The 57,671-nt window shown below is 72.7% G+C and carries 54 protein-coding genes and 2 pseudogenes (2 of these 56 only partly in view); 13 read left to right on the plus strand and 43 right to left on the minus strand.

Annotated features, from left to right (window positions below; all coding sequences use genetic code 11):
• Positions 1-1,622: the 5' portion of a hypothetical protein gene (locus AB0B98_RS13790; RefSeq protein WP_357362820.1), read on the minus strand. Its footprint begins 1,075 nt before the window's first position; only the first 1,622 of its 2,697 coding nucleotides appear in the window; it begins with the start codon at positions 1,620-1,622; the stop codon falls past the left edge of the window.
• A 144-nt stretch (positions 1,623-1,766) separates the two neighbouring features.
• Between AB0B98_RS13790 and AB0B98_RS13795 the strand changes: the two genes are divergently transcribed.
• On the plus strand, positions 1,767-3,299 hold the full coding sequence (locus AB0B98_RS13795; protein ID WP_357362822.1) for a M1 family metallopeptidase: 1,533 nt from the start codon (positions 1,767-1,769) through the stop codon (positions 3,297-3,299).
• A gap of 124 nt (positions 3,300-3,423) precedes the next feature.
• On the opposite strand, the gene AB0B98_RS13800 is transcribed toward AB0B98_RS13795, so the two are convergent.
• From AB0B98_RS13800 to gltB, 4 genes are all read right to left on the minus strand, one after another.
• Positions 3,424-3,921, minus strand: coding sequence for a hypothetical protein (locus AB0B98_RS13800; protein ID WP_357362824.1), 498 nt, complete (start codon positions 3,919-3,921; stop codon positions 3,424-3,426).
• 69 nt (positions 3,922-3,990) lie between these two features.
• On the minus strand, positions 3,991-5,388 hold the full coding sequence (locus AB0B98_RS13805) for an MFS transporter (RefSeq protein WP_357362826.1): 1,398 nt from the start codon (positions 5,386-5,388) through the stop codon (positions 3,991-3,993).
• Between the two features lie 174 nt (positions 5,389-5,562).
• A complete protein-coding gene (locus AB0B98_RS13810) occupies positions 5,563-7,098 on the minus strand; it encodes a glutamate synthase subunit beta (protein ID WP_357362828.1) in 1,536 nt (511 codons plus the stop codon).
• A complete protein-coding gene (gene gltB, locus AB0B98_RS13815) occupies positions 7,091-11,803 on the minus strand; it encodes a glutamate synthase large subunit (RefSeq protein ID WP_357362830.1) in 4,713 nt (1,570 codons plus the stop codon). The genes AB0B98_RS13810 and gltB overlap by 8 nt, the downstream gene beginning before the upstream one ends.
• Before the next feature lie 144 nt (positions 11,804-11,947).
• On the opposite strand from gltB, the gene AB0B98_RS13820 reads away from it, so the two are divergent.
• Entirely contained in the window at positions 11,948-12,793 is an 846-nt protein-coding gene (locus tag AB0B98_RS13820; protein ID WP_357362832.1) for a GNAT family N-acetyltransferase, read from the plus strand.
• A 36-nt stretch (positions 12,794-12,829) separates the two neighbouring features.
• Here AB0B98_RS13820 and AB0B98_RS13825 read toward each other — a convergent pair whose 3' ends face one another.
• Both AB0B98_RS13825 and lgt read right to left on the minus strand, forming a co-directional pair.
• Complete coding sequence (locus AB0B98_RS13825; protein ID WP_357362834.1) at positions 12,830-14,017, minus strand: NAD(P)/FAD-dependent oxidoreductase; 1,188 nt, start codon at positions 14,015-14,017, stop codon at positions 12,830-12,832.
• A gap of 9 nt (positions 14,018-14,026) precedes the next feature.
• Positions 14,027-15,226, minus strand: coding sequence for a prolipoprotein diacylglyceryl transferase (gene lgt, locus AB0B98_RS13830; protein WP_357362836.1), 1,200 nt, complete (start codon positions 15,224-15,226; stop codon positions 14,027-14,029).
• 102 nt (positions 15,227-15,328) lie between these two features.
• On the opposite strand from lgt, the gene AB0B98_RS13835 reads away from it, so the two are divergent.
• A complete protein-coding gene (locus tag AB0B98_RS13835; RefSeq protein ID WP_357362838.1) occupies positions 15,329-16,024 on the plus strand; it encodes an NUDIX hydrolase in 696 nt (231 codons plus the stop codon).
• Between the two features lie 45 nt (positions 16,025-16,069).
• Here AB0B98_RS13835 and trpA read toward each other — a convergent pair whose 3' ends face one another.
• From trpA to trpC, 3 genes are read right to left on the minus strand one after another with little or no spacing between them, the layout of a single operon-like run.
• Positions 16,070-16,873: a tryptophan synthase subunit alpha gene (gene trpA / locus AB0B98_RS13840; RefSeq protein WP_357362840.1), complete on the minus strand. Its 804-nt coding sequence runs from the start codon at positions 16,871-16,873 to the stop codon at positions 16,070-16,072.
• Position 16,874: 1 nt separating this feature from the next.
• Positions 16,875-18,113 carry a tryptophan synthase subunit beta gene (trpB, locus tag AB0B98_RS13845; RefSeq protein WP_238667348.1) on the minus strand — a complete coding sequence of 413 codons (1,239 nt, stop codon included), beginning with the start codon at positions 18,111-18,113 and terminating at the stop codon, positions 16,875-16,877.
• A 39-nt stretch (positions 18,114-18,152) separates the two neighbouring features.
• On the minus strand, positions 18,153-18,956 hold the full coding sequence (trpC, locus tag AB0B98_RS13850; protein WP_030334428.1) for an indole-3-glycerol phosphate synthase TrpC: 804 nt from the start codon (positions 18,954-18,956) through the stop codon (positions 18,153-18,155).
• A 487-nt stretch (positions 18,957-19,443) separates the two neighbouring features.
• Between trpC and AB0B98_RS13855 the strand changes: the two genes are divergently transcribed.
• Positions 19,444-19,713: a hypothetical protein gene (locus AB0B98_RS13855; RefSeq protein ID WP_238667484.1), complete on the plus strand. Its 270-nt coding sequence runs from the start codon at positions 19,444-19,446 to the stop codon at positions 19,711-19,713.
• A gap of 119 nt (positions 19,714-19,832) precedes the next feature.
• Here AB0B98_RS13855 and AB0B98_RS13860 read toward each other — a convergent pair whose 3' ends face one another.
• From AB0B98_RS13860 to AB0B98_RS13875, 4 genes and pseudogenes are all read right to left on the minus strand, one after another.
• Positions 19,833-20,423, minus strand: coding sequence for a Trp biosynthesis-associated membrane protein (locus AB0B98_RS13860; protein WP_238667349.1), 591 nt, complete (start codon positions 20,421-20,423; stop codon positions 19,833-19,835).
• Positions 20,424-20,534: 111 nt separating this feature from the next.
• Complete coding sequence (locus tag AB0B98_RS13865) at positions 20,535-22,088, minus strand: anthranilate synthase component I (RefSeq protein ID WP_238667350.1); 1,554 nt, start codon at positions 22,086-22,088, stop codon at positions 20,535-20,537.
• Between the two features lie 58 nt (positions 22,089-22,146).
• Positions 22,147-22,509, minus strand: a pseudogene (gene hisI / locus AB0B98_RS13870) (phosphoribosyl-AMP cyclohydrolase); the annotation flags it as partial.
• 324 nt (positions 22,510-22,833) lie between these two features.
• Positions 22,834-23,118, minus strand: a pseudogene (locus AB0B98_RS13875) (phosphoribosyl-AMP cyclohydrolase); the annotation flags it as partial.
• A 596-nt stretch (positions 23,119-23,714) separates the two neighbouring features.
• Here AB0B98_RS13875 and AB0B98_RS13880 point away from each other — a divergent pair.
• The 3 genes from AB0B98_RS13880 to AB0B98_RS13890 all read left to right on the plus strand — a co-directional run bounded on the left by AB0B98_RS13880 (position 23,715) and on the right by AB0B98_RS13890 (position 25,915).
• Positions 23,715-24,470 carry an ABC transporter ATP-binding protein gene (locus AB0B98_RS13880; protein ID WP_357362842.1) on the plus strand — a complete coding sequence of 252 codons (756 nt, stop codon included), beginning with the start codon at positions 23,715-23,717 and terminating at the stop codon, positions 24,468-24,470.
• Positions 24,467-25,222: an ABC transporter permease gene (locus tag AB0B98_RS13885; RefSeq protein WP_357362844.1), complete on the plus strand. Its 756-nt coding sequence runs from the start codon at positions 24,467-24,469 to the stop codon at positions 25,220-25,222. Before AB0B98_RS13880 ends, AB0B98_RS13885 begins: the two co-directional genes overlap by 4 nt.
• A gap of 96 nt (positions 25,223-25,318) precedes the next feature.
• A complete protein-coding gene (locus AB0B98_RS13890) occupies positions 25,319-25,915 on the plus strand; it encodes a TetR family transcriptional regulator (protein WP_238667353.1) in 597 nt (198 codons plus the stop codon).
• Between the two features lie 148 nt (positions 25,916-26,063).
• Here the strand turns inward: AB0B98_RS13890 and AB0B98_RS13895 are convergent, their stop codons facing one another.
• The 3 genes from AB0B98_RS13895 to AB0B98_RS13905 form a co-directional block, all read right to left on the minus strand.
• Complete coding sequence (locus AB0B98_RS13895; RefSeq protein WP_238667354.1) at positions 26,064-26,813, minus strand: DUF2470 domain-containing protein; 750 nt, start codon at positions 26,811-26,813, stop codon at positions 26,064-26,066.
• A gap of 84 nt (positions 26,814-26,897) precedes the next feature.
• On the minus strand, positions 26,898-28,688 hold the full coding sequence (locus AB0B98_RS13900; RefSeq protein ID WP_357362846.1) for an ABC transporter ATP-binding protein: 1,791 nt from the start codon (positions 28,686-28,688) through the stop codon (positions 26,898-26,900).
• A 55-nt stretch (positions 28,689-28,743) separates the two neighbouring features.
• Positions 28,744-30,627: an ABC transporter ATP-binding protein gene (locus AB0B98_RS13905; protein ID WP_357362848.1), complete on the minus strand. Its 1,884-nt coding sequence runs from the start codon at positions 30,625-30,627 to the stop codon at positions 28,744-28,746.
• 228 nt (positions 30,628-30,855) lie between these two features.
• Here AB0B98_RS13905 and AB0B98_RS13910 point away from each other — a divergent pair, with 228 nt between their 5' ends.
• From AB0B98_RS13910 to AB0B98_RS13920, 3 genes are all read left to right on the plus strand, one after another.
• Positions 30,856-31,485 carry a TIGR03085 family metal-binding protein gene (locus tag AB0B98_RS13910; RefSeq protein WP_357277882.1) on the plus strand — a complete coding sequence of 210 codons (630 nt, stop codon included), beginning with the start codon at positions 30,856-30,858 and terminating at the stop codon, positions 31,483-31,485.
• Between the two features lie 214 nt (positions 31,486-31,699).
• Positions 31,700-32,560, plus strand: coding sequence for a terpene synthase (locus AB0B98_RS13915; protein WP_357362849.1), 861 nt, complete (start codon positions 31,700-31,702; stop codon positions 32,558-32,560).
• A gap of 137 nt (positions 32,561-32,697) precedes the next feature.
• Positions 32,698-34,524, plus strand: coding sequence for a long-chain fatty acid--CoA ligase (locus tag AB0B98_RS13920; RefSeq protein WP_357362850.1), 1,827 nt, complete (start codon positions 32,698-32,700; stop codon positions 34,522-34,524).
• Positions 34,525-34,569: 45 nt separating this feature from the next.
• On the opposite strand, the gene AB0B98_RS13925 is transcribed toward AB0B98_RS13920, so the two are convergent.
• On the minus strand, positions 34,570-35,874 hold the full coding sequence (locus AB0B98_RS13925) for a low temperature requirement protein A (protein ID WP_357362852.1): 1,305 nt from the start codon (positions 35,872-35,874) through the stop codon (positions 34,570-34,572).
• Positions 35,875-36,022: 148 nt separating this feature from the next.
• Entirely contained in the window at positions 36,023-37,477 is a 1,455-nt protein-coding gene (locus tag AB0B98_RS13930; protein WP_357362854.1) for a PLP-dependent aminotransferase family protein, read from the minus strand.
• A gap of 59 nt (positions 37,478-37,536) precedes the next feature.
• On the opposite strand from AB0B98_RS13930, the gene AB0B98_RS13935 reads away from it, so the two are divergent.
• The gene (locus AB0B98_RS13935) at positions 37,537-38,208 is read left to right on the plus strand and encodes a hypothetical protein (protein WP_357362856.1); all 672 of its coding nucleotides are present in this window, start codon (positions 37,537-37,539) and stop codon (positions 38,206-38,208) included.
• A 101-nt stretch (positions 38,209-38,309) separates the two neighbouring features.
• Complete coding sequence (locus tag AB0B98_RS13940; RefSeq protein ID WP_091407765.1) at positions 38,310-38,771, plus strand: hypothetical protein; 462 nt, start codon at positions 38,310-38,312, stop codon at positions 38,769-38,771.
• A 5-nt stretch (positions 38,772-38,776) separates the two neighbouring features.
• Here AB0B98_RS13940 and hisF read toward each other — a convergent pair whose 3' ends face one another.
• The 12 genes from hisF to hisD all read right to left on the minus strand — a co-directional run bounded on the left by hisF (position 38,777) and on the right by hisD (position 46,985).
• Positions 38,777-39,544 (minus strand): imidazole glycerol phosphate synthase subunit HisF, encoded by a 768-nt coding sequence (gene hisF / locus AB0B98_RS13945; protein WP_357362858.1) that lies wholly within the window; start codon positions 39,542-39,544, stop codon positions 38,777-38,779.
• Between the two features lie 73 nt (positions 39,545-39,617).
• A complete protein-coding gene (locus AB0B98_RS13950) occupies positions 39,618-40,613 on the minus strand; it encodes an NADP-dependent oxidoreductase (RefSeq protein WP_357362860.1) in 996 nt (331 codons plus the stop codon).
• 46 nt (positions 40,614-40,659) lie between these two features.
• Positions 40,660-41,091 (minus strand): organic hydroperoxide resistance protein, encoded by a 432-nt coding sequence (locus AB0B98_RS13955; RefSeq protein WP_112668570.1) that lies wholly within the window; start codon positions 41,089-41,091, stop codon positions 40,660-40,662.
• A 5-nt stretch (positions 41,092-41,096) separates the two neighbouring features.
• Positions 41,097-41,543 carry a MarR family winged helix-turn-helix transcriptional regulator gene (locus AB0B98_RS13960; protein ID WP_357362862.1) on the minus strand — a complete coding sequence of 149 codons (447 nt, stop codon included), beginning with the start codon at positions 41,541-41,543 and terminating at the stop codon, positions 41,097-41,099.
• Between the two features lie 80 nt (positions 41,544-41,623).
• Entirely contained in the window at positions 41,624-42,013 is a 390-nt protein-coding gene (locus tag AB0B98_RS13965) for a RidA family protein (RefSeq protein ID WP_124776183.1), read from the minus strand.
• The gene (gene priA / locus AB0B98_RS13970) at positions 42,010-42,735 is read right to left on the minus strand and encodes a bifunctional 1-(5-phosphoribosyl)-5-((5-phosphoribosylamino)methylideneamino)imidazole-4-carboxamide isomerase/phosphoribosylanthranilate isomerase PriA (RefSeq protein ID WP_357277931.1); all 726 of its coding nucleotides are present in this window, start codon (positions 42,733-42,735) and stop codon (positions 42,010-42,012) included. Before priA ends, AB0B98_RS13965 begins: the two co-directional genes overlap by 4 nt.
• Before the next feature lie 14 nt (positions 42,736-42,749).
• Positions 42,750-43,073: a hypothetical protein gene (locus AB0B98_RS13975; protein ID WP_238667366.1), complete on the minus strand. Its 324-nt coding sequence runs from the start codon at positions 43,071-43,073 to the stop codon at positions 42,750-42,752.
• Positions 43,074-43,109: 36 nt separating this feature from the next.
• Positions 43,110-43,742, minus strand: coding sequence for an imidazole glycerol phosphate synthase subunit HisH (gene hisH / locus AB0B98_RS13980; protein WP_238667367.1), 633 nt, complete (start codon positions 43,740-43,742; stop codon positions 43,110-43,112).
• A gap of 13 nt (positions 43,743-43,755) precedes the next feature.
• Positions 43,756-43,926, minus strand: a complete 171-nt coding sequence (locus tag AB0B98_RS13985) for a hypothetical protein (protein WP_167362522.1) — start codon at positions 43,924-43,926, stop codon at positions 43,756-43,758.
• 58 nt (positions 43,927-43,984) lie between these two features.
• On the minus strand, positions 43,985-44,596 hold the full coding sequence (gene hisB / locus AB0B98_RS13990) for an imidazoleglycerol-phosphate dehydratase HisB (protein ID WP_030334475.1): 612 nt from the start codon (positions 44,594-44,596) through the stop codon (positions 43,985-43,987).
• The gene (locus AB0B98_RS13995; protein WP_357362864.1) at positions 44,593-45,666 is read right to left on the minus strand and encodes a histidinol-phosphate transaminase; all 1,074 of its coding nucleotides are present in this window, start codon (positions 45,664-45,666) and stop codon (positions 44,593-44,595) included. The genes hisB and AB0B98_RS13995 overlap by 4 nt, the downstream gene beginning before the upstream one ends.
• Positions 45,663-46,985, minus strand: coding sequence for a histidinol dehydrogenase (hisD, locus tag AB0B98_RS14000; protein WP_357362866.1), 1,323 nt, complete (start codon positions 46,983-46,985; stop codon positions 45,663-45,665). The genes AB0B98_RS13995 and hisD overlap by 4 nt, the downstream gene beginning before the upstream one ends.
• Positions 46,986-47,091: 106 nt before the next feature.
• Between hisD and AB0B98_RS14005 the strand changes: the two genes are divergently transcribed.
• Positions 47,092-47,799: an LON peptidase substrate-binding domain-containing protein gene (locus AB0B98_RS14005; protein ID WP_238667370.1), complete on the plus strand. Its 708-nt coding sequence runs from the start codon at positions 47,092-47,094 to the stop codon at positions 47,797-47,799.
• Here AB0B98_RS14005 and AB0B98_RS14010 read toward each other — a convergent pair.
• The 12 genes from AB0B98_RS14010 to sepF all read right to left on the minus strand — a co-directional run.
• A complete protein-coding gene (locus AB0B98_RS14010) occupies positions 47,714-48,544 on the minus strand; it encodes a DUF2567 domain-containing protein (protein WP_357362868.1) in 831 nt (276 codons plus the stop codon). The two genes, AB0B98_RS14005 and AB0B98_RS14010, sit on opposite strands and share 86 nt — an antisense overlap.
• Positions 48,545-48,600: 56 nt before the next feature.
• Positions 48,601-50,307 (minus strand): AAA family ATPase, encoded by a 1,707-nt coding sequence (locus tag AB0B98_RS14015; RefSeq protein WP_357362870.1) that lies wholly within the window; start codon positions 50,305-50,307, stop codon positions 48,601-48,603.
• Positions 50,308-50,381: 74 nt separating this feature from the next.
• Positions 50,382-51,413, minus strand: coding sequence for a hypothetical protein (locus AB0B98_RS14020; protein WP_357362872.1), 1,032 nt, complete (start codon positions 51,411-51,413; stop codon positions 50,382-50,384).
• A 42-nt stretch (positions 51,414-51,455) separates the two neighbouring features.
• The gene (locus tag AB0B98_RS14025) at positions 51,456-52,400 is read right to left on the minus strand and encodes an RluA family pseudouridine synthase (protein WP_091407730.1); all 945 of its coding nucleotides are present in this window, start codon (positions 52,398-52,400) and stop codon (positions 51,456-51,458) included.
• Entirely contained in the window at positions 52,397-53,014 is a 618-nt protein-coding gene (gene lspA / locus AB0B98_RS14030) for a signal peptidase II (RefSeq protein ID WP_238667374.1), read from the minus strand. Before lspA ends, AB0B98_RS14025 begins: the two co-directional genes overlap by 4 nt.
• Before the next feature lie 64 nt (positions 53,015-53,078).
• Positions 53,079-53,498 carry a TraR/DksA C4-type zinc finger protein gene (locus AB0B98_RS14035; protein ID WP_091407724.1) on the minus strand — a complete coding sequence of 140 codons (420 nt, stop codon included), beginning with the start codon at positions 53,496-53,498 and terminating at the stop codon, positions 53,079-53,081.
• Positions 53,499-53,723: 225 nt separating this feature from the next.
• Complete coding sequence (locus AB0B98_RS14040) at positions 53,724-55,223, minus strand: potassium/proton antiporter (RefSeq protein WP_357362874.1); 1,500 nt, start codon at positions 55,221-55,223, stop codon at positions 53,724-53,726.
• Between the two features lie 22 nt (positions 55,224-55,245).
• Complete coding sequence (locus AB0B98_RS14045; protein WP_357362876.1) at positions 55,246-55,551, minus strand: DUF167 domain-containing protein; 306 nt, start codon at positions 55,549-55,551, stop codon at positions 55,246-55,248.
• 10 nt (positions 55,552-55,561) lie between these two features.
• Positions 55,562-56,299 (minus strand): hypothetical protein, encoded by a 738-nt coding sequence (locus tag AB0B98_RS14050; protein ID WP_357362878.1) that lies wholly within the window; start codon positions 56,297-56,299, stop codon positions 55,562-55,564.
• Between the two features lie 80 nt (positions 56,300-56,379).
• Positions 56,380-57,189 carry a DivIVA domain-containing protein gene (locus AB0B98_RS14055; protein WP_036411965.1) on the minus strand — a complete coding sequence of 270 codons (810 nt, stop codon included), beginning with the start codon at positions 57,187-57,189 and terminating at the stop codon, positions 56,380-56,382.
• A 44-nt stretch (positions 57,190-57,233) separates the two neighbouring features.
• A complete protein-coding gene (locus AB0B98_RS14060) occupies positions 57,234-57,539 on the minus strand; it encodes a YggT family protein (RefSeq protein ID WP_238667379.1) in 306 nt (101 codons plus the stop codon).
• A gap of 30 nt (positions 57,540-57,569) precedes the next feature.
• Positions 57,570-57,671 carry the end of a cell division protein SepF gene (sepF, locus tag AB0B98_RS14065; protein WP_238667380.1) on the minus strand. Its footprint extends 591 nt past the window's final position, so the window shows 102 of its 693 coding nt (coding positions 592-693); the start codon falls outside the window, past its right edge; it ends in the stop codon at positions 57,570-57,572.

Below are 57,671 nucleotides of genomic sequence, written 5' to 3' on the forward strand. Positions count from 1 at the left end.
GCGCGATCGGCGTAGATCATCTGGCGGCCACCGTTTGCCACCACGATCCGCAGCAGCGCGGCGCCGTCGGCGCCGGCCGACTCCTTCAGCAACGCGTACTGGGCGGTGGCCATCCCTTCGAGCTCCTCGCGCTCGGAGACGTACGACTCCTCGTCCGCGCGGGTCCGGTTGCCGGTGAGGGTGCCGAGGTAGACCAGGGTGAGGAAGGGCCGTCGTCGGTCGCTGCGCTGCCAGACCTCCTCGGCGGCGCGGTTCTGCGCGAAGATGCGCTCTTGAACTGTGCGCAGCCGGTCCTGGCCGGGGTCGTTGTTGAACACCTGGGCCGCGCTGTCGCTGTAGCCGACACACTCGCCGCTACCGACCACCTCGACCGAGACCTTTCCGGTGAGCGAGGGGTGACAGCCCGGCCCCCACCGGCTGGCCACCCAGAGGCCGAGCACCGCCACCAGCACCAGGCACAGCGCCGTCGGCAGGAAGCGCCGCGACCACCACGGCGGGTCGGGCGCGGAGAAGGGCCGCAGCCCGCCACGTGACGGTGGGCCGGCGTCGGTCTCGTCGGGGCGCAGCGCCACCAGCCAGGTGGCCGGGCGGCGCAGCCGTCGCATCTCCGGCAGCGCCCCGGCCCACTCGTCGTACGCCTCGTCGGCCTCGGTCAACGGGTGCGGTTCCGGCAGGTCCGGTGGGGGTTGCCCACCGGACGCGACGATCAGCAGCGGGTCGTTGCGGCCGGTCTCGGTGCGGACGTCGCCGAGCAGGCGGACCAGCTCCCCGCCGACGTTGCCGGGGGCGACGTGATCGATCAACAGCGCCGGGTACGCGGTGCGCCGCCAGTCCGACGGGCGCCAGGGCCGACGCCGGTACGCCTGCCGCAGGTCCTCCAGAAACGCGTGCAGCAGAAGCTTGTTGACCTGGTCGGGTTGCTCGCCGTCGCGCCAGCCCGCGGTGAGGCGTTCGGCGAAGCCGAGGAAGGTGACCGACTGCCGGGGCGCCAGGTACTGCTGGCGCATGAACCAGTTGTAGTGCCGCCCGAGCACCGGCACCCGACCGGAGACAGCAGCCCGGAAGACCACCCCCGGCACGGCGCGACGGACCAGCCAGAGCAGCACCTGGGAGACGATGCTGACCGCGTCGCCGCCGGACGGCAACGCCTCCGGCGTGCGCGGGCCCCTGCGGTCGCGCAGCCGGCGGACCAGGGCCGCGCGGCTGTCGTCGGCGTCGATGCCCAGGTTGAGGCTCTGCTGCATCAGCCAGTCGGCGAGCGGATAGTGCCGGAAGCGCAGCCGGGCGGCGCCGAAGGCCTCCAGGGAGAGCTGCCGGTGCAGCTCGCGCAGCAGCGCCGGCACGTCCCCCGCGCCGGGCGGCGCGTCGGCGTCCAGCACGGCGTGCGGGACCCGCCGCCGGGGGCCCTGGCCGAGGAACCGGCGCAGCGGCACCATCAGATCCGCGGTGTCGGAGCGGACCAGCCACACCAGCGGGAGCCGGCGGTCGCCGCGACGGGGTCGCCGCAACAGCCGGGCGAGCAGCGCGAACAACTCCAGGCCGCCGGCGGGCAGCCGTTCCCGACCCGCTGTCGCCTGCCGTTGGCCGATCACCTCTCGCCTGGGCAACTCCGAGCGCCGCACGTGTCACCTCCGATCAACACAGTGTGACCTTGCGGTGCAACGCACGCCAGGGGGCGACGACCGACGATGGGTGTGGCGACCGGCGACGTTCACAGTTGTCGATTAAGTTGGCCTGGCGAACACCCGATGGAGGGAGTCCACCCCGTGCGACGAGTCCTCACGGCGGCCACCACCGCCCTGACCCTCACCACCGCCGGCACCATGCTCGCCGGCACCCCCGGCCAGGCCGCCCCGACGGGCTGGGGCCGTCCGGTCGTCTCCGCAGCGCCGCAACCCGGCGCGCCCGGACTGGGCGACAGCTACTTCCCCGACTACGGCAATGGCGGCTACGACGTCGAGCACTACGACGTCCGGCTGCGCTACGAACCGGCCACCGACCTGCTCACCGGCACCACCACCATCCTCGCCACCGCCACTGAGGACCTCTCGACGTTCAATCTGGACTTCCTGCTCGACGTCGAGTCGGTCCGGGTGAACGGTTGGGCGGCGAGCACCAGCACCGCTGGGGCGCACGAGTTGGTGGTCACCCCGGCCCGCACCGTGACCCGGGGCCAGCAGCTCACCATCGTCGTGCGTTACTCCGGTGTCCCGTCGGAGGCCCTGCTCAACGGCTACACCGCCTGGACGCGTACCGACGATGGCGCCCTCGCCGTCGGCGAGTCCGAGTCGGCGTGGTGGTGGTTCCCGAGCAACGACCACCCGCTGGACAAGGCCACCTACGACATCTCGGTGTCGGTGCCCACCGGCGTCGAGGTGATCAGCAACGGCGTGCAGCCGAGGCCGCCGCTGGCCGAGGCCGGCAACCGCACCCGGTGGATCTGGCGGACCACCTCCCCCACCACCACCTACCTGGCCTTCATGGCCATCGGCCAGTACGACATCGTCACCGACACCGCCCCGAGTGGCCAGCCGGTGATCAACGCGTACAGCACCTCACTGGGGGCGCTCGGGCCGGCCGCGCGGGCCAGCATCGAACGGACCGCCGAGATCCTCGACTGGGAGAGCGGGCTCTTCGGCCCGTACCCGTTCGAGGCGCAGGGCGGCGTGGCCGGGCCGGTCGACGGGATCAGCTTCGCGCTGGAGACGCAGACCCGCCCGGTGTACGGGCCGGGCTTCTGGCGACGCGGCGCCAACACCTACGTGGTGACGCACGAGCTGGCCCACCAGTGGTTCGGCGACTCGGTATCGGTGGCCGACTGGCGCAACGTCTGGCTCAACGAGGGCTTCGCCTCGTACGCCGAGTGGCTCTGGTCGGAGGAGCAGGGCGAGGGCACCGCCCAGGAGGTCTTCGACTTCGCCTACGCCAGTTACCCGGCCGACGACGGGTTCTGGCAGGTGCTGCCCGGCGACCCGGGCGCCGCTCGGATCTTCGACAACGCCGTCTACGACCGGGGCGCGATGACCCTGCACCAGCTGCGGCTGGCGGTCGGCGATGACGCGTTCTTCGAGATCCTGCCGACGTGGACGGCCGAGCGCCGGTACGGCAACGGCACCATCGAGCAGTTCCAGGCACTGGCCGAGCGGATCTCCGGACTGGACCTGGACGACCTGTTCACCACCTGGCTGTTCACCGCCGGCCGCCCCGACGTGGCCACCACGGCCCGCAAGGCCGCTCCGCCGACCGAGCCCAGGTCCTGGGACAAGATCCGCGAGTCGCACCACCTGATGTCGCACTAGCCCCACCCGCCCGCGTCGATCATGGAGTTGTGGTGCCTCACCGATGAGGCAAGGGCGTACCTTCTGCCCACCACAACTCCATGATCGACCGGCGGGGTCGGAGCAGCCTGGCCGGCGGCAGGGTCTACGGGGTTGAAGCTCCTGCCTCTTCGACGGCGCGGATGTGCCGGTACGCGAACCAGAGCGGCGGGAACGCCCCGACCGCGAAGGACAGGTCGACGACAGTCCAGAACCAGGGGATGTCCCGGATCGGGCCGCAGATCAACGCCAGCGGAATGATGCCCGCGCAGGCGATCATGCCGACCTGCACCACCCAGACGTTGCGCACCGGGTCTCGCAGCGGCCCCCAGAAGGCCACCGCCAGCACGAGGTGGGCGAAGGCCAACCAGTCGGTGCCGTAGAGCAGGAACGGGTAGTCCTCGCCGGCCGTCACGAGCCCGGTGTGCACCCGCTCGATCCAGGCGACAAGCGCGGGCAGTTGGCCGGCGAGCGGGTCCAGTGCGCGCAGCAGCCAGCGCACCTCGATCTCCAGCGGAAACGCTGTGACACCGCTCAGGAAGAGCCCGATCAGCACGACCCACAGCCATCGGCGAGTCCGCCGTAGCCGCTCCTCAATGTCCATGACCGCAGGGTAACGATGATCTTCGTGTCGCCCTGTCCCGCAAGCGGGCCGCCGAGGGTGACAGCTGTCTCAGCGGTTCGCCACCGGTCCGGCGGTGACCAACTCCCGGAGCCGCACCCCGCCCGACCGCACCGCACCGGCTTCGGCGGGCGCGATGACGCAGACCGCACCGGTGGGCCGGACCATGCGGGCGGCCCGGAACGCCGCTCGTCGTACCGGATGACGAGGTCGCGGAACGACGAGCGCGAGGGTCGCCGCGCGGCCGCGCTGCCCGTCCAGGGCGACGCCCGCCGCCGTCGTGGCGATCGCCGCCGCGGCGCCGGCGAGGACGAGCGTCTGCCGGGGCCCGGCGTGTTCGGCGAGCCAACCGAGCAGCGGGGCGCCAACCGCGGCGGAGACCGAGCCGGTGACAGCCAGGGCGGCGAGCACCCGACCCCGCATCGCGCCGTCGGTGTCGAGCTGGGCGCGGGTGCCAACTGTGGTGTCGATGACCACAGCGGCGGCGGCGATCGGCAGGATCACCGCGGCGAAACTCCAGGTGCCCGGTGCGAGACCGGCGACGATCTGCAACCCGCTGGCGAGCAGGCCCGCGACGACAAGCGTCCGGTAGCCCAGGGAACGCCGCCGGGCCGCGACGAGCGCACCCACCACAGTGCCGACAGCGAACACCGTCGACAGCAGGCCATACCCGGAGGCCCCGGCGTCCAGCGGCCCGTCGCTCATCGCGGCCATGGTCACCTGGTAGTTGCGGCCCAGGCTGCCGAGCACGAACGACAGGGCGAGCGCGAGGAGCAGCACCGGCTGCCCGCGCAGGTAGGCGAACCCGGCGCGGACACCGCCCCGGGTCCGGCCGGCGTCCGGCGCCGGGAGGCCGGGCACCGCTCCCGAACGTACGGCGAACAGCGCCACCACCACGGCGGCGAAGCTGGCCGCGTTGATGCCGAACAGAAGGGCGGGTCCGACGGCGGCCACCACCACGGCGCCGAGGCTCATGCCGAGGATGCGGCCGGCGGAGTTGGTGAGCGAACCGAGCGCCAGCGCGTTGCCCAGCGTCTCCCGGTCGACGAGGCTGGCGGCCCAGCGGCCCATCACCGGGCCTTCGATCGCCGAGACGGCACCGGTGGCCAGCGAGATCGCGAAGATCAGCGGCAGGCCGCCGACCCCGGTCAGGGCGACCGCCGCCAGTCCGGCGGCGAGCGCCGCGTGGGCGCCCTGGGCGGCGATCAGCAATGGGCGGGCGGGCAGCCGGTCGGCCAGCACGCCACCCCAGACGCTGAGCAGCAGCGTGGGCGCAGCCTGGAGCAGCACGGCGAAGCCCATCGACGTCGCCGAGCCGGTTTCCTTCAGGACGTACCAGTTGACCCCGAGGACCTGCATCCACGTGCCGATGACGGAGACGAAGCCGGCGAGCGCCCAGATCCGGTAGTTGCGGTGGCGCAACGCGGCGAAGGTGGCACCTCTGGCCACGACGAACCTCCAGCAATCGGCAGCATGCTCACTCAGACCGATCGCGGCGCGGTTCGGCAGCCGGCAAGTCTTGCCGGCTTAAACCTCTTTGCCCACATTTGTGAGCGGCTTCACCAGCGGGAATGCCCGGCCGGTGCGGCGGCGGACCTGCCGCACCGACCAGACAACCGCACCTCAGCGAGCGGCGAGGGCCTGCGCGGCCGGGCCCACCGGGGCCGGCAACGCACCGACACCGCCCAGATAGCCGTGGATGGCGGCGGCGACCGCCCGCCCCTCGGCGATGGCCCAGACGATCAACGAAGCGCCCCGGTGCATGTCACCAGCCACGAACACCCCGTCGGCGTCGGTCTGCCAGTCGTCGCGAGCGTCGATCGCGCCCCGAGGGTTGCGGGCCACACCGAACTGGGCCAGCAGCGGCTGCTGCTCGGTGCCCTCGAAGCCGATCGCCAACAGCACCAGATCGGCCGGCAACTCCCGCTCGGAGCCCGGCACCACAGTGACAACCCGCCGACCGTCGCGCTTCTCCACCGTCACCTCGGCGATCCGCACCGCCCGCACCTGGCCGGCACCGTCGTCAACGAACTCCTGCACCGCCACGGCGAAGACCCGCTCGCCGCCCTCCTCGTGCGCCGGGTAACTGCGCAGCACCCACGGCCAGGTCGGCCACGGATCCCGTGCCTCGTCGCGCTCCTGCGGCGGCTGCGGGTACAGGTCGAGCTGGTGCACGCCCGCGGCCCCCTGACGGTGCGCCACGCCGAGACAGTCGGCCGCCGTGTCACCTCCGCCGATGATCACCACGTGCTTGCCGGCCGCGTCGATCGGCGTGCCGTCCGGCAACACCGCCGGCGCCAGCCGACGCTCGGCGGTGGCCACCACGCCGGCCTGGTCGGTGGCCGCCGTGGCGACCGCGCGATTCGCCGCGACCAGATGCGCCATCGCCTGGTGTACGCCCCGAAGCGCCCGCCCCGGGGTCTCCGGGGTGTCCCGGCCCTGCAACGCCCCACAGGCCAGCAGCACCGCGTCGTGCTCGGCGCGCAACTGCTCGGCGGTGACGTCCACCCCGACGTTCACGCCGGTACGGAAGCGCACCCCCTCGGCGGTGAGCTGGGCCAGCCGGGCATCGATGTGCCGCTTCTCCAACTTGAAGTCGGGGATGCCGTACCGGAGCAGGCCACCGATCGCGTCGTCGCGTTCGTACACGGTCACCGCGTGACCGGCGCGGGCCAGCTGCTGGGCGGCGGCGAGGCCGGCGGGCCCGGAGCCGACGACGGCGACCGACCGGCCCGACGGCGCCGGCACCGGGTGAGGGGTGAACCCGCGCGCCGCGGCGGCGTCGGCGATCTCCACCTCCACCTGCTTGATGGTCACCGGTTGACCGCCGGAGATGCCGAGCACGCAGGCCGCCTCGCAGGGCGCGGGGCAGAGCCGGCCGGTGAACTCCGGGAAGTTGTTGGTGGCGTGCAGCGACTCCACAGCGGCGTCCCAGTTGCCGGTACGCACCAGGTCGTTCCAGTCCGGGATGCGATTGCCCAGCGGGCAGCCGTCGTGGCAGAACGGGATGCCGCAGTCCATGCATCGGGTGGCCTGCTCACGGACCAACTCCTCGCCGGCCGGCGGGTACACCTCCCGCCAGTCGCTGATCCGCACCGGCACCGGGCGGCGGGCCGGCAGCCGCCGGTCGTAGCGCAGGAAACCGTTCGGGTCAGGCACGTGCCACCTCCTGGGCAGCCACCCGCGGGGCGGGCGGCACCGGCATCGCCGGCACAGCGGGCGCGGTCAGTTCTGTCATGACCGCGTCGTCGACGTCGCGGCCGGCTGCTTCGGCGGCCCGCATGATCTCCAGCACCCGGCGGTAGTCGCGGGGTACCACAGCGGTGAACTCGGCCACCGCCTCCGGCCACCGCTTGAGCAGCTCCTCGGCGACAGCCGACCCGGTCTCGGCGACGTGCCGTTGGACCAGCTCGTGCAGGAGCGACTGCTCCTGCTCGCCCAGCGGCAGCAGGTCGACCAGCTCCGCGTTGACCCGGGCCCGGTCCAGGTGGTGCACGAACGCCGTGCCGCCGGACATGCCCGCGGCGAAGTTCCGGCCGGTCGCGCCCAGCACCACCACAGTGCCGCCGGTCATGTACTCGCAACCATGGTCACCGACGCCCTCGACCACGGCGACCGCGCCGGAGTTGCGCACCCCGAACCGCTCCCCCACCCGGCCGCGCAGGAAGACCTCGCCCGCAGTGGCCCCGTACAGGATGGTGTTGCCGGCGATGATCTGATCCTCGGCCCGCTGCCCCGGCTCGGCGTCCGGGTCGAGGAACGGCGCGGCGGCGTCCGGACGGACGATCAGCCGACCCCCGGAGAGGCCCTTACCCACGTAGTCGTTGGCGTCGCCGTGCAGGCGCAGTGTCACCCCGCGCGGCAGGAACGCGCCGAACGACTGCCCAGCCGTGCCGTGCAGCACGAACTCGATGGTGTCCTCCGGAAGACCGGCGCCACCGAAGCGACGGGTCACCTCACCGCCGAGCATCGCGCCGACGCTGCGGTGCTCGTTGCGCACCGCCACCTCGACCCGCACCGGCGCTCCGTCCGCCAGAGCCGGACCGGCCAACGCGATCAGCTCGTTGTCGAGCGCCTGCTCCAGGCCGTGATCCTGCGCGCGGACCCCGCGTCGGGCCGCGCCGGCGGGCAGCTCCGGCAGGTGCAGGACGGGCGCCAGGTCCAACCCGTGCGCCTTCCAGTGCGTCACCGCGGGGGCCACGTCGAGCAGCTCCGACTGCCCGATCGCCTCCTCGATCGACCGGAAACCCAGCTCGGCCAGGTACCCCCGGACCTCCTCGGCGAGAAAGAGGAAGAAGTTCTCCACGAACTCCGGCTTGCCGGTGAAGCGCTCCCGCAGCACGGGATTCTGGGTGGCGATGCCGACCGGGCACGTGTCCAGATGGCAGACCCGCATCATCACGCAACCCTCGACGATCAGCGGCGCCGTCGCGAAGCCGAACTCCTCCGCGCCGAGCAGCGCCGCGACCAGCACGTCCCGGCCGGTCTTGAGCTGGCCGTCGACCTGCACAGTGACCCGGTCGCGCAGCTTGTTGAGCAACAGCGTCTGCTGCGCCTCGGCCAACCCCAGCTCCCACGGGGTGCCGGCGTGCTTGAGCGAGTTCATCGGGGAGGCGCCCGTGCCGCCGTCGTGGCCGGAGATCAGGATGACGTCCGCCTTGAGCTTGGCCACCCCGGCGGCGACGGTGCCGACGCCGACCTCGCTGACCAGCTTGACGTGCACCCGGGCCGCCGGATTGACGCACTTCAGGTCGTGCACCAACTGGGCGAGGTCCTCGATGGAGTAGATGTCGTGGTGCGGCGGCGGGGAGATCAGACCCACGCCGGGGGTGGCGTGCCGGGTCCGGGCGATCCACGGCCAGACCTTGTTACCGGGCAGCTGACCGCCCTCGCCCGGCTTGGCGCCCTGTGCCATCTTGATCTGAAGGTCGTCGGCGTTGACCAGGTATTCGCTTGTCACACCGAAGCGGCCACTGGCGATCTGCTTGACCGCCGACCGGCGGGCCGGGTCGTGCAGCCGCTCGACGTCCTCGCCGCCCTCACCGGTGTTGGACTTGCCGCCGAGCCGGTTCATGGCGATGGCGAGCGTCTCGTGCGCCTCCGCCGAGATCGACCCGTACGACATGGCGCCGGTGGCGAAGCGCTTGACGATCTCGGTTGCCGGCTCGACCTCCTCGATCGGCACCGCCGGACGGACCCCGGTACGCAGTGTGAACAGCCCGCGCAGCGAGCCGGCCTGCGCGGCGAGCGCGTCGACCTTGGCGGTGTACTGCCGGAAGACGTCGTACTGACGGCTGCGGGTGGCGTGCTGGAGCAGGAAGACCGTCTCCGGGTTGAACAGGTGCAGCTCACCCTCGCGACGCCACTGGTACTCGCCACCGACCTCCAACCGGTCGGAGGTGGCGGTGCCGGCCGGCGGCCAGGCCAGCGCGTGCCGGGCGGCCACCTCGGTGTGCACGCCGGCGAGACCCACCCCGCCGATGCGGCTGGGGGTGCCCCGGAAGTAGCGCTCGACCAGCCGGCTGTCCAGGCCGACCGCCTCGAAGACCTGCGCACCGCAGTACGAGGAGACCGTCGAGATGCCCATCTTGGACATGATCTTCAGGACGCCCTTGCCGAGCGCCTTCGCGTAGTTGCGCACCGCCGCCGCGGGCTCCACCCCGGCCAACGTGCCAGTGGCGATCATGTCCTCGACCGACTCGAACGCCAGGTACGGGTTGACCGCCGCCGCGCCGTAGCCGATCAGCACCGCCGCGTGGTGCACCTCCCGGCAGTCCCCGGACTCGACGATCAACGCCGCCCGCGTACGGGTCTGCTCGCGGACCAGGTGCTGGTGCACGGCCGCGGTGAGCAGCAGCGACGGGATCGGGGCCAGGTCGGCGTTGGAGTCCCGGTCGGAGAGCACCAGGATGCGCACGCCGTCCTCGATCGCCTCGGAGACGTGCCGGCAGATCTCGGTCAGCCGCGCCTTGATCCCGGCGGCGCCCTCCCGGATCCGGTACAGCCCGGAGACCCGGACCGCCTTGAAGCCGGGCAGGTCGCCGTCCTCGTCGATGGAGAGGATCTTCGCCAGCTCGTCGTTGTCGATGATCGGGTGCGGGAGCACGATCTGCCGGCAGCTCGCGGCACCCGGATCGAGCAGGTTGCCCTCCGGCCCGATCGTCGACGCCAGGCTGGTCACCAACTCTTCGCGGATGGCGTCCAGCGGCGGGTTGGTGACCTGGGCGAAGAGCTGGTGGAAGTAGTCGTAGAGCAGCCGCGGCCTTGTGGACAGCGGCGCGATCGGGGTGTCCGTACCCATCGAACCGAGCGGCTCGGCGCCGGTGCGGGCCATCGGCCCGAGCAGGATCTTCAGCTCTTCCACCGTGTAGCCGAAGGTCTGCTGCCGACGGCGCACCGAGTCGTGCGTGTAGACGGTGTGCTCGCGGGCCGGCAGGTCGTTCAGCTCGATCAGCCCGGCGTGCAGCCACTCGCCGTACGGCTGGGCCGCGGCCAACTCGGACTTGATCTCCTCGTCGTGCACGATCCGCCCGGCCACTGTGTCGACCAGGAACATCCGGCCCGGCTGGAGCCGCCCCTTGGCAACCACGTGGGCCGGGTCGAGGTCGAGGACGCCCGCCTCGGAGCCGAGCACCACGAGCCCGTCGTCGGTCTGCCACCAGCGCCCCGGGCGCAGCCCGTTGCGGTCCAGCACCGCCCCGACGATCTCGCCGTCGGTGAAGGCCACCGACGCCGGACCGTCCCACGGCTCCATCAGGCTGGCGTGGAAGCGGTAGAAGGCGCGCTTGGCCGGGTCCATCCCCGGGTCGTTCTCCCAGGCCTCGGGGATCATCATCAGCACCGCGTGCGGCAGGCTCCGCCCGGCCAGGTGCAGCAGCTCCAGCACCTCGTCGAAGTTCGCCGAGTCGGAGGCTGCGGGGGTGCAGACCGGGAAGACCCGCCGGATGTTCCCCGGCACGTTCGGCGAGCGCAGAAGCGCCTCGCGGGCCTGCATCCAGTTGCGGTTGCCCCGGATCGTGTTGATCTCGCCGTTGTGGGCGATGAACCGGTACGGGTGCGCCAACGGCCAGGACGGGAAGGTGTTCGTGGAGAAGCGGGAGTGCACCAGCGCGATCGCGCTGTCCACCCGCTCGTCGCGCAGGTCCGGGTAGAACGCCGGCAACTGGTCGGGCGTAAGCATGCCCTTGTAGACCATGGTGCGGCTGGACAGCGACGGAAAGTACGCCGGAACACCACGCTCGGCGGTCTCCCGTTCGGCCTGCTTGCGCAGGCAGAACGCCACCCGGTCCAGGTCGAGGCCGCGCAGCGGGGAGCCGGCCGGCCCGTCGGGCGCGTCGGTGAGGCGGTGCGCGGCCAGGAAGAGCTGCCGGACCCGGGGCATCGCCGCCAGGGCGGTCTCGCCCAGGTCACTCGGGTCGGTCGGCACGTCCCGCCAGCCGAGCACGTCGGCACCCTCGACCAGTGCGTACTTCTCGACCACCCGGCGGGCACGCGCCTCGGCGGCATCGTCGTCGGGAAGGAAGACCAGCCCCGTGGCGTACTCACCGGCCGGAGGAAGCGCGACGTCGGCCACCGCGCGCAGGAACGCGTCGGGCACCTGGATCATGATGCCGGCGCCGTCGCCGGTGTTCGGCTCCGCGCCACGGGCGCCCCGGTGGTCCAGCCGACAGAGCGCGCCGAGCCCATTGGCGACGACCGAGTGTGAACGCCGGCCGTGCAGGTCCGCCACGAAGGCCACGCCGCAGGCATCGTGCTCCTGCGCTGGGTCGTAGAGGCCCTGGGCGGACGGATGCGGGTGGGGCGTCGGGGACGCCTGTGGGCTGTGCGGGTGCGGCTGTTCTGTGTCCGCGTACGGCTGAGCCACCGGGCCTCCTGTCGTCACTCAGGTTGGATCATGGTGGGGACGACGTCGGCCCGTGGGTCTATTGAGTCTACGTTAGGGCCGGGGTCGCACGGCCACCCGAGATTGATCACACCGTCCACTGGCTGGGACGTGTAGTCTCGCGCGGTGGATCCGCTACACAAGCACGTCTTCGACCGGTTGGAACGCTTCTACGACGCGGTGCCCCGCGACGTCGCCGGTGCGGAGGAGCATGGCGCGCTGGTGTTGTTCGTCCGCGAAGGCGCCGGTTGGCCGTTCTACGCCCGTCCCCGGATCGACGCCACTGAGCCGCCGTCGCTGGCCGACGTGGTCTCGGTCCGCGAACGCCAGCGGAAGCTGGGCCTGCCAGAAGCGTTCGAGTGGGTGCACGAGACGACCCCGGAGCTGCTGGCGGTGGCCCGCTCGGCGGGGCTCAGCGTGCTGGAGGCGCCGCTGATGGTGCTCGACCCGAGCGCGCTGCCCGACCCGGCGACGCTCACCGACGCGGCGGTGCGGGTGCTGGCAGCTGACTCCCCCGGCTTCGCCGCCGATGTCGCCGCACGACGTGCGGTGGCAGCGGTGGCATTCGCCGCGGCCGGCACCGCGCCCGGCGAGGCGGGCCCGGCCGAACGCGACGCCGCCGTCACCGAACTCGAACTGGCCGCGCTCGACGAGGAGCGTGCCCGGATCGCCGACGGGCGACGGATCTCCGCGCTGGCCGGCACGCCGACCGAGGGCGCGCTGGCCAGCGGCATGGCGATGCGGGTGGACGACGTCGCGGAGATCGCCGGTGTGGCCACCCTGCCGTCCGCCCGGCGACGCGGGCTGGGCGCCGCGCTCACCGCCACCCTGGCCCGGGAACTACTGGCCGCCGGCACCGAGCTGGTCTTCCTCTCCGCGGGCAGCGAGGAGATCGCGCGGGTCTACCTGCGGGTCGGCTTCCGCCGAATCGGCACCGCCTGCATCGCCGAACCCGCCGCCCTCATCCCCTGACCTGCCCCACTGCGCTGACCTGCCTCGCGGCCGAGGTCAGGTCGGTGGGCGCCACTGGGCGGCGGAGGCGGCGGCGCTGGAGAGCAGCCGGGAGTTGATCGTGCCCAGCGCGGCGTCCCGGGCGCGCAGCGCCAACCGGCCCCGGGTCTGGAGCACCGCCGACATCCGCCGGGTCTGGCGGACCACCGTCGCGGCCCGGGGGCGGCGCACCCGGTCGTACGTCTGCACGGCGTCGGGCAGCCGGGCCTCCCGCAGCAGCGACGCGAGCGTCGCGGCGTCCTCGAACGCGAGGCAGGCGCCCTGCCCGAGGTGCGGCGGCATGGCGTGCGCCGCGTCGCCGAGCAGCACCACCCCACCGGGCCCGACCGGAAAGCCGTACGCCCGGGGCAGCGGGCGCAGCTCACGAACCTCCTGTTGGACCAGGTCGGCCGGGTCGGTGGCGTCGAGCAGCGCGCCGACCGGCGCGGGCCAGCCCGCGTACCAGCGGCGCAGCAGGGCGAGCTGGGTCTCCGGTGGTTCCGGGCGGGGCGCGCCGGCGGCGGTGGCCACCCAGTAGATGCCGCCCCTGGTGGACCCGCCCGAGGAGCCGCGCTCACCCAGCGACGCGGCCACGAACCGGTAACCCGCGCCGAGAATCTCACCGGCCAGCGGCTGATCGTCGGGGAGCCGAGGTGCCTGGTACCACGGGATGACAGCCCGCCAGGCGGCGCATCCGGAGCTGACCACCCGGGACTCGGGCGCGAGTTGGCGGCGGATGCCGCTGTCAGTGCCGTCGGCGGCCACCACCAGATCGGCCTCGATGGTGTGCCGCCCGTCGCTGACTCCCGGCCGCTCGCCCGGCTCGACGCGGACGTGGCGCACTGTCACCCCGGTCCGCAACTCGACCCGTTCGCCGAGGCCGGCGATCAGCGCGTCGTGCAGATCCTCCCGGTGCACCACCACCGGCATCCGGTCGTCCGGGATGGGTCGGGGCTGCACGAGCCAGTGCCCGTCCGGGCGACGGACCCCGCCGTCGGGCAACGGGGTGGCGATGGCGGCCAGGCCGGCGCCGAGGCCGAGGGCCTGGAGCGCGCGGACGCCGTTGGGCCAGAGCACCACCGCGGTCGGCTCGGGGCGGATCCGTTCGGCGCGTTCCAACACTGTGACCTGCCAGCCGGAACGGGCCAGCGCGCCGGCCACCGCGAGGCCACCCACCCCTGCGCCGACCACCACCGCGCTTCGCATCGGTGCCGCTCAGCTGTCCCGGTCGGCGGGACGCGCGCCGGTAGCGTCAGCCCGGTCGGTGCGGGCGGCGGACGGATCCTCCACCGGCTCGTCATCGCTCGACGTGAGGTCGGCGGATGCCGTGTCGTCGGCGGATGCCGTGTCGTCGGACGGCTGGTCATCATCGGGCCGGGAGTCGTCGTCGGTCGCCGGCGGTACGACACCGGTGTCCTGCCAGACCGCGTACTGCTCCTCGCTCACCACCCGGTAGCCCTCCGGCGCGGCGGCCCGCGTGGGGGTCTCCCGCTCGGACAGGTCGACCTGGGACAGGTCGGACGTGGGGGGCGGGGTCGTCGTCGCTGCCGGGCCGAGCGGGATCAGGTAGTCCCGAGGGCCACGCACCCGTACGAAGTAGATCAGGGCGCCGAGGAAGACCACTGCGGCCGTCCAGACGTTGAGCCGGACGCCGAGGATCTGGTTGGCCTCGTCGGTGCGCATCAGCTCGATCCAGAACCGGCCGACCGTGTAACCCATCACGTAGAGCGCGAACGCCCGGCCCCGGCCAAGCTTCAGCCGGCGGTCGAGGATCAGGACCAGGGCTACGACGCCGAGGTTCCACAGCGCCTCGTAGAGGAAGGTCGGCTGGTAGAGACCCGGTTCGAGGATCGGCTGCCCGGCGTCGTCGCGGAGGGCGTGCCCGGGGTTGTCCGGGTCCATCCGGTGGATCTCCAGACCCCACGGCACTGTCGTCCGGCCACCGAAGAGCTCGTTGTTGAACCAGTTGCCGATCCGGCCGACGGCCTGGGCCAGCGGCAGCCCGGGGGCCAGCGCGTCGGCCAGCACACCGAACGGAATGCCGAGCTGTCGGGCCGCGATCCAGGCACCGACCGCGCCACCGGCGACCGCGCCCCAGATGCCGAGACCGCCCTCCCAGATGGCGAACGCCTTCATCGGGTCCCCACCGGCGCCGAAGTACTTCTCCGGTGAGGTGATCACGTGGTAGATCCGGGCGCCGATGATGCCTGCGGGAACCGCCCAGACGGCGATGTCGAGCACCGCGCCGGGCGCGACGCCGCGCTGCCGCAGCCGGCGCTCCGTCACCCAGCAGGCCAGCACGATGCCGGCGATGATGCAGAGCGCGTAGGCCCGGATCGGCACCGGCCCGAGCTGCCAGACCGCGGTGCTGGGGCTGGGCAGGGCCGCCTGGGGAGAGAGCGAGGCGAGGGTCACGGGTGCACACGCTACCGCTGCACACCCCCACAGCGGCACCCCGGGCCGCTGGAGGGCGCATCCCGGTGACTTCTGGTTTGCACCGCCGTAGGCTCTTTGTCCATGAGCGCGCTCACCTGGGCGGTCGCCGCGGTCGTCACCGACGACACCGGTCGGGTGCTGCTCTGCCAGCAGGGTCGGGGTGCCCGCCGCTACGCGTTGCCCGGCGGACGACTGCGCCCGGCCGAGGGCCCGGTGCGGGCGGCGTTACGGGACATTCGCGCGGAGACCGGCTGGGAGATCGAACTGACCGACCTCGTCGGCATCTACCAGGTGAGCGGCCCTCCAGGAGAGGCCGCCGCCGGACGCGCCGGCCCGCTGCCGGACGTTCTCGTGCACGTGTTCCGGGCTCGCGCTGCCGGTGTCCGACCCGCCACCGACCCACCTCCGGGCTGCCGATTGTCCTGGCACTCCCCCGACGCGCTGCCCGAGGTGGTCACACCGCTCACCCGGGCCGCCGTCACCGACGCGACAGCCGGCCGCTCCGGCGTGCTCCGCGACGTCGCCTGCGCGCCCGACACCAGCGCCTCCGCGCCGCTGCCGGCGGCTCGCCCAGCCGAGCACGGCCGGCCGACAACCGACAAGGACACGCAGCGCCCGGGAACCGGCCAGGACACACAGCGGCCCACGACCAGCCACGAGCAGCAGCCCGCCGGGCACAACGGGCGGCAGCCCGGGACCGGCCAGGACTGCCAACCGGGAGCGGGGCAGCCACCGGAGCAACGCGGTGAGGCCGTGGACCCGTCGCTGCACCCCTGACGAACGCCGAGGGCTCGGCGCGGCCGGGCCCAGCAAGCGCCGGGCTCAGCGGGTGGGGTTACGGACGCCCTCGGCGAGTTCGGCGCTGAGCGTGCGCAGGGCGGCCAGCCCGTCGGCCTCGCTGGGCGCGTCGAGCACACACCGGACCAGCGCGCTGCCGACGATCACCCCATCGGCGTAACCGGCGACGGTGCCGGCCTGCGCGCCGGTACCCACACCCAGGCCGACGCCGATCGGCAGATCGGTGACCGCGCGGGCCCGGGAGACCAGCGTCGGGGCGGCGTCGGAGGTACGCGCCCGGGCGCCGGTCACCCCCATCACCGCTGTCGCGTAGACGAAGCCGCGGCAGTGCTGGACCGTCATCGCCAGCCGGGCGTCGGTGGACGACGGCGAGACCAGGAACGTGCGGTCCAGCCCGTGCGCCTCCGAGGCGGCCAGCCACTCGTCGGCCTCGTCAGGGATCAGGTCCGGGGTGATCAGACCGGTGCCGCCGGCGGAGGCCAGGTCACGGGCGAAGACGTCCACGCCGTACCGCTCGACCGGGTTCCAGTAGGTCATGGTGACCACCGGAGCGCCGGTGGCCGCCACCGCCTCGATGATGCGCATCGTGTCCGCAGTGCGTACGCCCCCGGCCAGCGCGATGTCGCTGGCCCGCTGGATCACCGGCCCGTCCATCACCGGGTCGGAGTAGGGGATCTCCACCTCGATCACGTCGACGCCGGCCTCGACCATGGCGGTCATCGCGGCGATGCTGCCCTCGACGGTGGGGAAACCGGCCGGCATGCAGCCGACCAGCAGTGCCCGTCCGTCGGCGCGGGCCTTGTCGAAGGCCACCCCGATCCGGCTCATCTCACCGCTCCTTGTCGAGGATGCCGAAGTAGTCACCGGCGGTGTGCACGTCCTTGTCGCCCCGCCCGGAGAGGTTGACCACGATCGTGGGCTCCCGGCCCAGTTCCGCGGCGAGCTTGGGAGCCAGCGCGACGGTGCCGGCGAGCGCGTGTGCGCTCTCGATCGCCGGGATGATGCCCTCGGTACGGCAGAGCAGCTCGAACGCGGCCATCGCCTCGTCGTCCGTGACCGGCAGGTAGTTCGCCCGGCCGGTGTCGTGCAGCCACGCGTGCTCGGGCCCGACGCCCGGGTAGTCCAGGCCGGCGGAGATCGAGTGCGACTCCAGGGTCTGCCCGTCAGCGTCCTGGAGCACGAAGGTGCGGGTGCCGTGCAGCACCCCGGCCGACCCGCCGGTGATGCTCGCCGCATGCCGGCCGGTGGCCACCCCGTCGCCACCGGCTTCGAAGCCGTACAGCCGCACGGCCTCGTCGCCCACGAACGCGTGGAAGATGCCCAGCGCGTTGGAGCCGCCGCCGACGCACGCGGTGACGGCGTCCGGCAACCCACCGGTGAGGTCCAGGCACTGCTGACGGGCCTCGTCACCGATGCCCCGGACGAAGTCGCGCACCATCGCCGGGAACGGGTGCGGGCCCGCGGCGGTCCCGATCAGGTAGTGCGTCTCGTCGACGTTCGCCACCCAGTCGCGCATCGCCTCGTTCATCGCGTCCTTCAGTGTGCGCGAGCCGTTGGTGACGGGGACGACGGTAGCGCCGAGCATCCGCATCCGGGCCACGTTGAGCGCCTGCCGCTCGGTGTCGACCTGGCCCATGTAGACCACACACTCCAGGTCGAACAGGGCGGCGGCGGTCGCGGTGGCGACACCGTGCTGGCCAGCGCCGGTCTCCGCGATCACGCGGGTCTTGCCCATCCGCTTGGTGAGCAGCGCCTGGCCGAGCACGTTGCGCACCTTGTGCGCACCCGTGTGGTTGAGGTCCTCGCGCTTGAGCAGCACCCGCGCGCCGACCTTCGCGGAGAACCGCCGGGCCTCGTAGAGCAGCGACGGCGTGCCGGCGTAGTCGCGCAACAGCGCGCCGAACTCCGCCCGGAAGGACTCGTCCGCCATCGCCGTACGCCACGCCCCGTCGAGCTCGTCCAGCGCGGCCACCAGGGCCTCGGGAACGAACCGACCGCCGAAGCGGCCGAAGTGGCCGGCGGAGTCGGGCTGCGGGCCGGCCACCGGGGCCAGCGCGTCGGCGCTCATCGGGAATCCTCTCGGTGGGACGTCAGACCGGGGGCGGGGTCAGCGCACCGGCCGGGGCGTTGCCGGGTGGTTGCCGGCGTTGACCAACTCGGCTACCGCCTCGCGGGGGCTCTTCTGGGTGACCAGGCCCTCACCCACGAGGACCGCGTCGGCGCCCGCGGAGGCGTACCGGATCAGGTCGTGCGGGCCACGAACGCCGGATTCGGCGATCTTGACGACGCTGCTGGGCAGGCCGGGCGCGATCCGCTCGAACACCGACCGGTCGACCTCCAGGGTACGCAGGTCACGGGCGTTGACCCCGATCACCTGCGCGCCGGCCTCCAACGCGCGGTCGGCCTCTTCCTCGTCGTGCACCTCGACCAGGGCTGTCATGCCCAGTGACTCGATCCGCTCCAGCAGGCCCATCAGGACGTTCTGCTCAAGTGCGGCGACGATCAGCAGCACCAGGTCGGCGCCGTGCGCGCGGGCCTCGTGGATCTGATAGCTGGAGACCACGAAGTCCTTGCGCAGCACCGGCACGGTGACCGCCGCACGGACGGCCGCCAGGTCGTCCAGCGAACCGCCGAACCAGCGCCCCTCGGTCAGCACGCTGATCGCCCGCGCCCCACCGGCCGCGTAGTCGACAGCGAGGTCAGCCGGATCGGCGATCTCGGCCAGCCGGCCCTTGGACGGCGACGAACGCTTCACCTCGGCGATCACGGCCACGCCGGGCTTGCGCAGCGCGGCGTACGCGTCCATGGGTGGCGGCGCCGCCGCTGCCAGTTCACGGATCCGCTCCAGCGGAACCTGCTCCTGGCGTCGGGCGACGTCTTCACGCACGCCGGCCAGAATCTCGTCGAGCACGCTTACGGACGCTGCCTGGCCGGCCTCGTCCCCCTCCGCGTGCGCATGCTCAGCAGTCACGAACGGACTCCCCTCTCCGGGCGTCATGGGCCGATGCTAGGGGCAGCCGACCGACGCCGAATGCCGGGGGTATGGCGCTGCTCACGAAAAGGGCTGCGGCATAATGGCCGACTTGCCGTGAAGGGGTTGTCACGCAGCGCCACCTCCGGTATCGACCACCGTCACGCGGTATGGAGCCTGGCGGCCACAGTCAGACCGGGCCGATCCATCGATCATGCCACCAGTTTCCGCTCGCCGCCCGGCGGCAGCGATGCCAGTCGATGCTGTGAGCAAGCTCAAGGCCGAACGGACGGTGCCTGGTCACGGCCGAGGCGAGACAGTTGACCGGGCGGTCACCGCGGCGAAACGTCGACGGGCGAGCATCGTCCTCGGGCAGACTCGATGGCGCGCCTGCCCCGACCGCAGCAACTCCTCGTGCGAGGTGACCATGAGCATTTCCGAGCCGAACCCGACCATCGGACTGACCACCATCTCGCGGACCGTGGCATCGCTCGCCGTCGGAGTGGTGCACACAGTGGAACGGGCAGTGGTGGGCGAGGGACGGATGCGGACGGCACGGGGCAACGCCTGGGAGGCGGTCTGCGCCGACCGGGCCCGCGCCGACCAACGGGCCGAGCTGAACCGCCTGGTCGCCGAGCTGACCGCCGCCCGCGCCGCCAGTAGCCGCGCCCAGTGGGAGCGCCAGCCGGTCGGCTGACCGCCCGCCACGGCCACCGCGTCAGCCAGCCGTCGCGGCCACCGCGTTCGCCGGACACCGCGTCAGCCGGCAGTCGCGGCCGTCGCATTGGCCGGCCACCGCGGCAGTCGGCCACCGCGTCAGTCGTCCGTCGGGTCCTCACCCCGGTCCAGCGCGTCCCACGCCTCGGTGGTCCGCCGCCCCGCCAACGGCGTCGGCGGCACAACCGGGTCGCCCTGCGCCGGCGCGGCCTGCGGCGCGGTCCGCGCCGGACGTTCGTACCGGGCGCCCATCGCCGGCCAGTCACCGCCGCGCACCGCCGTCCACCAGCCACCGCCGGCGGCCAGCAGGCCACCCAGCAGGCAGAGCGCCGGCCACTGCCGGCTCGCGACGCCGCCCACATCGGCTACCAGCCCGTACCCACCACCGGCCGCCACGGCCAGGCCGAGCACGCCGAGCAGCGCCCCGAGCACCCGACGCAGGCGACCCCGGGTGGCAAGCACCGCGCCACCCCCGGCCAGTGTCACAAGGGCCAACGCCGGCAGCCACGGCAGCAGGCTCGCACCGCTGCGGGTGTCCCGCACCGGCGGCAGCGGCGCCGGACGTACGGTCAGCTCGACCGACCAGCTGCGCGTCGCGGCCCAGAGAGCCAGGCCCGCGCCGGCCAGGCAGAGCAGCACGGCGTACGTCAACGCGCGCCGGCCCACGACGGACCGGTCCCCGCCGCTCACGACCTCATCCCATCGTTCACCGCGGGGCTCCGCTTCGCCGCACTCCTCGCGCTCACCGCGCCAGCCCTCCGTTCGCGACTGCGGGGCTCCGCTTCGCTGCACTCCTCGCGCTCACCGCGCCGGCCGGAGGGTTTCGGCGGCCGCGATCGCGGCCAGCACTGCCGCTGCCTTGTTCCGCGTCTCCTGGTCCTCGGCGGCCGGGTCCGAGTCGGCGACCACCCCCGCCCCGGCCTGGACGTAGGCGCGGCCGTCCCGCATGAGCGCGGTCCGGATGGCGATCGCCATGTCCAGGTCGCCGCCGAAGCCGAAGTAGCCGACGGTGCCGCCGTAGAGGCCACGACGGACCGGCTCCAACTCCTCGATGATCTCCATGGCGCGCACCTTGGGCGCCCCGGAGAGCGTGCCGGCCGGGAAGGTCGCGGCCAGGGCGTCGAAGGCGCTCTGGTCGTCACGCAGCGTGCCGGTGACAGTGGAGACGATGTGCATGACGTGGCTGTACCGCTCGATGGTGGCGAACTCGGGCACCTCCACGGTGCCGGGCTGACAGACCCGACCCAGGTCGTTGCGGCCGAGGTCGACCAGCATCACGTGCTCCGCGCGTTCCTTCGGGTCGGCGAGCAGCTCGGCGGCGAGCGCGGCGTCGGCGGCGGGGGTGCCACCCCGCGGCCTGGTGCCGGCGATCGGGTGCAACAACGCCCGCCGCCGCCCGTCGGCGGCCCCGGTGACCTTCAGGTGCGCCTCGGGGGACGAGCCGACGATGTCGAACCCGTCGAAACGCAGCAGGTACATGTACGGGCTGGGGTTGCTGGTACGCAGCACCCGGTAGACGTCCAGCGGGTCGGCGTGGGTCGTCCGCTCGAAGCGCTGGGAGAGCACGATCTGGAAGCACTCACCGGCCCTGATCGCCTCCTTGGCCGCCTCCACCGCCTTCGGGTAGCCGCCGTCGGGCGTACGGCAGAGCACCTCGCCGGCCGGCGGACGCTCGACCGTGGAGATCATCGGCGGGATGGGCCGGGACAGGGCCGTGGTCATCGCGTCCAACCGGCCCACCGCGTGGTGGTAGGCGGCGGCGACCTGCGGGGCGCGGTCCGGGGCGTCCAACGGCGGTAGCACCGCGTTGGCGACCAGGATCGCGGAGCCGTCGTAGTGGTCGAGGACCACCAGGTCGGTGGCGAGCATCATGCCCAGCTCCGGGACGCCCAGGTCGTCCTCGGTCAGCTCGGGCAACCGCTCGAAACGCCGGATCAGGTCGTAGCCGAGGTAGCCGACCATGCCCCCGGTCAGCGGCGGCAGACCGTCGGACGGGTCCCCGACCGGGCCGGCCAGCGCCGCCACCGTTTCCCGCAGCATCCGCACCGGGTCACCCTCGGTGCTCAGCCCTGCCGGCGGCTGGCCGAGCCAGGTCGCCACGCCGTCGCGCTCGATCAGGGTCGCGCTGCTGCGGACGCCGATGAACGAGTACCGCGACCAGGCCATGCCGGCCGAGCCGACGCCCTGCTCGGCCGATTCCAACAGGAACGTGCCCGGCCCACCGGCCAGCTTCCGGTAGACCCCGACCGGGGTCTCCGCGTCGGCCAGCAGCCGCCGGGTGACCGGCACCACCCGCCAGTCGGCGGCCAGCGCGGTGAAGGTGTCCAGGTCGGGGCTGAGGGTGCCGTCGGTCATCGGCCGACCCGCCTTTCGGTAGCGACTGCCGTGTGTCGCCGCGCCGCGCTCCGCGTGCTCACGGTGCCTCCGTCCCGGTGACGGGCAGCTCGGTGAAGAAGCAGGTCCGGTGCCCGGTGTGGCAGGCCGCGCCGACCTGGTCCACGCTCACCAGCAGCGCGTCCCCGTCGCAGTCCAGGGCGACCGACCGCACGTACTGGTGGTGCCCGGAGGTGGCGCCCTTGACCCAGTATTCGCGGCGGCTGCGCGACCAGTAGGTGGCCCGGCCGGTGGTGAGGGTGCGGTGCAACGCCTCGTCGTCCATCCAGGCCACCATCAGCACCTCACCGGAGTCGTGCGCGCGCACCACGGCGGCGACCAGACCGTCGGCGGTGCGGCGCAACTGGGCCGCGATGGCCGGGTCGAGCCGGGACTGGCGCGCCGACGCGGCCAACTCGTTCGGATCGCTGGGGACGCCGGTCACCGGCGGGTCAGGTACGGGCACAGTCACCAATTCTCCCGCACGCGGTGCGGGCGCCGCCGACCGCTCCCGCCAGGGCTGCGGCGGAGGCCCCGAGAGCCAGCGCTGGGACGAGAGCAAGGGCTGTGACGAGGACCTGGACTGCGACGAGGGCCGGGGCTGCGACGAGGGCCGGGCCGGTCGGGCCAGCTGGGCGACGTAGCGGTCCAGCCGGCCGTCGACCAGGGCGGCGGCCAGGTCCGCGCCGGCCGTGTCGGCGATCTCCTCGGCGTACGGCCGGATCAACGGCAGCGTGCCGGCGACCAGCCGAACGGCGGCGGCCCAGAGCTGCCCGGTGGCCCCCGGGCGCAGTCCGAGGCAGAGCAGCATGTCCGTCCGGTAGCCGGGTGGCGCCACCGGCAGTTCCAGGGCCGCCGCGAAGGCCGCCCGGCGGGAGTGGACCCGCACGGACGGGTTGGCCGGTCGCAGCACCGAGGGGCAGAGCCGCGCCAGGTCGGCGACGGCGAGCCGGACCCCGAGACGATCGCTGGCCGCGCGGGCGGCGGCGGCCTTACCCAGAGTGGCGATCATCTCTTCCAGTCGGGGTGGCTCGGCGGGCTGGCAGAGCACCGGCAGGTCGATCCGGGGCCGCCAGTGCGGGTCGGCCCAGAGCAGCCGCGCCGGCGCGGTGACAGGCAGCCCGAACGCCCAGTCGGCCGGTTCGCCCAGCCGGTGCACCCAGGACCGGATGTCCCGGGCGGCCACCGAAACGTGAGTGACCTGGCCTGCGGACTCGTCCAGGTAGGCCCGGCGGGCCGCGTACGGGGCGCCGCCGACCAACACGTCGAGGTCGACGTCGCTGTGCGCGGTGGCGGCGCGGCGGGCGTGGCTGCCGCGCAACACGATGCCGACCACCGGCCGCTCGGCGGCCTGCCGCAACCGCGCGGCCCAATCCTCAAGAAAACCGCTATCCGGTAACGGAGCGTGACCCACCGCGCCATCGTGCCGTACGTCCGATCAGCGCGCAATGCCCGTTGGCGGACTTCGTGTCCGGTCCGGAGCCTACTGCCCGTTCTCGCGCTCCGCGCGACGGTTGGCCAGCCGGACACCGGCGCGGCGTTGCGCCCGGCGCGGTATTTCATCTAGCGTTGAGTTCAACAGGTGATGAGTTTCTGTGGAGGTGCGTGATGGACGATGCGATAGCCGTCCGAGACCTGGTCGTGGACCGGGGTGGGCGGCGGGTGCTGGACGGCATCAGCTGCCGGGTCCCGCGCGGCGCGGTCACCGGGCTGCTCGGCCCCAGCGGCAGTGGCAAGACCACGTTCATGCGCGCGGTGGTCGGGGTGCAGCTGGTCAGCGGCGGGACGGTCACCGTGCTCGGTCAACCGGCGGGCACCCCCGCGCTGCGGCACCGGGTGGGCTACCTGACCCAGGCCCCGAGCGTCTACGCCGACCTCACCGTCCGGGAGAACGCCCGCTACTTCGCGGCCCTGTACGGACGTGGGCGCGCCGAGGCCGACCGGGCGATCAGCGACGTCGGGCTGGCCGAGGCCGCCGGTCAACTGGTCAGCACCCTCTCCGGCGGTCAACGCAGCCGGGCCTCGCTGGCGTGTGCCCTGGTCGGGGAGCCGGAGCTGGTCATCCTCGACGAGCCGACGGTCGGCCAGGACCCGGTGCTGCGCGCCGACCTGTGGGCCCGGTTCCACGCGATGGCCGCCGCCGGCACCACCCTGCTGGTGTCCAGCCACGTGATGGACGAGGCAGCACGCTGCGACCAACTGCTGCTGATCCGGCAGGGTCGGTTGATCGCCGACGACAGCCCCGCCGCGGTCCGCGCCGCCGCCGGTGTGGACGACCTCGACGAGGCGTTCTTGCGGCTCATCCGGGCCGGCGAGGCCGCCTCCACCAGCACCGACGCGACAGCCGCCCGGGAGACAGCATGAACGCGCGAATTCTCGCCGCCACCACCGGGCGCATCCTGCGTCAGCTCCGGCACGACCGGCGGACCATCGCGCTGCTCGTGGTGGTGCCGGCCGTCCTGCTCACCCTTGTCTACTTCATGTACGCCGACCAACCGACCCCGCCCGGCCAGCCGACGACCTTCGACCGGATCGCGCTGGTGATGCTCGGCATCTTCCCCTTCGTGATCATGTTTCTGGTGACCAGCATCGCCATGCTGCGGGAACGCACCTCGGGCACGCTGGAGCGGCTGCTCACCACGCCGCTGGGCAAGCTCGATCTGCTCTTCGGGTACGGCATCGCGTTCGGGCTGGCCGCCGCCGTGCAGGCAGCCGTCGCCGCCGCGGTGGCGTACTGGATCTTCGATCTGGACACCGCCGGCAGCATCGGGCTGGTGCTCGGGATCGCCGTGCTCGACGCCGTGCTCGGCGTCGCCCTCGGGCTGCTGTGCAGTGCCTTCGCGCGCACCGAGTTCCAGGCAGTACAGTTCCTGCCAGTCGTGGTGATCCCCCAACTGCTGCTCTGCGGGCTGTTCGTGGCTCGCGACCAGATGGCCGGCTGGCTCCAGGCGCTCAGTGACGCCTTCCCCCTGTCGTACGCCATCGAGGCGTTGCAGGAGGTCGGTGCCCACGCCGACCCGACCGGCCGGATGTGGCGCGATGTCGGTGTGGTGTTCGGCGCGGTGGTGCTGGCGCTGGTGCTCGCGGCGGCCACCCTGCGCCGACGCAGCGGCTGACCGCCAGCGCCGGGGGCGGCGGCCAGCGCGGCAGCCGACCCCGGCGCGGGCCGGGCCGGCCCACGACGGGCCGAGGCGAACGAACGAAGGGCGGCGATGACGCGGCGGACCGGCCGGCGACCCGGCAACCCGGGCACCCGGGAGGCGATTCTCGACGCGGCGCGGACGGCGTTCGCCGAACGTGGCTACGACGCCGCCTCGATCCGGGGAATCGCCGGTACGGCGCAGGTCGACCCGGCCCTCGTGCACCACTACTTCGGCAGCAAGGACCAGCTCTTCCTTGCCGCTATGAACTTTCCGGTCGACCCCGGTCAGCTGGTGCCGAGGGTCCTCGCCGGCGACCGGGACGGCGTCGGCGAGCGGATGGTGCGCATCTTCCTCGGCGTCTGGGACTCCCCGACCGGCAGCGCCGCACAGGCACTGCTGCGCTCCGCGGTGAGCAACGAGTGGACCGCTCGACTGCTGCGTGAGTTCGTCACCACCCAGGTGCTGCGCCGGGTGCTGGAAAACCTCGACGTCGACCCGGTCGAGCTACCGCTGCGGGGCTCGCTGGTGGCCACCCAGATGATCGGCCTGGCCATGATGCGGCACGTGGTACGCCTTGAGCCGGTCGCCTCGGCGGACCCGGAAACCCTGGTGGCCGCGATCGGTCCCACGATCCAGCGGTACCTCACCGGCCCACTCCCAACCTGACCCCACGGCGCCGCTCCCCGGGCCCCGGGCCCCGGGCCCCTCGCGATCTTGCACTTTCTGCGCCGACCAAAGGGATATACCACGCAACCCGACGACCGAAAGTGCAAGATCGGCGGGGCGGGGCAGGGCGCGGGCGGGGCGCGGGGGGTTAGCGCGGCGGGTGGGCGTGGGCCGTTAGGGGCAGTGGCGGCAGCAGGCGCAGCAGCTCGGCCGGGTCGGCCACCGGGCCCGGGAAGGCCAGCCGGACCCGACGCCGGGCGCCGGGTTGGCCGAGGGCCACCACCAGCCCGTAGCGGTCGATGCGCACCACCCGGGGCGGCCCGTCCGGGGTCTGCCCGGCCAACCCGAGCTGCCGGCGCAGATACTCCGTCACCTGCGCGCCGTCGCACTCGGCGAGGTCGGCGAGCAGGCGGGCCTCGACCGGGTGCACCGGGTCCGGCTCGGCCTCGGCGTACTCCACCGGGTCGATCCGGTGCACGACGCCGGCCCGCTCCCAGCGGACCTCGACCACCTCGAAGCGGAACAGCCGGAACCGGATGCCCAGGTCGAGCAGGTCGCCGGTCGGCTCCACAGCGGCGAACTCGACGGCCGCGTCGCGGGCCTCGTCGCCGCGCAGCTCGGCCGCCCAACCGGACACCCAGGCGCGACCCAGGCCGGGCGCGCCGGCGGCCGGCGGCAGGTCGAGCACGTCGAGCACCACAGCGACGTCGCTGCCCCCGGCTGCCGGTTGCAGGGCGGCGGCCAGGTGGCTGGCCACCGGCACCAGCAGCAGCACCCGCCCGTCCGAGTCGGTGACGTGCCGGGCGTGGTGCGGACCCGGCCGGTGGGCCAGGTGCACGAGGCCGGGCAGGCGGCCGGCGACGAGGGTACGGACGGTCTCGGCGGAGTTGGGCCGCATGGGCGCGACCTCCTTCTGAGGTTAGGCTTACCTAACCCGGAGCCTAGAGCACCCGCCCGTCGGCGTCCACCACACCGCCGCACCTCACCGGGTCTGCTCCAGCCAGGACGCGTAGAGCAGGCCGTACACCGAGTCGGCGTCGCGAACCAGCTCGTCGTGCGGGCCGCGCTGCACCACCCGACCCCGGTCCACCACTATCACCTCGTCGGCGGCCTGCGCCGTGGAGAGCCGGTGCGCGATGGCGAGGGTGGTCCGACCCCGGGTGACCGCGTCCAGCGTGCGTTGCAACCGCACCTCCGTCGCCGGGTCCACAGCGCTGGTCGCCTCGTCGAGCACCAGCAGATCAGGGTCGGCCACGTACGCGCGGGCCAACGCGACAAGTTGCCGCTCCCCGACACTGAGCGCCTCGCCGCGCTCCCCGACCGGAGTGTCCAGGCCCGCCGGCAGACCCTCCAGCCAGTCCGACAGGCCCAGCTCGGTGAAGGCTGCGCTCAACTGCTCGTCGGTCAACTCCGGCCGGGCGAACCGGACGTTGTCCCCCACCGTCGCGTCGAAGAGGAACCCGTCCTGCGGCACCATCACCACGCGGGAGCGCAGCGAGTCGAACCGGACGTCGGTCAACTGCACCCCGGACAGCAGCACCGCCCCGGCCGACGGGTCCATCAGCCGGGTCAGCAACTTGGCGAACGTGGTCTTGCCGCTGCCGGTCTCACCGACCACCGCCACCCGGCTCTTCGCCGGGATCTCCAGGTCGATGTCGTGCAACACAGGCGGGCCACCCGGATAGGCGAACCGCACTCCGGCGAACCGGATGTCCAGCGGCCCGCCCGGCAGCTCCCGCCCCTGCTCCCCCGGGTCTGCCACGTCCGGGGCGACGTCCAGCACGTCCAGCACCCGACGCCAGCCGGCGATCGCGTTCTGCGCCTCGTTGAGCACCTCGGTGGCGATCTGCACCGGCTGGATGAAGAGCGTCACCAGGAAGAGGAACGCGGTCAGCTGGCCGATCGACAGCGTGCCGTCCACCCCCAGCAGCACGCCGAGCACCACCACGCCGGCCAGCGCCAGCCCCGCCGCCAACTCGCCGACCGAGCTGCCCACGATGCTGATCCGGATCGCCCGCTGCTGCGCCAGCCGCTGCCTGTCGATCGCCTCGTCCAGCCGCCGCTCGGTGCGCCCGGCGATCCCGTACGCCCGGATCACCGGCGCGCCCACCACGCTCTCGCCGATCGCGCCGAGCAACGTACCGGTACGTTGGCGCACCGTCGCGTACGCGCTGCCGAGGCGACGTTGCAACTGCCGGATGACGAACACCGCCGGCAGGAACGCGGCCAGCACCACCACTGTCAACTGCCAGGAGTACGCCAGCATGACGGCGGTGGTGACCACCAGCTGACCGAGGTTGACCAGCAGGATCACCCCGCCCCACTGGAGGAACTGGGTGATCTGGTCCACGTCGCTGGTGACCCGCGAGACCAGCGAACCGCGCCGCTCCGACTGCTGGTGCAACATCGACAGGTCGTGCACGTGGCGGAACGCGCGCGTCCGGACGTTGGCCAGCGCCGTCTCGCTGACCGTGAACAGCCGGCGCATCATCAGGTAGCCGCAGATCGTGGTGATGGTCAGGATCGCCGCGGTGATCGCCACCACCGTCCAGACCACGTTCAGATTCAGACCACCGACGAGACCCCGGTCGATGCCCTGCTGCACGGCGACCGGCACGGCAACCCGACCGACCATGTAGACCAACGCCAGTGCCAACGTGCCGGCCAGACCGATCCGTAGCTCCGGCGAGAGCGCCAGGCCCCGACGCAGGGTCTGCCAGGTCGTCTCCTGCCGGGCCTCCTGCTCGTCGGTCCCCGTAGTCGTCGTACTCACCGGTCCCGCCTTTCGTTCGCGACTGCGGGGCTCCGCTGCGCTGCACTCCTCGCGCTCACCGGTCCACCTCGATCTCCAGGCCCGACGGCAGCGGCGCCACGTCGTCGCCGTAGGAACTTTCCTGTGCCCGCTCCACCTCGGCCTGCTCGTAGGCGGTGACCAGGTCGACGTAGCCGGGCACGGTGGCCAACAACTCGCTGTGGGTGCCGCGGGCGACCACCCGTCCCTGCTCCACGTAGATGACCTCGTCGGCGAGCGCGATGGTGGCCCGGCGGTACGCCACCACCAGGATCGACGCGGCCGGAACTCCCGCCTGGGTGGTTGACGACCGCAGCCCCGCCAGGATGGCCGCCTCCACTCGAGGATCGACAGCGCTCGTCGCGTCGTCGAGCACCAGCAGACGCGGTCGACCGGCCAGCGCGCGGGCCAGTGTGAGCCGCTGCCGCTGACCGCCGGAGAGCGACGTGCCCCGCTCGCCGACCATGGTGTCCAGACCATCGGGCAGCGCGGCGACGAACCCGTCCGCCTCGGCCAGCCGCAGCGCGGCCCAGACCACCTCGTCGTCGACACCGGGCCGGTCGAGGGCGATGTTGGCGCGGACCGTGTCGTCGAAGATGAAGGGCACCTGGGCGACCAGGGCCACAGTGCCGGCCAACGACGCGGAGGTCAGCTCGCGCACGTCCACGCCGTCCAGGCACACAATGCCGGAGTCCGGGTCGACGAGGCGCACCGCCAGCGAGGCGATAGTGGACTTGCCGGCGCCGGTCGGCCCCACCAGGGCCACCGTCCGACCGGACGGCACGGTGAAGCCGACCTCGCCGAGGACCTGCGCGCCGGGCGGGTGCGCTTCGGCCGGCGGATAGGAGTAGTGCACGTCGGCGAAGGTGAGGGTGGCCGGGCCGGCACCGGCCGGGTCGAGCACCCGCTGCCCGTACGGCATCTCGCCGGTGGCGTCGAGCACCCGGCGCACCCGGTCCCAGCCGGCGACGCTGCGCGGCAGCTCGGCCAGCACCCAACCGATGGCCCGCACCGGGAAGGCCAGCACCGTGAAGAGGAAGGCCACGCTGACCAGCTCGGTCACGCTGATCGCGCCCTGGCGCAGCCGGAACGCCCCGACCACCAGCACGGCGAGGGTGCCGAGGCTTGGCAGCGTCTCCAGCAGCGGGTCGAAGATGCCGCGCAGCCGGCCGACAGCGATCAGCGAGTCGCGCAGTTCGCCGGCGCGGCCCGCGAACCGGGCGGTCTCCTGGGCCTCGCGGCCCATCGTCTTGACCACCAGGGCGCCGTCGAAGCTCTCGTGGGCGATGCCGCTGACCTCGGCGCGCAGTCGCTGCGCCCGCGCCTGCCGGGGGGCCATCCGGCGGGAGTAGACGACGTTGAGCGCGAAGAGCGCGGGGAAGACCGCGAGCCCGACCAGGGCGAGCGCCCAGTCGGTGGCGAAGAGCGACACTATCGCGCCGACCAGCATCACCAACGTGCCGACGGCGAACGGCAGCGGCGCGATCGGGTACCAGGCCGCCTCCACGTCGGAGTTGGCGTTCGACAGCAGGGTGCCGGTGGAGTTGCGGTGGTGCCAGGACAGCGGCAGCTCCAGGTAGCGGCGGGTCACCCTGCGTCGGTAGGAGGCCTGGAGGCGGTACTGCATGTAGCCGGCGCCGAGCCGGCGGCCGAAGATGCCCGCCACCCGCAGCACGCTGATCCCGAACAACGCGGCCGCGGCCAACGCCAGGGTGCCGGCGCCCACCTCGCCGCGTTCGATGGCCGGAAGCGCCACCTCACCGATGACCGACCCGACCACCCGGGCGCTGACAATGATCATCCCGCCGAAGAGCACGCTGCCGACGACCGCCACGGAGAAGATCCGCGGTTGCTCACGGATCGCCTGCCGCAGGACCCCCAGCCCTCGACTGAGAACGTCCCGACTTGTCTTGCTCGCCACGCTCTCCCCCGCCGTAAGCCGCAATTATCTCCCTCATCCTTACCGGTCGGGGCCAGTGCCGCCGACCCTGACTGGATATGTCGACCATCACGTACCGGACGGCGGCGTGCCGCAGGCGCCGACCGGCGTCGTGTGTCACGCGCCGGCCGACCGACGTCCGCTGTCCCGCGCTGGCCGACCGGCCTCCGCTGTCGCGCGCCGGCGGGCCGCCGGGCCTACGATCGGGCCATGCCGCGGTACGCCCGAGCCGAGCGCGAGGCGCTCGCCGATCTTCTCCTGGCCCTCGGGCCGGACGCCCCGACCATCAACGAGGGCTGGGCGACCCGTGACCTCGCCGCGCATCTGGTGTTGCGGGAGCGCCGTCCGGACGCGGCGGGTGGGATCGTGCTGCCGCCGCTGCGCGGCTACGCCGAACGGGTCCGTCGGCGACTCGCCGCACGGCCCTACCCCGAGCTGGTGGCACAGGTGCGCCGACCGCCGCTGTGGAGCCCGGTCAGCAACCCGCTGACCGACGAGTTGGCAAACACGATGGAGTTCTTCATCCACCACGAGGACGTCCGGCGGGCCGGCTCCGGGTGGCAGCCGCGCGATCTGCCCACCGGCCTGCAGAGCGCGCTCTGGAAACGCGCGGCCCCGATGGTCCGGCTGGCACTGCGCCGCTTTCCGGCGGACCTCTACGTGCAGGCGCCCGGCCACGGTGAGATCTCCCTCGGACGCGGTGGTGAGCCACTGCGCCTGGTCGGCGCTCCGGCCGAGCTGGTGCTGTTCGTCTCCGGCCGGCAGCGGGTGGCCCGGGTCCAACTGAACGGCTCGACCGAGGCGGCTCGGCGGCTACGCGCCGCCAACCTGGGCATGTGACTGTTTGTACTTAAACGGTCACCGAACAACTGTGGAGTTGCCCACACCCAGCGAAAGACGCTGATACCTCCTCCCGTACGCTTCACCGCGCCGCTCCGCGCCGAGCGGCACGAAGTGGGGGCGCATTGTGCGGGACTTCGCGATTTCGGCGCTGAGGGAACCCCCGTTTCCCACCGGACGCCACGGGGCCACCGACCAGGTGGCGGGTGAGAGCGTGGAGTGGGCGCGCACGTTCGGGCTGGTCGATTCCAGCCAACGCGTGCGACGCCTGGAACGGGCCGACGCCGCCGGACTGGCCGGCCGCGCCTGCCCGGACGGCTCCGTCGAGGGCCTGCGGCTGCTCACCGACCTGATCAGCTGGCTCTTCGTAATGGACGACGCCTGCGACGAGGACGGCCTCGGCGCCGACCCGGTCCGACTGGGTCCGGCGATCAGCACCCTGCTCGACGTGCTGGACCGCTGCGGTGACCCGTACGTCGTACCGCCCGCCGTCGGGCCACTGGGTGACGCGTTGCACGACCTCTGCCGCCGGACCCGACTGCACGATCACGCGGGGCTGCTGCTGCGGTTCGTCAGCCAGATGCGCGAGTACCTGTTGGCGCTGCTCTGGGAGGCGGGCAACCGGGAACGTCGGCGCGTGCCCGAGGTGGCGGAGTACGTGCAGCTACGCCGGCACATCGGCGGCGTGCACCCCTGCCTCACCCTGACCGACCTGGCGTCGACACGGCCCTCCGGGCCAACTCAGCGGGCCAACCCGGGGCTGGTCGCCCTGGACCTGCTGGCGGTGGACCTGGTCTGCTGGTGCAACGACCTCTTCTCCTACGGCAAGGAGAGCCAGGCCGACCCGGACGCGCACAACCTCGTCACGGTGATCGCCCAGGGCAGCGACGCGGACGAGGTGACAGCGCTGCGAAGTGCGGCACACCGGTTCAACAAGGGGTTGGCGGCGTACCTGGACGCGGAGGAGGCGCTGCGCGCCGCCGGCGACGACGGGATCCGCGACGCCCTGGCCGCCCGGCGCAACTGGGTCCGGGCCACCTACGACTGGTCGGTGGTGGCTGCCCGGTACGCCTGATCGGCCGTACCGGTTGGCGGGATGGGCCGGCCGGACGATCACCAGGGCTAGCCGATGCACGGCAACAGGCAATACTCTTCGGTAACCATCATGACGTGACGACCGTCACGCCACCACCCCCGAAGGCGGCTACAGCGATGGCTCTCGATGTACCGTACCGCTCCATCCCGGACATGTTCCTCAAGCGCGTGGCGGCCACCCCCGACCGGAACGCGTTCGCGTCCCCGAACCCCGACGACTCGGGGCCCGTCTGGCTGACCTGGGCGCAGGTCGGCCAGCGCGCCAAGGCGGTCGCCGCCGGCCTGCACGGCCTCGGCGTCGGCCAGGAGGACCCGGTCGCGATCCTCGCCAACACCCGGCTGGAATGGGTGATCGCCGACCTCGGCATCATGTGCGCCGGCGGCGCGACAACCACCGTCTACCCCACCACCGAGCCGGCCGACGCGACGTACATCATCGCCGACTCCGGGTCGAAGGTGCTGTTCGCGGAGAACCAGGCCCAGGCGGCGAAGATCGCCGGGGCGTCCCTGCCCGCGCTCACCCACGTGGTGCTCCTCGACGGCACCGTCGACCCGAACGCCGCCATCGCGCAGTTGACGCTGGCCGACCTGGAGGAGCGCGGCACCCAGGCGCTGGCCGCCGAGCCGGAGCTGATCGACATGCTGGTGGCCGGCATCGGCCCGGACCACCTGGCCACCCTGATCTACACCTCCGGCACCACCGGCCAACCCAAGGGCGTCGAGCTGCTGCACGGCGGCTGGTGCTGGGAGGCCGTGGCGCAGGCGGAGGTCGGGCTGCTGCGCGACGACGACCTGCAGTACCTGTGGCTGCCGCTGGCCCACTCGTTCGGCAAGACCCTGCTCTGCGGCGCCATCCACGTCGGCCTGCCCACCTACGTCGACGGGCGGGTGGACAAGCTGGTCGACCTTCTCTCGGTCATCCGCCCGACACTGATGTGTGGTGCTCCCCGGGTGTTCGAGAAGGTCTACAACAAGGCAGTGACCACCGCGCAGGGCGCCGGCGGCGCGAAGGCGAAGATCTTCGGCTGGGCCGTCGGCGTCGGCAAGGAGAAGGTCACCCTGGAGCAGGCGGGCAAGCCGGTGCCGGCCGGGCTGAAGCTGCGCTACGGGCTTGCCGAGAAGCTGGTGTTCAGCAAGCTCCAGGCCCGCCTGGGCGGCCGGATGCGGGTGCTGGTGTCCGGCGCCGCGCCGCTCAGCCCCGAGATCGCCACCTTCTTCGCCGCCGCGAACCTGCCGATCTCCGAGGGCTACGGCCTGACCGAGACCAGCGCCGGCAACTTCGTCAACCCTCCGGCCGGGCTGCGGATCGGCACCGTGGGCCAGGCGATGGGCGACCTCGAGTGCAAGATCGACACCGACGGGGAGATCCTGGTGCGGGGTCGGCCGGTGATGCGCGGCTACCACAACCTGCCGGAGGAGACCGCCGCCGCGTTCACCGAGGACGGCTTCTTCCGTACCGGTGACATCGGCAGCCTCGACGAGCAGGGCTACCTGCGCATCACCGACCGCAAGAAGGACCTGGTCAAGACGTCGGGCGGCAAGTACATCGCGCCGTCGCACATCGAGGGCATGTTCAAGGCCATCTGCCCGTACACCTCGCAGGCGGTCGTCGTCGGTCAGGCCCGCAACTTCTGCACGATGCTGGTCACCCTGGACCCGGACGCGATCCGGGGCTGGGTCGCCGGCGGCCCCCTCGAAGGGCGCAGCTACACCGAGATCGTCGCGTCGGCTGAGGCCCAGACGATGGTCGAGGAGTACGTGGCCCAGCTCAACGCCAAGCTCAACCGCTGGGAGACGATCAAGAAGGTGGCCATCCTGCCGCGCGACCTGACGATCGAGGACGGCGAGATCACCCCGTCGTTGAAGATCAAGCGGCGTGGGGTGGAGAGCAACTTCTCCGCCGAGATCGACAAGATGTACGCCGGCACCCTCGCCGAGCTCTGAGCCGACCGAGGGTCCCGTGCCGGCGAGGAGGCCGGCACGGGGCCCTCACAGGTGGCGACCCCGCCACCTGGTCTGGTCCTCCTCCACGGCGAGCTGCTCCGCCAGCGCCACCTCCCGGACCCCACGCCGGCGCTGAGCGTCGACGATCGTCTGCGCCCCCACTGCCAGCCACGTGGCCACGGCGAGCATGGCCAACGCGAACATCTCGGGCAGCGAACCGGCCACCGGAACCAGCACGAGCAGCAGCAGGATTCCGCCGATCGTGGGCCAGCGGGGGGCGGCGAGCATCTTCCGGCCCAGCACGATGAGCGCGAGCAGATAGAGCGCGACCCCACCGTAGAGCGCCAGCAGGTCGAAGCCCGGCAGCGGAACCCCCCAGCTCGGCGTGCTGACGTCGGCTCCCTCGTGGATCAGCCCCTTGAGCCCGAGCGCGAACAGGATGACGCCGGCGATGACCGGCAGGTGCAGGTAGGTGTAGGCGTCGCGGGCCAAGGCGGCGCGGGCGGCGGGGTCGCGGGTCCGGTGCAGGGTCTGCTCCATGCCGAGCGCCAGGGTGTCGAAGTACGCCCACCACAGCGCCGCGGCCACCGCGACGCCGAGCACCGCGGCGATGAGCACCGGCCAGGTCAGCAGCAGAACGGCGCTGCCGCCGGGAGCAAGCCCGAGCGCGATGATGGCCTCACCGAGGACGATCAGGACGATCTGGCCGTGCCGCTCCGCCCAGTGCCCTGCGGAGAGCACCGTCCACCCGGTGCCGCGCAGCGTGAGCCCGGCCCCGTACTCCAGGGCCAGGGCCGCGAGCCAGAGCACCAACCGGGCAACTCCCTCGGCGCTCCCGTCGAAGAGCCGCTGCGGCAACAGGGCGGCGACGACGATGAGCGACGTGGCCAGCAGCGGCGGCAGGGCGAACAGTCGCCAGCGTCGGCGTAGGTCGCGGTTCCGACGTCCGGCCCAGATGAAGATCGACGTCTCGCTCATCCGGACCAGGAAGTAGCCGGCCGCGAAGACCACCGGGCCGGGCAGCCCGCCGGGGCGGTCGACGAACGCCTTCGGCAGGCTCAGCGCCAGCACGAAGGCGGCGGCCATGGTGGCGAAGCCGACCAGCGGGACGATGCCCTGGTCGGTACGGATCAGGTTGCCGAGCACGGCGAACCCCGTCCAGCACCACCAGAGCAGCGCCAGCACCACCAGGCACTGGGCGAGGCCGCGCGCGGTCGGATTGCCGGCGGTGACGGTGGTGACGTTCAGAAAAGCGAAGACGAAGATCAGGTCGTAGAAGAGTTCGAGGCGGGTGGCCCGGGAGCCCGGCGCGCTCCGCTGGACCCCCCGCGCCCTCGCACCCTCGCTCACCAGCAGATTGTGGCAGTCGAAGCCGGACGAAAGTCGCATTGCCGGCAGAGCGGTGATCGTGACGGTGCCCGCTCACCCGTCTCGGCGGTCCGCGTCGAGCGCGGCCAGGTTCGGGAGTCCCTGGCCGGAGGTCGCGGCCGGAGGCGGCTCAGGCGATGACGGAGGGCTCCCGCCACCGCTGACGGCCGGCCCGGTCCAGGTCGTAGCGGATCGCCGCGATCCGCCCGACGGCCTCCACGAGGTCCGCCGCGGGCAGGGTGAAGGGCAGCCGCAGGAAGCGCTCCAGGGTGCCGTCCAGGCCGAACCGGGGGCCCGGGGCCAGCCGCACCCCGACCTCCTCCGCGGCCCGGGCCAGCGCGCTCGAGACCGGGCCGTCCAACTCGGCCCAGAGCGTCACGCCACCCCGTGGCACTGTGACCCGCCACTCCGGCAGTTGGTGCGCCAGCGCGCCGAGCAGGGCGTCGCGCTGGACGGCCAACTGAACGCGGCGGTCGGCGCCGATGGCCTCGGCGTCGGCGAGCAGGTGCACCGCTACCAGTTGGTCCAGCACCGGGCTGGCCATGTCGACCCCGACCCGCACGGCGGCCAGCCGCTGCACCTGCGGCGCGGACGCGCGGACCCAGCCGATCCGCAGGCCACCCCAGTAGGGCTTGCTCATCCCACCGATGCTGACCACCCGGCTGTGCCGGTCGTAGGTGGCGACCGGGGGTGGCACCTCGGTGCCGTCCATGGACAGGTCCACGAAGGACTCGTCGATGATCAGATCGGTGCCGACCGCGTGCGCCACGGCCACCACGTGTTCGCGCAGGGAGGCGGGCATCAGATGCCCTGTCGGGTTCTGGAACTCGGGAATCAGGTAGGCCAGCTTGGGCCGGGTCTGCCGGAGAGTGCCCAGCAGCAGGTCGGGCTCCCAACCGGCGTCGGCGGCCAGCCCGTGGGTGCTGATCCGGGCCCGCCGGCCAGCCAGCGCGGCGAGGGCGTTGGGGTAGGTCGGTGACTCGACCAGCACGGTGCCGCCCGGGGCCAGGGCGAGCCGCAGCACCAGATCCAGTGCGTGCTGGGTGCCGCTGGTGACCATGATCTGGTCGGCCGAGGTGGGCAGACCCCGGGCGGAGTACGCGTCGGCCACCGCCTCGCGCAGCTCGATGATGCCGGTCGGGTGGTAACCGGCCCCGCTGAGGTAGCGGGGCAGGTCCTCGGTGGCGGCCCGCGCGGCTGACAACAGCTGCGGCGGGGCGGCCAGCGCCGCGACGCCGAGGTCGAGCATCTCCCTGTCGTCCAGCGGGGTCCACAGGCCGGTGCTGGCCACCCGGTGGTTGCCGGGCAGCATCGTCCAGCTACCGGCGCCACGACGGCTGGCCAGGTGTCCGGTCTCGCGGAGCTGCCGGTAGGCGGCGGTGACGGTGGTCCGGCTGATCCGCAGCGCCTCGGCCAGCTCCCGTTCGGCCGGGAGGCGGACGCCCAGCGGCAGCCGGCCGTCGGCGAGCAGCCCACGCACCGAGCCGGCCAGCGCGGCGTAGTCGGGGCTGCGGCGGCGGCCCGGCAGGGCATGCCACTGCCCGAGCAGACGGGCCAATTGGACGCCGCGCACCTGCCCTGTCATAGCCACTCCTCGGATATTGGCTTCTTCCTCGACGCGGATTGGCACCTAGGGTGGCATGCATGGCACTGCTTGGCAATCTGCGGCACCGACCGGTTCGACGGTTGGTCCAGCTCTACCTCGGGCTCACGCTCTACGGCGTCAGCATGGCCCTGATGATCCGCTCCGACCTGGGCCTCGACCCGTGGGATGTGTTCCACCAGGGGCTCTCCGAGCTGACCGGGCTCTCCTTCGGCACTGTCACCATCGGCGTCGGCGCGCTGGTCCTGCTGCTCTGGATCCCGCTACGGCAGCGGCCCGGCCTCGGCACTGTCAGCAACGTCGTGGTGATCGGCCTGGTAGTGGACGCCACACTGGCCCTGGTGCCCACCGGTGGTCCGCTCAGCGTCCAGATCGCGCTGCTCATAACCGGGATCGTCGCCAACGGCGCGGCCACCGCCCTCTACCTCGGTGCCAATCTGGGCCCCGGACCCCGCGACGGCTTGATGACCGGGTACGTGGCCCGCCGGCCCGGCCGGTCGATCCGCCTGGTGCGCACCGTCATCGAGGTCACAGTGCTGGCACTGGGCTGGCTGCTCGGCGGCAAGGTCGGCCTGGGAACCGTCGCGTACGCCCTGGCCATCGGCCCGTTGGCCCAGTTCTTCATCCCGCTGTTCGCCGTGCCGGAGGGCACCGAGCCGGACAGCGCCGCGCCCCCACCGGGCAACCCCGCGCCGGCCACCCCGGCCGGCTGAACCCTCACCGACCGTCCGCGAACCGGTACGTGGTGGTGGTGCCGCGCACCGGTTCGCGGGTGGGTGTTCCCTTCCGCGACGCGCGCCGTCATCATCTCTGCATGGGGGAGAACGGTTGGCGCTGGAACGACGCCTGGATCTTCGTGTCGCTCGTCATCGCGAGCGGGGCCGGACGGCACCGCCGGTCGGCGACAAGCCGACGACCGGAGGGCGTCCGCCTGACCGACGTGCTCTCCACCGCCGACCACCTCAACCACGCGATTCCGCAGCGACACGAGGTGGAGGCAGCGGTCCAGCGGTTGGTCGGCGCCGGGCTGGTCAGCGTCGCCGACGGCTGGTTCCGCATCACCGCCGAGGGTGAGCAGCTGTGGCGCACCCGGCCGCGCGCGGGTGTGGCGACAATGGTGGACACCGTGCAGGGCGTGCTGACCCGCCGGCACGCGCCGGGCAGCGCCGACTGGATCCTGGACGAGGCCGACCACGCGGCTGCCGTCCAGGAGTACGCGGTCCGTTCGATCCCCACCCCGCGCCGGTCACCGGAGGGCCACTCCGGCGAGCGCTGAGCTGCTCAGCGCACCGGATGGCCGTCGAGGCGCAGCGCGTCCTTGACCTCGGCGACGGTCAGCTCGCCGAAGTGGAAGACGCTGGCGGCGAGCACGGCGTCCGCGCCGGCGCCGACAGCGGGCGGAAAGTGGGCCACCTCGCCGGCGCCCCCACTGGCCACCACCGGCACGTCCACCACCGCGCGCACCGCGGCGATCAGCTCCAGGTCGAAGCCCGCCTTGGTGCCGTCGGCGTCCATCGAGTTGAGCAGGATCTCCCCCGCGCCCAACTCGGCGCCCCGGCGCGCCCACCACACGGCGTCGATGCCGGTGCCGCGCCGCCCCCCGTGGGTGGTGACCTCGAAGCCGCTGGGCGTGCCGCCGTTCGGCGACCGCCGCACGTCGAGGGAGAGCACGAGCACCTGCCTGCCGAACCGGTCGGCGATCTCGGCGATTAGCTCCGGACGGGCGATGGCGGCGGTGTTCACGCCGACCTTGTCCGCGCCGGCGCGCAGCAGTGTGTCCACGTCGGCGACCTGCCGGACGCCACCGCCGACGGTCAGCGGGATGAACACCGACTCGGCGGTGCGGCGCACCACGTCGAGCATTGTGCCCCGGTCGCTGGAGGACGCCGTGACGTCGAGGAAGGTCAACTCGTCAGCGCCGGCCCGGTCGTACGCGGCAGCCAGTTCCACCGGGTCGCCGGCGTCACGCAGGTCGAGGAAGTTGACCCCCTTGACCACCCGCCCGGCGTCCACGTCCAGACAGGGGATCACCCGTACCGCCACCGTCATGCCGCGAGCCTATCCTCCGCACGCGGCACGGCGGTCGACCCGATCGGGTCGACCGCCGTGAGAGAGGTCTGCGTCACACGCGGACGAGCATCTTGCCGAGGTTGTCGCCGCGCAACAGGCCGAGGAATGCGGCCGGGGCGTTCTCGATGCCGTCCACGATCGTCTCGTCGTAGGACAGCGTGCCGTCGCGCAGCCAGCCCGCGACGTCGCGCACGAACGCCGCCCGCATGTCGTTGTGGTCGTTGACCAGGAAGCCGCGCAGTGTGAGCCGCTTGCCGATGACCAGCGCCAGGTTGCGCGGGGCGGCCGGCGGCTCGGTGGCGTTGTACTGCGAGATCATGCCGCAGATGGCGGCCCGGCCGTGCAGGTTCATGGCCGAGATCGCGGCCTCCAGGTGGTCGCCGCCGACGTTGTCGAAGTAGACGTCGATGCCGTCCGGGGCGGCCGCCCGCAGCGACTCGCGGATGCCGTCGTGGTAGTCGAAGGCGGCGTCGAAGCCCAGCGCCCGCAGCCGCTCGACCTTGGCCGGCGAGCCGGCGCTGCCGATCACCCGGCCGGCGCCCTTGAGCTTGGCGATCTGGCCGACCAGGCTGCCCACCGCGCCGGCCGCGGCGGAGACGAAGACCGTCTCGCCGGGCTTCATCGCGGCCACCTCCAGCAGCCCGGCGTACGCCGTCAACCCGGTCATGCCGAGCACGCTCAGGTACGCGCTGACCGGGGCGATGTTCGGGTCGACGGGTCGGGCCGCGGCGCCGTCGAGCAGCGTGTACTCCCGCCAGCCCAGCCCGTGCAGGACTGTGGTCCCGACGGCGATGTCCGCCGCCTCGCTGGCCACCACCGCACCGATCGCGGCACCGTCGAGCGGCGCGTCGAGCGCGAACGGCGGCACGTACGACTTGACGTCGTTCATCCGTCCGCGCATGTACGGGTCGACGGACATGTACTGGTTGCGGACCACGATCTGGCCCGGTCCGGGCGTCGGAACCTCGGTCTCGACGAGCCGGAAGGTGTCTTCGGTGGGCCAGCCCTGGGGGCGGCTGGCCAGGTGGATCTCGCGGTTACTGGTCACGGGGTGGTCGTCCTCTCGTCCGCGGATGGGGCCTGGGGCCGCGAGGTCACGCCGACAGGGTCTCGCGGACGGTCAGGGTGACGTCGACGTTGCCACGGGTGGCGTTGGAGTACGGGCAGACCTGGTGGGCCTGCTCGACGATCTGCTCGGCGACCTCACGGGGCGCGGCGGGCAGGTCGACGACGAGCTGCACGGTGAGCCCGAAGCCGCCGCTGCCGTTCGGGCCGATGCCCACCTCGGCGCCGACCACGGAACCGGTCACGTCGGCCTTGGCCCGGCGGGCCACCAGCCGCAGGGCGCTGTGGAAGCAGGCCGCGTAACCGGCGGCGAAGAGCTGCTCGGGGTTGGCCGCGCCACCGGCGCCGCCCATCTCCTTCGGCACGGCCAGGTCGAGTGCGAACGTGCCGTCGGAGGTCTCGACGTGGCCGTCCCGGCCGTCGCCGGTGGCGGTCGCGGACGCGGTGTAGACAACCTGCATGGTGGTCACTGCTCCTTCTGTCGGTGGATGGTGTCGGTGACCCGGGTGAGGGTGTCGCGCAGCGCGACGAGCTCGTCGAAGCCCAGCCCGGTGGCCTGCGCGATCCGCAGCGGGACGTCGCAGACGCGCTCGCGCAGCGCCCGGCCCTGCTCGGTGAGGCCCACCTCGACCCGCCGCTCGTCGCGGGCCGACCGCCGCCGCACCACCAGGCCCGCCCCCTCCAGCCGCTTGAGCAGCGGGGAGAGCGTGCCGGAGTCCAGCCGCAGCTCGGCGCCCAGCTCGGACACCGTGGGGGCGTCGTCGGGACGCTCCCAGAGCACCAGCAGCACCAGGTACTGCGGGTAGGTCAACCCGACCTCGTCGAGGATCGGCCGGTAGACGTCGGTCAGTGCGCGCGACGCGGCGTAGAGCGCGAAGCACACCTGCCGGCGCAGCTCCAGGTCATCGGTCACCGCTGAACCGTAGCCCACAATTAAGTTGTGCACAACTTATCGGAGCGCAGGACGGCCCGGCAGGCCGCCTTGGCGGTACCTCAGCGATCGCCGAGGTACGCCTCCAACTCCACCTCGACCAGGTGCTCCGGGTCCAGCAGACCGGCCACCACCACCAGGGTGGCGGCCGGCCGGACCGCGCCGAAGACCGCGTTGTGCGCCCGGCCCACCTCGTCGGCGTGCAACCGGTCGGTCACGTACATCCTGGTCCGGACCACATCGCCCGGCTCCGCACCCACCTCGGCGAGCGCGGCCAGCCCGATCCGCAGCGCCTGCGCGGTCTGCGCGGCCGGATCACCGACGTGCACCACCCGGCCGTCCACCGTCGCCGTGCAACCCGCCGTCCAGGCCCGCTCACCGGCCCGGACCACCCGGGAGTACCCGTAGCGCTGCTCCCACGGGCCGCCCGACCCCAGCCGGGTCGTCGTCACGCCTCGGCCAGCGTCCGCAGCGCCTCGGCCACGGTGAAGGCACCCGCGTAGAGCGCCTTGCCGGCGATCACGCCCTCCACCCCGGCCGCCTCCAGGGTCGCCAACGCCCGCAGGTCGTCCAGGGTGGACACCCCACCCGAGGCGATCACCGGCCGGTCCGTACGGGCACACACCTCGCGCAGCAGATCCAGGTTCGGCCCACGCATCGTGCCGTCCTTGGTGATGTCGGTGACCACGTACCGACTCGCGCCCGCCTTGTCCAGCCGCTCCAGCACCTCGTACAGGTCACCACCGTCGCGGGTCCAACCCCGCGCCGACAGGGTGTGACCCCGCACGTCCAGCCCGATGGCCACCCGGTCGCCGTACTCCGCTACCACCCGGTCACACCAGACCGGATCCTCCAGAGCGGCGGTCCCGATGTTCACCCGGGCCGCACCGGTGCCCAGCGCCGCGCGCAGCGACTCGTCATCACGGATGCCCCCGGAAAGCTCCACCTTCACATCCAACTGGCGCACCACCTCCGCGAGCAGGTGCGCGTTCGTGCCCCGACCGAACGCCGCGTCCAGGTCGACCAGGTGGATCCACTCCGCGCCGTCCTGCTGCCAGGCCAGCGCCGCGTCCAACGGGTCGCCGTAGATGCTCTCGCTTCCGACGGCGCCCTGCACGAGCCGGACGGCCCGGCCGTCAGCGACATCCACGGCGGGTAACAGGGTGAGGCTCAAGGTCTTCTCCTCGATCAGGTACGACGGTCCAGGGCGATCACCACGATCGCCGGCAGTACGAGCAGCAAGAGCACGATCAGCGCGATACGCAACGCCAGGTTGTCGACAAACGTCCAGATCAGGAGCAACGCCGCGCCGGTGAGCAGCACGATCGCGGCCCGCTCCCCCCGAGTGTGCCGGGCCAGCCGCCCGGAGCGACCCCGCCGCAGCCGCGGCGTCAAACTGCGCACCACCGCGCGACGGCGTTGGCGGCGGGCCACCTGCCGCTGCCGGACCGCCCGCTCCCGGGCCTGCTCCGCCTCCCGCTCCGCCCGTCGGCGGGCGCGCTCCCGGCTCACCGCGACGCCCGCCGCTCGGGCACCGCGCGACGGCGCTCAGTCACCGCTGGGCAGCGTGGCGAGCCAGTTGCGCAGCAGCGCGGCACCGGTGTCGGCGGACTTCTCCGGGTGGAACTGGGCCGCCGACAACGAGCCCCGCTCCACCGCCGCGACGAAATCCGTGTCGTGGTGGGCGGTGGTCACAGTGGCACCGGCAGCGACCAGCGCCGCCGGGTCGCCCATCGCGTACGAGTGGACGAAGTAGAACCGGCTCTGCTCGGTCAACCCGGCGAACAGCACCGACTCCCGCGGAGCCCGGACCGTGTTCCAGCCCATGTGCGGCAACCGGGTGGCGGCCAGCCGGGTCACCCCGCCGGGAAGCAGCCCCAGCCCCTTGGTCACCACGCCGTGCTCGTCGCCGTGCTCGAAGAGAACCTGCATGCCCACGCAGATGCCGAGCACCGGCCGGCCGGCAGCCACCCGTTCGGCGATCACCGGGCCGGCGCCCAGCGCCTCGATCCCCGCCATGCACGCCGCGTACGCGCCCACACCCGGCACCACCAGACCATCGGCGGCGGCCGCCGCGGCCAGGTCGTCGGTCACCCGGACGTCCGCTCCGGCGGCGGCCAGCGCCCGCTCCGCCGAGCGCAGGTTGCCCGAGCCGTAGTCGAGCACCACCACGTCACTCATGTCGTCACCCCGATCACCCGTTCTCCGGCAGCAGCCGCAGCACCCCGGCGACGGTGGCGAGCACCGCGAGCGCCGCGGTGATCAGCACGGCGGCCTTCGGCGCGCCCTGCCGGTAGAGCGACCAGGTGCCGCCCACCAGCACCCCGGCCAGAATCAGCAGCAACGTCGGCAACGCGGCGCCCATCAGAGCCACCTTCCAGTCGCGACTGCGGGGCTCGGCCGCTCTGCGCTCCTCGCGCGCATCAGAGCGCGCCCTTCGTGCTCGGGATCGCCCCGGCGGAACGCGGATCGATCGAGGTGGCTTCGCGCAACGCGCGGGAGACCGCCTTGAACTGCGCCTCCACCACGTGGTGCGCGTCCGGGTGACCACCGGGCCGGGCCGCCCGCAGCACGTCGACGTGCAGCGTGACCCGGGCCGCCTGACCGAAGGACTCCCAGATGTGCCGGGTCATGCTGGTCGCGTACACCGGCCCGATGTACGGGGCGAGCACCGGCTCGTCGTGCACCACGTACGGCCGACCGGACAGGTCCACCGCCGCCCGGACCAGCACCTCGTCCATCGGCACTGTCGCCGAACCGTACCGCCGGATGCCGGCCTTGTCGCCCAGTGCCTGGTCGAACGCCGCGCCCAGGGCCAGCGCGGTGTCCTCGATCGTGTGGTGCGCGTCGATCTCCAGGTCACCCACCGTGCGCACGGTCAGGTCGAAGCCGCCGTGCCGGGCGATCTGGTGCAGCATGTGGTCGTAGAAGCCGACGCCGGTGCTGATCTCGGCGGCACCGGTGCCGTCGAGATCGATCTCGACGAGGACCTTGGTCTCCTTGGTGATCCGTTCCACCCGGGCGGTCCGACTCATTGCGAAGTCTCCATTGCAGAAAGGAAGGCGTCGGTCTCGGCGGCGGTGCCGGCGGTCACCCGCAGCCAGCCGGGCAGGCCGACGTCACGGACCAGCACCCCCTGCGCCAGCAGGGCGTTCCAGACGATGGTCTGGTCGCCGCCCACCTCGAAGAGCACGAAGTTGGCGTCGCTGTCAGCGACCCGCAACCCCCGCTCGCGCAGCGTCGCCACGATCCGGTCCCGCTGCGCCATGATCGCGCTCACCGTACCGAGAAGGGCGTCGCGGTGAGCCACCGCCGCGCGTGCGGCGGCCTGGGTGAGCGCGGAGAGATGGTACGGCAAACGGACGAGCTGCACCGCCCGCACCACCGCCGGGTCGGCGGCCAGGTAACCCAGCCGACCACCGGCGAAGCCGAAAGCCTTGCTCATCGTCCGGGTGACCACCAGCCGTGGGTGGCCGGGCAGCACCGCCAGGGCGCTGACCGTTCCGGGCCTGGCGAACTCGGCGTACGCCTCGTCGACGACCACCATGCCGGGCGCGACGTCGAGCACCGCGGCGATCACCGCCGGGTCCAGTGCCGTGCCGGTGGGGTTGTTCGGCGAGCAGAGGAAGACCACGTCCGGCTGGTGCTCGCGGACCTGAACCACCGCCTCCTCGGCGGTCAACCCGAAGTCGACGCCGCGCGCGGCGGGCACCCACCGGGTGCCGGTGCCGAGGGCCAGCAGCGGGTGCATCGAGTACGCCGGAACGAAGCCGAGCGCGGTACGCCCCGGCCCGCCGAACGCCTGGAGCAGCTGCTGCTGGATCTCGTTGGAGCCGTTGGCCGCCCACACCTGGTCGACAGTGAGCCCGTGCCCGAGATATTCGGCCAGGTCGGCGCGGAGCGCCACCGCGTCCCGGTCCGGGTAGCGGTTCAGCTCACGCAGCTCGGCCGCGAGCGCCTTGCCGATCGCCTCGACCACCGGCTCCGGCACCGGGTGTGAATTCTCGTTGGTGTTGAGCCGCACCGGCACGTCCAACTGCGGCGCCCCGTACGGCGACAGCCCCCGCAGGTCGGCCCGGATCGGCAGCTCTTCCAGGCTGGTCACGCCGACCCTCCCAGGAAACGGGCCTGGACCGCCTGGCCGTGCGCGGGCAGGTCCTCCACGTTGGCCAGGGTGACCACGTGCGGGGCCACGTCGCGCAGCGCGGCCTCGGTGTATTCGATCAGGTGCACGCCGCGCAGGAAGGACTGCACGGACAGGCCGGAGGAGTGCCGCGCGCAGCCACCGGTGGGCAGCACGTGGTTGGAGCCGGCGCAGTAGTCACCGAGCGACACCGGCGACCAGGCGCCCACGAAGATCGCCCCGGCGTTGCGGACCCGCAGCGCCCACTCCCGGGCGTCCACCGTCTGGATCTCCAGGTGCTCGGCCGCGTACGCGTCGACCACCCGCAGCCCCGCCTCAAGGTCGTCGACCAGGACCACGCCGCTCTGCTCACCGGTCAGCGCCGTGGTGACCCGTTCGGTGTGCTTGGTCGCCGGCACCTGCCGGGCCAACTCCGCCTCGACCGCCTCGACCAACGCCACCGACGGGGTGACCAGCACGCTCGCGGCGAGCGGGTCGTGCTCGGCCTGACTGATCAGGTCGGCGGCCACGTGCGCCGGGTCGGCGGTGTCGTCGGCCAGGATGGCGATCTCGGTCGGCCCGGCCTCGGCGTCGATGCCGACCACGCCGCGCAGCAGCCGCTTGGCGGCGGTCACCCAGATGTTGCCGGGGCCGGTGATCAGGTCGACGGGGTCGCACCGCAGCTCACCCGCCGGGTCCACCGCCGCGCCGTACGCCAGCATCGCCACCGCCTGGGCCCCGCCCACCGCGTACACCTCGTCGACGCCGAGCAGCGCGCACGCGGCGAGCACCCGGGGATCGGGCAGGCCGCCGTTGTCCTTCTGCGGCGGGCTGACCACCACCAGCGAGCGCACCCCGGCCGCCTGGGCGGGCACCACGTTCATCACCACAGTCGACGGGTACATCGCCAGGCCACCGGGCACGTAGAGGCCGACCCGGTCGACCGGCAGCCATCGCTCGGTGACAGTGCCGCCGGGCACCACAGTCGTGGTGTGGTCCGTGCGCCGCTGATCATCGTGCACCCGACGGGCCCGGGCGATGGACTCCAGCAGCGCGGCACGCACCGCCGGGTCGAGCACCCCCTCCGCCTCGGTGATCGCCTCGACCGGCACCCGCAGCACCTCCGGGGAGATGCCGTCGAACCGAACGCTGGCCTCCCGGATCGCTGGGTACCCATGCTCACGGACCGCCTCCACCAGGGGCCGGATGCGCTCGACGGCGACGGACACGTCGAGCTGGGCACGGGGCAGCAGGCGGCGCGGGTCACCGAGACCGTCGCGCAGGTCGATCCGATTCAGCACCCTTGCGAGTCTAGGCGTCCGGCCCGACGTCCACCCGAGCCGCCCGTCCGCCGGGACGGTGAGCCGGGCCACGCCCCCGGGGACGAGATTGGTTAGGCTCGACCATGTGACCGCACGGCTGCCGGTTTTCCCGCTCGCAACGGTGCTCTTTCCCGGGTTGGTGCTGCCGCTGCACATCTTCGAGGAGCGCTACCGGGCGCTGGTCAGGCACCTTGTCGGCCTGCCCGACGGTGCCCCGCGCGAGTTCGGCGTGGTGGCCATCCAGGCCGGCTGGGAAGTCGCGCCCGCCGGTCCCGCCGGCGCCCCGGCCCGATCGAGCGTCGGCGAGGTGACGCTGCACGAGGTGGGCTGCACCGCCGAGCTGCGCCAGGTGACCGAGTTGACCGACGGTGGTTTCGACATCGTCACTGTCGGTCGGCGTCGATTCCGGATCGCCGAAATCGACGACAGCGCCGAGCCCTACCTGACCGCCGACGTCGAGTGGCTGCCCGACCCGGGCGGCCCGGACGAGGTGGCCGACCTGCTGGCCGCCCGGGTGATCGCTGTGTTCCGGCAGTACCTCGGCCTGATCCGCTCCGACCCGGAGGAGATCTCCGAGCAGTTGCCGGAGGACCCGACAGTGCTCTCGCACCTGGTGGCGGCGACCGCGGCGCTCACCGTCGACGACCGGCAACGGCTGCTGGCGATCGACGACACCGCCTCCCGGCTCCGCGCCGAGCTGCGGTTGCTCAACCGCGAGGCGGCTCTGCTGCGTCAGGTGCGGGCGGTTCCGGTGCCGCTGTCGGAGCTGGCGTCCCCGCCGACACCCAACTGAAGTCCCCCGGCTCGGGCTCCGGGCGCAGCCCCGGCCACCGCGACCAACCGGCCAGCAGTGTGTACATGACAGCGGCCCCGAACGCCGGCAGCAGCAGGTTGCCGTGCGGAACCGGCAGCACGCCGAGCAGCCAGTCCACCCCACCAGCGCGCAGGTCGGCGGGTTTGCTGAAGGCCTGCCCGACCGGGGCCGTCGCCAGCAGCCGGTCGAAGGTGGCCAGGCCGATCCGCCGTCCCACCTGCCAGGCCACCGGCGCGGCGACCAGGGTGCCGAGCACCGCGGCGAGCAACCCGACCGGGCCGCGCCGTCGACGCAGCACGAACCACAGGGCGAACGCCACGAGCAGCCCAAAGGCGAGCCCGAGCAGGCTGAACCAGCCGTCGGCGGCGATCGGCTGCTCCGGTTGCGGCTCGGCGTAGATCGCCCCCTCGGCGGTCTTGAGCACCGGGGTGTCCGGCGCGAGCGCGGCCCAGAGCAGCCCGAGCGGAACACCCGACACGGCCAGCGCGAGCACGGTGCCCAGCACCGTCGCCAGGGCACGCAATGGACGACGCGGCTCGTCGAACCGAAGCTCCAACAAGCTCTGGTACGCCGCCGAGTCCGGCAGGTGGCCCGGACCGAACTCGCCGGGCGCCGTCCCGACCGGCGGGTCGACCTCCGGCGGTCTCGCGTCCGGCGTACCGGAAGGCGCGGATTGGTCGGGCTCGTCGACGGGCCGCTCACGGTCGGGGTTGTCCGGGCTCACCCGATGATCCTCTCAGGCCCGGTGCGCGGCCGGGGCTCCGGTGGCGGCAGACCAGCTCACCGGGCGAACGGTTCCACCATCATCGCCGCGGCCCGCAGCCACGCCTGCCGGGTCTCCGGCTGGAGCTGGTGGTATTCGATGGACGACCCGGTCTCCAGAGCCGGGTCGTACGGCACGACGGCCACGCCCCGGGTACGCGTGGCGAAGTGCCGCTCCAGGTCGTCCTGGAGCGTCGAGCGACCGGGGGTTGGGCAGGAGATGAGGGTGATCGCGTTGTCCGCCAACTCGCCCATGCCCTCCTCGTGCAGCAGGTCGAGCATCCAGTCCGCGCTGAACGCCGCGTCCTCCCGGGGCACAGTGGTCACCACCAGCTGGTCGGCGGCCTGCATCACAGTGCGCCAGTTGGGGCTCTCCACGTTGTTGCCGGTGTCCACGCAGACCACGTCGTGGGTGCGCCGCAGCAGCTCCAGCACCCGTCGGACGGTGAACTGGTCCAGTCGCTGGGCGAAGCGTGGGCTCTCCTCGCCGGCCAGCACGTCGTACGAGCCGTCGGAGGCGTGCCGCAGGTAGTCGTCAAGCCGGTCCAGCAGGGTCGCGTCTTCCAGGATCTCGATCTGGGCCAGGTCGCTGATCAGGTGCCGGATCGTCCGGGCGTGCCGGGCGCTGCCGGCGCGCAGGCCGAGGGTGCCGCGCAGCTCGTTGTCGTCCCAGGCCAGCACGCCCTTGCCGCGGACGCTGCCGACCGTGGCCGCGGCGAGCACTGTGGCGGTCGTCTTGTGCACTCCGCCCTTGGGGTTGGCGAAGGCGAACACCCGGGGCGTGCCCAGGTCCCGTTGGAGCACCCCGTTGGCGCGCTCCTGCTCCTGGTCGACGGCCGGTGGGCGCCATTCGATCCGGGCCGGGTAGGCGCGTTCGGCGACCACCGAGCCGACCGCCGGGGCGGGTGGTGGCGGAACGGGCGGCGTGACCGGCACGGCGACCGGCGGCACGGGTGGCGGGGCGACCGGCGGGGGCTGTGGTGGGGCGGCCGGGTAGCCGGTCTCCGGCTGGTAGCCGGTCTCCAGCAGGGCGTACCGCGACTCCACCGGCGGGTCGCCGGGCCGGTAGCCGTTGTCCAGCAACGCGTAGCGCGACGGGACCGGGTCGGGGCCGCGTGCCGGCGGCTCGGGCTCGGCCCGGTAGGTCGGCTCGGCCCGGTAGTCGGGCTCGGCCCGATAGCCCGGCTCCGCCCGGTAGTCGGGCTCGGCCCGGTAGCCGGGCGTGGCGGGGTAGTCCGGTTCAGCGCGGTAGTCCGGTTCGGCGCGGTAGCCGGGTTCAGCGCGGTAGCCCGGCTCAGCCCGGTAGCCGGGTTCGGCGCGGTAGTCCGGCTGCCCGGTCCGGTACGCCGGCTCCGCTCGATAGTCCGGCTCGGCCCGATAACCCGGCTCGGTCCGGTACGCGGGCTCGGCCCGGTAGTCCGGCTCGGCCCGGTACGCGGGGTCGACCCGGTAGGTCGCCTCGGCCCGGTACGCAGGCTCCGCGCCGTACGACAGGTCGGCCGGATGCCCGATGGCGGGTGCCCGCCCGGCGTAGCCGTTGGGGGCCGCACGTCGTGGCAGCGGGTCCGGCGGCGGTTCCTCGCCGCGCCGCTCCGGCTCGGTCTGCTCCGCGCCGCGACCGCCCAGCCGGGCACGGTCCAACAGCGCGCGCCACCGCGGCGCTGGTTCGGCCGGCCGGCCCCAGCCGGTCTCACTGCCCTCCACGGCCCGCCCTCCCAGCGCCATCGATCTCTGTCTGACAGGCTACGAACCCAACCCTATTCGGACCACACCTCAGAGCGCACACCAGCCGGCGCAGATCACGACGACGGCGATGGCGGCAACGGCTCGGTGAGGGCGGCGTCCGGCGAGGTGGTGACGCTCGGCGGCGCCGACTCGGCGGGCTCCGGCGTCGACGGTTCGGGTGACGGAATGGTCACGACTGGTGCGGGTTCCGACGATTCGCCCACGGGGGCCGACGGCGCCGGTGCGCTGATCATCGGCGCTGGCGGCTCGGACCGGGTCGGTACGGGGCTCGGCCCGGTGTCGGCCGGCGGGCGTACCACGTCACGCTGCTCGGGCAGGGGCGGCGTGAAGACCGTCCGGTCCAGCCGGTACACCTCGGGGGCCGGGTCGACCGCCCGTACATCCGGCCGGGCCGCGACATCGCGCAGCGCCACCGGCGTCGCGCGAACCACCGCCGCGTAGACGCAGGCGCAGCCGGTGCGGTACGCGACCGCCTCGGCGGCGGCCACCTCGGCGCCGCTGGCGTACTGCTCCCGCAACTCCCGCTCGCCCACCCCGTCGCCGTCCACAGCGGCGGCCCTGGCCCGGTAGTCGGCGGCCTCGGCCTCCTTGCGGGCCGCCACCTGGTCCATCCCGGCCACCACGTCGTCCGGCACCCGCAGCGCGGGGATCTTGACGATCTCGGTCTGCCGGCCGGGCAGCGGAACCCGCCCGAAGACCGTCGAGACCCCGACGTCGCCGAGCACCGTCGCCAGCCGCTGCGGAGGCAGGTACGTGTCGAGCGTGACCAGCGCGTACGTCCCGCCCTCCGCGGCCGGGGCGGACGCGGGCAGCGCGGCCAGGTCGGCCGCGGCCGACCGCAGGTAGCCGGGGACGGAGTCGCCGTCGGCAACACCGACCCGGGTCACCTCGCCGACCGTCCGGTCGCCGACCGGAGTGTCGTCGACGGCCCAGACGGCGGTGCCCAACACCGCCGCCGCGGAGAGCACCGCGGCCCAACTGAGCACGCCGGAGCGCGCCGACCGGTCGCCGAGGCGGGCCACGGTCCGGGTCAGCGGCGGCAGCAACCGCTGGTCCAGCTGCCGCAGCAGGTTGCCGGCGCGCACGGGCGGGATCCCCTCTGTGGAACGGTGTCGGGCGGTCGCCGCTCAGTCACGCAGGATCTGAAGCGCACGGTCCAGGTCGTCAGGGTAGTCGCTGACGAACCGGACCTCGTCCCCCGTTCGGGGGTGCAAAAAGCTCAGTTCGCGGGCGTGCAGCCACTGTCGGGCCAGGCCGAGACGGGCCGAGAGGGTGGGATCGGCGCCGTAGGTGAGGTCACCCACACAGGGGTGCCGCAGGGTGGAGAAGTGCACCCGGATCTGGTGGGTCCGGCCGGTCTCCAGCCGGACGTCGACCAGGCTCGCCGCCGGGAACGCCTCAAGGGTGTCGTAGTGGGTGATGCTCGGCTTGCCGCCGGACACCACCGCCCAGCGGTAGTCGTGGGTCGGGTGCCTGTCGATCGGCGCGTCGACGGTGCCCCGCAGCGGGTCCAGGTGACCCTGCACCACCGCGTGGTAGCCCTTGTCGACCTCGCGGTACTTGAAGGCCCGCTTCAACGCCGTGTACGCCTGCTCGCTCTTGGCCACCACCATGATCCCGGTGGTGCCCACGTCGAGCCGGTGCACCACGCCCTGGCGTTCCGCGGCGCCGCTGGTGGAGATGCGGTGCCCGATCGCGGCGAGCGCGCCGATCACCGTCGGCCCGGTCCACCCGGGGCTCGGGTGCGCGGCCACCCCGACCGGCTTGTCGACCACGACGATGTCGTCGTCGGCGTAGACGACCCGCAGGCCGGGCACCGCCTGCGGCACCACTGTCGGCGGTGCGACAGGGGCGGGCAGCGTGACGTCCAGCCAGGAGCCGGCCTTGACCTTGTGCGAGTTGGGCCGGGCGGAGCCGTCGACCAGCGCGTCCCCGGCGTCGACCAGGGCCGCGGCGGCGGTGCGGGACAGCCCGAACAGGCGGGACACGGCCTGGTCCAGGCGCATGCCGTCGAGGCCGTCCGGAACCGGAAGGGAACGGTGGTCGCCGCCAGCGGCGAATGCCGAGGTCATGCCCGCTCCCGCTGCTCGGCGCCCGACGCGGCGGCGTCCGTCGTGGCCGGGTCGCCGTCGCGCCCCGCCCGCCGGCCGTCACGCTGGCGGCCGGTCAACTCCAACAGGACGGCCAGCAGCACGCCGCAGACCAGCGAACTGTCGGCCAGGTTGAACACCGGCCAGACCTGACCGTACGGGTCGAAGAGGCTGATCATGTCGACGACGTGTCCGTGGAACGGGGACGGCGCCCGGAAGATCCGGTCGACGAGGTTGCCCAACGCGCCACCGAGAACCAGGCCGAGCGAGACCGCCCAGGGCAGCGAGCGCAGCCGCAGCGCCATCCAGACGATCCAGCCGACCACACCGATGGTGATCAGTGGGAAGACCCAGGTGTGGTCCGCGCCGATGCTCCAGGCCGCGCCGCTGTTGCGGGTCAGGCTCAGGTAGACGAACCCACCGAGCAGCCGGACCGGCTCCCGGTCGGTCAGCGCGGCCAGCGCGAGGTGCTTGGTGACCAGGTCGGCCAGCAGGGCCACCAGGGCGACTCCGGCGAGAATCGCGACTGCCCGGGGCCGGCGGGTGCCGCCGCCCGGATCGGTGCGGCCGGGTTCGGCGGACGGTACTGCGGTCATGCGCTCCCCATCGACAGTCTTGGCGGTGATCGCTCACCGTCTCATCGCCGCCGGGGAACGGACCTCAGCGCCGCTCCTCCAGCTGCTTGCACGTCACACACAGGGTGGCCGACGGGAAGGCGGCGAGGCGCTCGACCGGGATCGGGTTGCCGCACCGCTCGCACCAGCCGTAACCACCCTCGTCGAGGCGCTCCAGAGCGCGCTCCACCTGCGTGATCCGTTCCAGAATGCTGTTGGCGAGAGAGATCTCCTGCTCCCGCTCGAGCGTCTTGGTGCCCGTATCGGCCTGGTCGTCCCCGGCCGAGTCGGTCAGCCGATCGCGCTGCAGCTCGGTGATCTCACTCAGCGTCTGATCGTACTCGGCACGAAGCTCGTCCCGCCGCGCCGCCAGCGCCGCCCGGATCTTCTCGGTCTCCGCCGTGCTACGGGTGGCCTTCGCCACCGGCTTGCGCCCGGCGGTCCTGGTGTCGGATGGCTTCGCCATGGGTCGCTCCCTCGGCCGGGGAACCGCGCGGTCCGCGGCGCCTGGACAGGGGGCGCCGACCAGGGCGTCCCCTATGTACGAAAAGGGGCGCACGGCGACGATGGCCGCGCACTCCGGAGGTTGGCAAGAATACGGAACGTACAGGCGTCCGACAACGTGCCGCACCGTCGCACCGTCTAACAGCCCCTAGCCCTGCCTAACTGGGGCAAAGGGAACGCTAGCAGATCAATTGGGCACCTCATCCCCGTACTCACCAAACCATCGGGCCAGACGACCCCGCCGACTGACCGCCCGCAACCGCCGTTCCGCCGCGTCCCGCACCCCTGCGGTCGCCACGATCAGCAGACTGTCGCCGGTCTTCAACCGGGTGTCCGGTGCGGGCACGAAGCCCACGCCGTCGCGCAGCACAAGGGTCACCGACGCGCCCAACGGAAGGCGCAGCTCGTCGACGTGCACGCCGGCCAGTCGTGAGCCCGGTGGCACCTCCACCTGGAGCAGGTCCGCCCGCATTCGCTCCAGCGGCGCGGTCTCCACGTGGATCTCGGCGGCCTCGGCCGGCGCGGTCACCCGCAACCGGCGGGCGAACGGCCCCAGCGTCCCGGTCTGCACCAGCGTGAAGATCACCACCAGCACGAAGACCACGTCGAAGAGCCGCTCCGCGCCGGGCACCCGCTCGGACAGCGGAATGGTGGCCAGCACGATCGGCACCGCACCGCGCAGCCCCGCCCAGGACAGAAACGCCTGTTCTCGAAGCCCGACCCGGAACGGCACCGCCGAGACAGCCACCGACAGCGGCCGGGCCAGGAGCACCAGAGCCAGCCCGGCGACCACCGCCGGCAGTACCGCCGCGTCCAGCCGGCCCGGCGAGACCAGCAACCCGAGCAGCACGAACAACCCGATCTGGGCGAGCCAGGCCAGCCCGTCCGCGAAACCGAGAATCGCCTGCCGGTGCGACAGGCGGGCATTGCCCAGCAACACCCCTGCCACATAGACGGCGAGGAAGCCCGAGGCGTGCAGAACAGCCCCCGCGGCGTACGCCAGCACTGTGATGCCCACCGCGGCGATCGGGTAGAGCCCGGCCGAGGGCAGCGCGGCCCGGCGCAGCGCCCAGGTGCCGGCGACGCCAGCGGCCACGCCCACCGCCGCACCGACGCCCAGCTCGTAACAGACCAGCGCGACCTCGTACCACCACGGGTGCGCGAAACCGCTGTGGGACAGCAGCACCACCAGCAGCACCACCGGGGCGTCGTTCATCCCCGACTCGGCCTCCAGGGTCGCCACCAGCCGGGGCGGCAACCGCAGCCGGCGCAGAGTGGCGAAGACGGCCGCCGCGTCGGTGGACGAGAGCACAGCGCCGTAGAGCAGCGCCAACCGCCAGTCCAGCCCCAGCAGCAGGTGCACTGCCACGCCGACCACCGCGATGCTGACGATCACGCCGACAGTGGAGAGCGCGGAGGCCAGCCCGAGCACCGGGCGCAGCGTGGTCCACCGGGCGGTGAGCCCGCCCTCCGCGATGATCACGATCAGCGCGCAGAAGCCGAGGGTCCGGGTCAGCTCGACGTCGTCGAAACGGATGCCCAACCCGTTCTCGCCGATCGCCACACCGAGAGCCAGGTAGACCAGGAGGCTGGGCACGCCGAGCCTCGTGGAGAGTCGCACCGCGCCGACAGCGACCAGCAGCACTGCCGCACCGAGCAGCAGCGCGATATCCAACCCGGGCGTCACGGCTGCCTTGCCTGGGCTGTCCTCACTCGACGGATCCGTCGCGCAGACGGCGCAGCACCTCGGGCAGCTCCGGGCCCGGCCGGTCGATGAGGAAGAGCTTGTCCCGACTGGCCGCGCCGGCACGCAGTGACACGACGGCAGGTCGGACGCCCAACGCGCCGGCCAACGCCCGGCGGGCGGCCTCGGTGGCCCGACCGTCGACGGCCGGGTCGTGGACCGCGATCACGAGGGCGGGCCCGTGCGGGCCGTCGAAGCGGCCACCCACCCGGTCCCGCGAGGCGCCGGGCTTCACCCGTACCGCCACGGTGAGCGTGTCCTGTGCGGGCACCGGCGCCGCTTCAGATCGGCCGGGCGTCGGCGAGGAGAGCGGTCGCCGGCGCGCAGTGCGCGCACGGGGTGAAGCCGAGGTCCACGGCCTCGGCGACCGGCAACGTCTCGGGCTGCCAGCCGATCAGGTGGGGGCAGCCGTCCAGGTGGTAACGGGGGCGGCCGTCGACGACCTCGACGGCGTCGAGCAGTCGGGCCACCCGGGCCGCCTCGGCGGCCGTGATCTGCTGGGCGGCCGGCTCGTCGACAGCCGCGACCGCGGGGTCGAACACGTCGTCCATCGGCGACGCCGGGCTGACCGGCCGGGCCCGCGCGGGCGCCTCGTCCGCCGCACCCACCAACGGCGACGCGTCATCGACGTGCGACGCGTCGACCGGCGACACGTCATCGACCGGCGGCGCATGGTCGACCGGCGGCTCGGGTGGTTGCCGCCACCCGGTGCCGCCGGTACCAAACGTCGTGGGCACGTGCTGGACCGGCACCTCCGGCTCGACCAGCGGCGGCCCGTACGCGACACCCGTTGTGGCCTGGCTGGCCGTGCGGGGCGCGTCGGGGTGCCGCCGGTCGGTCCGGCCGGGATCCGCCATGGCGCGGTTGGCGGCTGCCTGGCGGGCGCCCACCACCAACGCCACGGCGGCCAGCAGACTGGCCGCGATGGAGATGACCAACAAGAAGCTGGAGCCACCGGCCAGGCCGAGCACCAGTAGCGCCACCGCGACGAGGATGAGCAGAAGACTTGCGACTATCACGGCTCACCCCCGCCGCGTCGAACCGTCCAGGCCAGGCCGGCGACCGTCACCATTGGCGGACAGCGATCGCCGGCCGGTGCTCAGCGTCCGGCTTCGAGGGCGCCGGAGCGCCCACCGCCGCCGTACGAACCAGCGAGACCGGCTGCCGCCAGCCCGTTGCCGCCAGCGACCCGGCCGGCTTCGGAGCGGGTCATCTCGGCTTCGAGGCCCTGGCCACGACCGTCGAGGTCACGCAGCTGGCTCTCCAGGTACGCCTTGAGCCGGGTGCGGTACTCGCGCTCGAACTGCTTGAGCTCCTCGATGTGCTTCTGCAGCGCCGTGCGCTTGGCGTCCAGGCCGCCCATGGCCTCCTGGTGCCGCTGGCGGGCGTCCCGCTCAAGGGCGTCAGCCTTGGCGCGCGCCTCCCGGGTCACCTCCTCGGCCTTGCTGCGAGCCTCGGACAGCAGCTGGTCGGCCTCGCGGCGAGCGTCGGACACGTGGTCGTCGGCGGTGCGCTGGGCCATCATCAGCACGCGCAGGGCCTGCTGCTCACCGTCACCGGTGACGCCGCCGGCCGGACCGCCGGTCGCGCGGACCTGCTCCAGCTCGGCCTGCATCGCGCGGGCAGCCTGCTCGGCCGCCGACTTGTCGCGCTGCACCCGGTCCAGTTGGGCCTTGACATCGTTGAGCTCCGCCGCCAGTCGGGCGTCGCCGCCGGGGCCGGCGGGGGCACCGCCACGGCCGCCGCGCTCCACCTGGGCGCGCAGCTCGTTGTTCTCCTCGATGAGACGGGCGAGCTCGCGCTCGACCTCGTCAAGGAAGGCGTCGACCTCCTCCTCGTCATACCCCCGTTTGCCGATCGGCGGCTTTTTGAAGGCGACGTTGTGGACGTCGGCCGGGGTCAGCGGCATCGAAACTCCTCGGGTCAGTTGCGGCCGCGAAAGCGCGTCGGTCATCAGGCAGATGCCCTGATCGACGGCCCTAACACGAACTCCATCAGCACGAACAGGATAACCAGGAGCACAAGGGAGGCCAGGTCGATGCTCACGGTACCAATTCGCAGCGGAGGGATCACACGCCTCAACGTGTTGAGAGGGGGATCAGTGACGCTCCACACGGATTCCAATCCTGCCGATGCTCCACGCCCCGGTTGCCAGCGACGGCCGTACTGCAGGACGGCGCTCAACACGAACCGGGACAGAAGAAGGAGCAGGAAGACATAAAGGATCAGGTACAACACTTGCAGTAAGATCGACAACACGGTCAGCGACGTCCCTCGGGTCGGGCGGGATCAACTCAGACTGAAAAAGCCGCCCTCAGCGATCTTGGCTTTGTCCTCTGCGGTGACCTGGACGTTAGCCGGTGAGAGCAGGAACACCCGATTGGTCACGCG

It is taken from the genome of Micromonospora sp. NPDC048947, assembly GCF_040649495.1.
GTDB lineage: Bacteria > Actinomycetota > Actinomycetes > Mycobacteriales > Micromonosporaceae > Micromonospora > Micromonospora alfalfae.

Coding starts and splice junctions, on each gene's coding strand:
- AB0B98_RS13800 (WP_357362824.1), bottom strand. CDS start 3,921: ATGGACATTGAGGAGCGGCTACGGCGGACTCGCCGATGGCTGTGGGTC.
- AB0B98_RS13825 (WP_357362834.1), bottom strand. CDS start 14,017: ATGCGAAGCGCGGTGGTGGTCGGCGCAGGGGTGGGTGGCCTCGCGGTG.
- AB0B98_RS13835 (WP_357362838.1), top strand. CDS start 15,329: ATGAGCGCGCTCACCTGGGCGGTCGCCGCGGTCGTCACCGACGACACC.
- trpA (WP_357362840.1), bottom strand. CDS start 16,873: ATGAGCCGGATCGGGGTGGCCTTCGACAAGGCCCGCGCCGACGGACGG.
- trpB (WP_238667348.1), bottom strand. CDS start 18,113: ATGAGCGCCGACGCGCTGGCCCCGGTGGCCGGCCCGCAGCCCGACTCC.
- AB0B98_RS13855 (WP_238667484.1), top strand. CDS start 19,444: ATGAGCATTTCCGAGCCGAACCCGACCATCGGACTGACCACCATCTCG.
- AB0B98_RS13865 (WP_238667350.1), bottom strand. CDS start 22,088: ATGACCGACGGCACCCTCAGCCCCGACCTGGACACCTTCACCGCGCTG.
- AB0B98_RS13880 (WP_357362842.1), top strand. CDS start 23,715: ATGGACGATGCGATAGCCGTCCGAGACCTGGTCGTGGACCGGGGTGGG.
- AB0B98_RS13885 (WP_357362844.1), top strand. CDS start 24,467: ATGAACGCGCGAATTCTCGCCGCCACCACCGGGCGCATCCTGCGTCAG.
- AB0B98_RS13890 (WP_238667353.1), top strand. CDS start 25,319: ATGACGCGGCGGACCGGCCGGCGACCCGGCAACCCGGGCACCCGGGAG.
- AB0B98_RS13895 (WP_238667354.1), bottom strand. CDS start 26,813: ATGCGGCCCAACTCCGCCGAGACCGTCCGTACCCTCGTCGCCGGCCGC.
- AB0B98_RS13910 (WP_357277882.1), top strand. CDS start 30,856: ATGCCGCGGTACGCCCGAGCCGAGCGCGAGGCGCTCGCCGATCTTCTC.
- AB0B98_RS13920 (WP_357362850.1), top strand. CDS start 32,698: ATGGCTCTCGATGTACCGTACCGCTCCATCCCGGACATGTTCCTCAAG.
- AB0B98_RS13930 (WP_357362854.1), bottom strand. CDS start 37,477: ATGACAGGGCAGGTGCGCGGCGTCCAATTGGCCCGTCTGCTCGGGCAG.
- AB0B98_RS13935 (WP_357362856.1), top strand. CDS start 37,537: ATGGCACTGCTTGGCAATCTGCGGCACCGACCGGTTCGACGGTTGGTC.
- AB0B98_RS13940 (WP_091407765.1), top strand. CDS start 38,310: ATGGGGGAGAACGGTTGGCGCTGGAACGACGCCTGGATCTTCGTGTCG.
- hisF (WP_357362858.1), bottom strand. CDS start 39,544: ATGACGGTGGCGGTACGGGTGATCCCCTGTCTGGACGTGGACGCCGGG.
- AB0B98_RS13955 (WP_112668570.1), bottom strand. CDS start 41,091: ATGCAGGTTGTCTACACCGCGTCCGCGACCGCCACCGGCGACGGCCGG.
- hisH (WP_238667367.1), bottom strand. CDS start 43,742: ATGAGTGACGTGGTGGTGCTCGACTACGGCTCGGGCAACCTGCGCTCG.
- AB0B98_RS13985 (WP_167362522.1), bottom strand. CDS start 43,926: ATGGGCGCCGCGTTGCCGACGTTGCTGCTGATTCTGGCCGGGGTGCTG.
- hisB (WP_030334475.1), bottom strand. CDS start 44,596: ATGAGTCGGACCGCCCGGGTGGAACGGATCACCAAGGAGACCAAGGTC.
- AB0B98_RS14015 (WP_357362870.1), bottom strand. CDS start 50,307: ATGGCGCTGGGAGGGCGGGCCGTGGAGGGCAGTGAGACCGGCTGGGGC.
- AB0B98_RS14025 (WP_091407730.1), bottom strand. CDS start 52,400: ATGACCTCGGCATTCGCCGCTGGCGGCGACCACCGTTCCCTTCCGGTT.
- lspA (WP_238667374.1), bottom strand. CDS start 53,014: ATGACCGCAGTACCGTCCGCCGAACCCGGCCGCACCGATCCGGGCGGC.
- AB0B98_RS14035 (WP_091407724.1), bottom strand. CDS start 53,498: ATGGCGAAGCCATCCGACACCAGGACCGCCGGGCGCAAGCCGGTGGCG.
- AB0B98_RS14055 (WP_036411965.1), bottom strand. CDS start 57,189: ATGCCGCTGACCCCGGCCGACGTCCACAACGTCGCCTTCAAAAAGCCG.